Genomic DNA, 57,671 nt, shown 5'->3' on the forward strand with positions numbered 1-57,671 from the left:
CGTCGTCGCGTTATTTTAGCGCAGGCACTTATTTCTAATCCAGATGTCTTGCTACTCGACGAACCGACTAACCATTTGGATGTGCCGACAATCGAATGGATGGAGCAGCAGCTTCAACAATTTCGTGGTTTGATTTTGTTTATTACCCATGATCGTCGCTTCCTAGAAAAATTAGCCAATCGTATTATTGAGCTAGACCGCGGCAATCTTATTTCCTTTAGCGGTAACATCACCGCGTTCTTAGCTTTTAAAGAAAAAATGTTGGAAGAAGAAGAGCGTGCAAACGCCTTGTTTGATAAACGTCTTGCTGAAGAAGAGGTTTGGATTCGTCAGGGCATTAAAGCACGTCGTACCCGTAACGAAGGTCGAGTTCGTGCCTTGAAGGCACTTCGTGAAGAGCGCTCTGAACGTATTAATCGCCAAGGCAATGCAAAAATGGCGATTGAAACGAAAGAGAAGTCTGGCAAGTTGGTGGCGGAGTTTACGCAAGTTGGCCACTCTTTCGAAGACAAAGTCATTTTGCAGCCGATGGATTTTATTGTGAATCGCGGTGACCGTATTGGTTTGATTGGCCCCAATGGTTGCGGTAAAAGTACGTTTTTAAAGATTCTTTTGGGTAATCTGGAGCCACAGACAGGTACTGTTCGCCAGGGCACCAAACTTAACGTGGCGTATTTCGACCAGTTGCGTGAGCAACTTGACCCTGAAAAAACCGTCGCAGAGAACGTTGGTGAAGGCAAAGACGTTATCGAAATCAACGGTCAGAACAAACATGTGATTGGCTACCTTGGCGATTTTCTTTTCCCGCCAGAACGTGCACGAACACCAATCAAAGCGTTATCAGGTGGTGAGCGTAACCGAGTGTTGCTAGCGAAGCTATTCACCAAACCTGCTAACTTGCTCATTATGGATGAGCCGACCAACGACTTGGATGTAGAGACGCTGGAGTTATTAGAAGAACTTTTAATGAATTACGATGGCACTTTGTTATTGGTAAGTCACGACCGTTCTTTCCTAGACAACGTGGTCACCAGCGTTATTGCTTTTGAAGGCGAAGGCCGAGTAAAAGAATATGTTGGTGGCTATCAAGATTGGATTCGCCAAGGTGGTAAGTTCCCAACTGAATCCACTTCACAAACGGATGATGTGCCATCTAAAAAGGAAAAAGCTAAGGTAGAAGCAAGTAATGCTGAACAGGCCAATCAGAAAACGCCTGAACCAGCCAAGCCTAAAGCGAAGCTTAGCTACAAAATTCAGCGTGAATTTGATGAGATGCCTGCCACCATTGCTAAGTTAGAAGAAGAAATTGCCGCTTTGCATGTCACCACAAGTTCACCGGAGTTCTATACCGGAGATGCAGAGAATGTTCAAAAAACCTTAGCGAAGTTAGCGCATAAAGAAGAAGAGCTTGAAACAACCATGGAGCGTTGGTTAGAGCTTGAAGAAATGCAAAACGGATAAATTATGACGAATAAAATTAAACCAATTTCATTTGTACCGCGCTTTTTTGGCGCTTTTGGTCAGTTTATAAAATACATGGCGAGCGGCGATTATGCCGCTCGTTGTCAGGCGATAAGTGAAGGTAAGCAATTTGCCTTTGAAGTTGAGCCGACAGTCATTACTAAAGAAGTCGAAGTGATTCGTGAGGTTGAAGTCGCGGCTCCTATTTTGGATACGGTAAATGCAGACGGTGCCCATCAGTTATTACAACTGTTACAACAAGAAGCGCGTTTTATCGATTTTATCCAAGAAAGCATTGATGATTATAGCGATGCTGATGTTGGTGCTGCTTCACGTCAAATTCATGCAGGCTGTTCGAAAGTATTGAAACAACACTTTACCATTGATGCGGTCTCTACATCTGTTGTCAACACTGCGGTAGAGAACAGCCGTGTTGAAGTGCCGTCTGGATATGATGCCAAGCAGATTAAGCTTGAAGGTAAAGTCGAAGGGGATGGCCCTTATGCTGGAACGCTGATTCACCCAGGTTGGAAAGTCACTGAAACACGCTTACCAAAAGTGACGAATACAGAAAGTCTAACCATTCTAGCGCCAGCCGAAGTCGAGGTATAATTCAGTGAGTCAATATTTCATTGGTATCGACTTGGGTACCACGCATTCTGCTGTCTATTATTCTCCATCGACACAAACATCAACAGAAGCTGAACAAGTAGGGCGTATTCAACAATTAGCCATTCCGCAGTTTATTGCAGCAGGCCAAGTTGATGCTCGTCCTTTATTGCCTTCCTTTGTGTACTTTCCTCATCAAAGTGAGTTTTTGGAAAGCGATTTGCAGCTGCCTTGGGGTAAGGCTGCTTCTATTGTGGGCCAGCTGGCGCGAGAACTTGGTGCTAAATCTTCTGGTCGATTGGTGCAAAGTGCTAAGAGCTGGCTGTGCCATTCGAGAGTTAGTGCAGACGAAGCGGTTTTACCTGTCGATGCGCTAGAAGAAGTGCAAAAAGTGTCTCCAGCACAGGTCACAGAAACCCTTTTAGCGCATTTGGTTAGCGCATGGGGAAATCAATTTCCTGATGCTCCTATTACTGAGCAAACCGTTGTCATTACGGTTCCAGCGTCCTTTGACCCTGCCGCTCGTGCCATTACTGAGCAAGCAGCGGAAAAAGTTGGCTTACGTGCTCGTTTGATCGAAGAGCCATTAGCCGCGTTTTACGCTTGGTTAAGTGATCAACAAAATTGGACTGATAACCTAGAAGTTAACGAGCATATTTTGGTTGTTGATGTTGGTGGTGGCACGACGGATTTGTCTTTGATCCAATCAGTCGAGCAAGAAGGCGCTTTAAGTTTAGAGCGGGTGGCTGTTGGTCGTCATATTTTGCTTGGTGGCGACAATATGGACCTCACGTTAACTTACCATCTGGCGGCTCAGCTCGCGCAAAATGGCACCCATCTTGAGGCTTGGCAAATTAGCGGTCTAACACAGGCGTGTCGAGAGGCCAAAGAACGCTTGTTAACCAATGCAGACTTAGAAGAAGTCAGCGTCGTGGTGCCTAGTCGTGGCCGTAGTTTATTCAATAACAGCATTAAAGCGACCTTGACGCGAAATGATGTTCAACAGCTATTAATTGATGGTTTTTTTCCGCAAGTGCAGCTGGGTGAACAAGCTCAAAAAGCAGCGCGCAGTGGTTTCAGTGCGATTAATTTGGATTACGAGGGTGACCCTGCGATCACTCGCCATATCAGTGAGTTTTTGTCTCAGCATGATGTGAAACCAAGTAAGGTTTTGCTAAACGGCGGTGTATTCAATGCCAGTTTGATTCGCAATACTTTAGAAACACGTTTGGCTTCAATGCTGTCTGAATCATCCGGTGGCAGTGAGTTAACCATGCTGACACCTTCACATTTGGATCATGCGGTTGCCAAAGGCGCAACGTATTATGCTCAAGTGCAAGCAGAAGGTGGTGTAAAAGTAAAAAGTGGTTTAGCGGCCAATTATTACATTGGTGTTGCAAGTCCAATGCCTGCTATTCCTGGAATGGCACCACCTGTCGATGCGATCTGCGTGGCACCATTTGGTCTGGAGGAAGGTTCAGATGAGCAAATGCTGCCGAATGAATTTTCGCTTGTTGTTGGCGAAAGTGTGACATTTCGTTTTTTCCAGTCAAAAACGAGTGAAGTGGATTCGGTTGGTAAAGTCATTGCGTCGTTTTCAATTGCACAGCTAAATGAACTAAACCCTTTATCGGTTCGCTTAGATGCAGGTCATTATCAAGCTGGTGACATGGTTCGTGTGTATTTGACGGCCCGTGTAACTGAATTGGGGCAATTGCTGCTACAAGCCCATGACACCCAATCAGACCTGAGTTGGACTATTGAGTTTCAAGTTAGGGAGTCTTAAAAGATGGCGAAAGCGGCTTTTCCTGCTACTTATCGAGTCGGTATTGATTTAGGGACAACCAATTGTGTTGTCTCTTACACGCCGATTAATAGCGATGTTTCTGTCTGTGCAGAAAGCGAACCCGAACTCTTGTCGATTCCTCAAGTGATGGCGGATGGTTCTGTACAAGAGTTCGTATATTTGCCAAGTGCTATTTATGTCTTAGCGTCTGATGAAGTGGGTAAAATCGATCCTGTTTTGCCTTGGCGTCATTGTGATAAAGAGCGAGTTGTTGGTGTTGGAGCTTTGGCTCTTGGCCAGCGACGAGCAGGGCAATTGATACAAAGTGCGAAAAGCTGGCTTAGCCATCGTCAGGTTGATAGGCGATCAGCCATTTTGCCTTGGGCAAGTGAGTTCTCGAAAAAGCTCAGTCCATTAGATGCGAGTAGAATACTCTTGTCGCACATTAAGCAAAGCTGGGATTACCGCTTTGCTGATGCACCATTAGAATATCAATCCATTGCCTTGACCTTACCTGCTTCCTTTGATGAAGAAGCGAGAGCTTTAACGTTGGAAGCAGCCAAGCTAGCAGGTTTAAAGGATTTGTACCTTCTTGAAGAGCCACAAGCGGCTTGCTATCACTATATAAGCGATGATGAAAAACTCGCGGCCATAGCAGATAAGAAAATGCTTTTAGTGGTGGATATTGGCGGGGGTACCAGCGATTTTAGTTTGGTTGCAATTAAGCCTGTGTCGTCAAAGGGGAAGAATGTTTCTCTTAAGCGTATTGCGGTAGGCGAGCATTTATTACTTGGTGGCGATAACCTTGATCAAGCCTTGGCATTTCAGCTAGACCCCAAACAGATTTCAGCATTGTCTGCCTCGCGCTTAGCCGCGTTGGTTCAGCAAACTCGTCAGGCTAAAGAAACGCTATTAGGTGAAAATGCACCAGAGTCATTAACCATTACCGTACTGGGCGGCGGCAGTCGTCTAATTGGTGGTTCGCAAAAGTTTGATGTTTTCAGAAATACCTTGTTAGAGCAAATAACCAGTGGTTTTTTTCCTTTAGTGGATGCGGCTGACAAGGTGCAAAAAAGCGATTACGCCATGCATACCTTGGGTTTGCCCTATGAATCGGACCCTGCTTTCACTCGTCATTTAGCGGCATTTTTGCAACAGCATAGGTCGGCCATTGAAGCTGCGACAGGTTCGGGTATGCCTGATGCGGTGTTGTTTAATGGTGGTTTATTTAATAGCCCAGTATTAAAAGCACGTTTGTTAGAGCAACTTAACGATTGGCGTGCTGAGCCTATCCTTGCTTGCGCAGCGGATGAACCTAACGATGCTGTTGCCAAAGGCGCAGTGAAGTATTTAACTGCTTTGGCGGGAGAAAGTGCACGCATTGAAAGTGGTGTGGCACACAGTTTGTATTTGCAAGTAGGAGATGATCAATTTGTTGGTATCTTGCCGAAAGGTACCTTAAAAGGCGATGCCATCGTTTTAGAGCAAGAGTTTTTTGTCACCTTGGGGCAGCAAGTTCAGTTTCCTTTATATCGCTCTGATGACCATATTGATTGTGCGGTTGGTACAGTGCGTAACCAAGAGGGCTTACATTATATTTCTACCTTGATGACCGAGCTGGACGGCTCTATCGACTCTGAAGAAGTGCCTGTAAAGCTGTCGGTACAAATGACCGAAGTGGGTGTCTTACAAGTTGAGCTAAAAGCTAACAATAAACAAGACCAATGGCGTTTGGATTTTTCAACACATGCCAGTTCTTCTCAAGAGTCTGCACAAGCAGATGAAAGCGGTTTGCTTCATGCCAATATGGGGCAAGCAGAAGAGCACTTGGCTAAATGCTTTTCTAGTGTAGGACAAAAACAACATCCTGATCTGGTGAAATCACTTAAGCAGGATTTGGATCAGTTGCTTGGCAATCGAGATGTCTGGAATCTTGCAACGTCTCGACGTTTGGTTGATAAGCTTTTAAGTTTGAAGTCAGGTCGAACCAAAAGTGCTCAACATGAGCGACAATGGTTACAGCTCATGGGGTATTGTTTGCGTCCAGGCTTTGGTGCCACCGATGATTTAGCTCGTGTTCAGCAAGTGGTGAACATTACTAAAGCGGGGGCTCAGTATGATACTGCGCCAGTTTGGGGGCAATATTGGACCTTATATCGCCGTATTGCTGGTGGTTTATCCGTTGAGCAGCAAACGCATTTGTTTAAGCAGTTTAGCCAATATTATTCACCATCAGGGCAGCGATCTCGTGACAAAATGAAGGCGCTGACCACTAAGTCGAGTGATGATCTGATTCGTCTAGTTGGCGCGCTAGAACGCCTGTCGAATGAAGACAAAACCGTAACCATAGATTGGCTGCTAAAGCGTTTGCAAAAGACCTCGGAGCCAGACACCGCTTGGTGGACGATAGGACGCATAGCCTCACGTCATCTTTTATCTGGCAAGCAAGAGGAGAGAATTGCAGAAGAAACACTTTTTCCGATTTTAGAAACTGTCCTCAAGGAAGATTGGAAGAAGCGTAAGCAAGCTGGATTGGCTGCGGTGTTAATGAGCCAGGTGAGCGTTGGGGAATCTGATAAGCTGAGCGCGTTTCGAAAGAAAGTCGCGAATAAACTCAAAAAAGACAAATGCCCCGCTCAATGGTTGGAGCGTTTAGAAAGTCAAATCGAGATTAACAGCGACGAATTGAATGCCTTGGTCGGTGAGAGCTTGCCAATTGGTTTACGCCTATAACGTGCCAATTTTTCGACTTTGTCACCAAAGTGTTTAAAGACTATTCGTATTTCTTTTTCGCTTTGGTGACTTTCTCTAGGTACATTTTGGATTCTGATCTAGGGTGGTCGTACCTAAGCTTCTTATAGACGTTACTAGTGGATGTTTGATTAATTTTGTTCATCGCTCTCGTTCGGTCATTAGGATCAAAGGTTTTTAACACATTGCCTGTGCCACCATTATAGGCCGATATCATAGAGTATTCTTGACTGATCTTGTTGCTGACTTTAACAAGATAGCGCGTTTGCAAAATATGTAGGTAAGCGCTGCCAATATCAATGTTGTTTTCTGGTACAAACAACACCTCTTTAGTCGGCTCCCCTGATTTTTTCTTCACTAAGTTATAAACATCTCGTCCAGCTGTCGCCGGAACAACTTGCATCAAACCGTAGGCGTTCGCTGGGCTAACTGCATAGGGGTTAAACGAGCTTTCCGTTTCTATGATTCCGTAGATAAGCGCCGGAGATAGGTTGTAGCGTTTCGCAGCAGCGATGACATATTGGCTGTATTTTTCTTGTCTTAGGTGCTCATGTTGTGGGGCGAGATTGAACTCTACTGCATAAACGGATTTGCCATTTGAGCTGGATCGTTTCAATTGTTTAGACACTAAATAATCGGCATAGCGTTCTGCTCGCCAGCGATATTGAACAACCTTGCCATCGTGATCTATGACCTGAGGGTACAAGAAGGGGACGCCTTCCGTATCCGGTGCATCGCTCGAAAAAATATCCGTTTTAGACGGGTCAGAGGTGGTGAGTAACGTGGTTGATACCGCTTGCTTTAGGGTTTCAAGCGGTCGATCCGTGGTTAATGTTTCGACCCGAACTGTGCCTTTTTCAAAATCGACGATTGTTCTCGCTTGATAATCATTGGTGTATTTTACGTACTTTTTCTTTTCGGGTAACTCGCTATTATCCTTGCCCCATCGCTTATTCACTTTCTGATCAAGTTCGGCGTATAAGGCTCTTATTGCTTCAATATCAGCCCGAATAACTTTGCTAGTGGCTTTTACCTGCTTGGCAATGGCTTTTACATCTTTTATGTCGTCTGCCTCTTTAATTTGATTGGAAAGTGTATTAACAGAATCCACAGAATTGAAGGACAGTGACATAGATTCACAGCCATTTAATGTTAATAATAAAGGGCCAATCAATACAAAGCGGGACTGGCGGACGATACTCTTTAGCATTAAATGGCCTCTCATGGTGTACGTTTTTTATTTCAATGAATGTGCTTTACGCGCTTGATGAAGTTTCTTATAACTTTCAATTAAGCGCAAATGTGGTTCAATGCCTTCAAGTTGCATGCTGGTTTTGGTTAAACCGTAAAAGCGCACATCGCCTTTAACGGAGCCAATAACGTTATCGATGACTTCTTTACCAAACATTCGGCTGAAGCTATGAACAAAATGATCCAGTTCTAATTCATCGTCTAGAGTGACTTCTAGTACACAATTCATGGCTTGATAAAATAAGCCTCGCTCCGCTGTGTTGTCGTTGAATTGTAAAAATTCACCCACCAGTTCTAGTGCGTCTTCATGGGCACCAAGAGCCAAGTAAATTAGAATCTTAAGCTCCATAATGGTTAACTGTCCCCAGACGGTATTTTCATCAAATACAATGCCAATCAAGGTTGGGATGTCGGTATAGTTATCTAGTTGACTTTCTTCTAGACGATTAACTAAGTCTTCTAATTGATCATCACTTAAGGCATGTAGGTTTAGAATATCTTCACGATAATCCAGCGCTTTGTTGGTATTATCCCAAACTAAGTCTTCTACTGGATAGACTTCGGAATAATCTGGAACCAAAATACGACAAGCGGCAGCGCCTAAGTCTGTTAACTCGGCTACATACACTTCTTTATCTAGGTCCTCTAAGATACCAAATAACGCATTAGCTTCTTCTTCGCTGGTCCCAGAAAAGTCCCATTCGACAAAATCATAGTCAGCTTGGTCACTGAAGAAGCGCCAAGAAATAACGCCTGTTGAGTCAATAAAGTGTTCAACGAAGTTTTCTGGTTCTGTAACGGCCATACTGTTAAAGGTAGGCTTTGGTACATCGTTTAAGCCTTCGAAACTACGTCCTTGCATTAACTCAGTTAAACTACGTTCTAAAGCAACTTCGAAACTTGGGTGAGCACCAAAAGAAGCAAACACACCGCCAGTTCTTGGGTTCATTAATGTAACGTTCATGACTGGGAACTGGCCACCAAGCGACGCGTCTTTCACTAGGATTGGAAAGCCTTGTTCTTCTAGCCCTTTGATGCCAGCAAGGATGCTTGGGTATTGTTCCAACACTGCCATTGGTACATCCGGCAAGACAATCTCGTCTTCGATAATCTGGCGTTTTACCGCACGCTCGATGATTTCAGATAAGCATTGTACTTGCGCTTCTTGTTGGTTATTACCCGCGCTCATGCCGTTGCTTAAGAATAAGTTTTCGATGAGGTTTGATGGGAAATAAACCGTTTCCCCATCGGATTTGCGTGTGTAAGGAATGGTGCAAATACCACGGGCTTTATTGCCTGAGTTTGTATCGATCAAGTGTGAGCCGCGCAGCTCATCGTCTGGATTGTAAATCTCCAAGCAGTAATCATCTAAGATGCCTTCCGGTAAGGAATCGTCTTCTGTTAATGCAAACCATTTTTCATTCGGGTAATGAACAAAATCACTGTTAGCGATTTCGGTACCAAAAAACTGATCATTATAGAAAAAGTTGTTGTTTAAACGTTCGATGAATTCCCCAAGAGCAGAACACAGAGCGCTTTCTTTAGAGGCGCCTTTGCCGTTGGTAAAGCACATTGGAGAGGCTGCATCACGAATGTGCAACGACCAAACGTTTGGCACTATGTTACGCCAAGATGATATTTCAATTTTCATCCCAAGATCGGCTAACATAGCCGTCATGTTACTGATGGTTTCTTCCAGTGGTAAGTCTTTCCCAGGAATGAAAGTGTTGGATGAGCCGTCTGGTTGGCCCATTAACATAGCATTGGCGTCAGCGTCTAAGTTTTCAACGGTCTCAATTTTGAATTCAGGACCAGTTTGTACGACTTTTTTTACTGTGCAGCGATCAATAGAGCGCAAAATGCCTTGGCGGTCTTTATCTGAAATATCGTCAGGCAGCTCGACATGAATTTGAAAAATCTGATTATAACGGTCTTCTGGGTCGACGATATTATTCTGAGACAAGCGAATATTGTCTGTCGAGATATCGCGAGACTTACAATATACCTTGACGAAATAGGCGGCACATAACGCAGAGGAAGCTAGGAAATAATCAAATGGACTGGGTGCTGAGCCATCGCCTTTGTAGCGTATTGGCTGATCTGCAGTGACGGTAAAATCATCAAACTTGGCTTCTAGTCTGAGATTGTCGAGAAAATTAACTTTGATTTCCATTGAAACGTATTTCCACTAAATAGGGCGTATGTGCAGGACAGTTATCGAGCTAAGAGGTCGATAAAAAATGATAGAGAGATTATCTTCGATAAGAGGGGGGTGAGTAAAATCAAATTGGCCATTTTAAAACAAATTGCCTTCTTTTCAGTTTTAGTTTGCCCAATTGCATTATAAAACTTCATAAGAAGGCTTTATTTTGTACTTTGCGATTAGCTTTTCAGGCGTCTGATGTTGATTAGAATAGGGCTTCCTGTCATAGGGTCGGGCATAAGGTCGCAATCAACACCGTAGAGTTCACGTACCAGCTCTTTGGTCATAATGTCTTTTGGACTCCCTTGCGTCAATATTTCACCTTCTTTCATGGCGATGATATGGTCTGAATATCGACACGCACTTGGTAAATCATGAACAACCATCGCTAATGTTTTACCTTGCCGAGATAGATTTCGTATCAGCTCGAAAACTTCGATCTGGTGGCCAAGATCAAGTGCAGATGTTGGTTCATCTAACAGTAATAAAGGCGTTTCTTGTGCAATGGACATAGCTATCCAAGCGCGCTGACGTTGACCACCTGACAAGGTGTCCAGTAGACGGTCTTTTAAACCCTCAAGATCTGCAGCCTGCAAAGCATATTTTATGGCTTCTTGGTCATCCATTGCCCATTGTCTTAATAAGCTTTGGTGTGGATGACGGCCAAATCGTATGAGTTCTTCTATGGTGATGCCATCAGGTGCCAAAGTGTCTTGTGGTAATAGGGCAAGACGACGAGCCACTTCCTTAGATGGCAATGAGTGGATATCTTTACCATCTAACATTACAACGCCTGAACTGGGCGTATGAACACGAGATAGTCCGTTCAATAAAGTGGATTTTCCACAGCCATTTGGCCCGACAATCGCCGTTACTTGGCCTTCTGGTAAGGTAACGTTTAATTGATCGATAATGCTTATTTTGCCATGTTTTAGACTTAGTTTATCTGCGCTAAGGCTGGCGCTAAAAGTGTTGGGCTTTTGTTTAAAAGCAGTAGCTGTCATAACGAACTCCTTGAAGAGCGTCTAACGAGTATCCAAATTAAATAAGGTCCACCTATCACAGCAGTCACAATGCCTACTGGTAATTCGATAGGAGATAAAACAGTTCGCCCAAATAGATCGGAGAGCATCATAACCAGTGCACCAGTGAGCGCGGAACTAATAAGAGGAATACCTCGATAGCGAGAAAGAACACGGGCAATTTCAGGTCCAACCAACGCAACTAAACCAACCGGCCCAGCGACAGCGACAGCCAGTCCAGTTAAGGTAATACACAGAATTAGCGCGAGTATTCTGATGTGTTTTATATTGGCACCAAGCCCAGTAATAACCTGATCTGAAAAAGGTAATAGAGCAAATTGTCTTGAAAACAAAAGACAGCCAATGACACAAATGGCAATGCCAATACTCAACGTATTGACCATGAAAGGATCGCGAGCACTGAGACTTCCGACCGTCCATGGATACGCGCTATTGGCAACATCAATACTGACTTGGCTTAATAAGAGCTGAGTTACTGCGCCAGCTATAGCGCCAATCCCAATGCCTGCAACAATGAAGCGATAGCCACGAGTGCCACTTCCACCAGCCAAGCCAAATGCCAATGCTGTTGCGGTTGCTGCGCCTGCTAGGGCCATAAAGGAAGGGGCCAAGGATACACTCATGCCAACAATGGAGGAGACCGCAAAGGCCATAGCTGCATTGTCGATACCAATGATACCTGGTGTTGCCAAACGATTTCGAGCCATTGTTTGCATCAAACAACCCGCCAAACTGAAGGCTGCACCGGTATAAATAGCGGCCAATAATCGTGGTAAGCGTAAATCTTTGACAACAAATTGATTCATGGTATCACCCTGTCCTAAGAGGACATCAACGACTTCTTTTGGCGAAATAGCCATAGTGCCGCTGCCAAGAGTAATGATGCTGGCAAAAAATAAGACAAGCAAAAGCCAAGTGTTGCGAACAATCGCTTCTTTCTCTATTAGGATTTGCGCATGTTGGCCAATAGAAACGAGTCTATAGCCATTTGGACTTGTGTTGCTGGTCGGAGTATCTGGCATGGAAAGGCTTTGGTTAATCATAATGTGGGCAGCCTACGTGATCGGACAATCAATAAAAGCACAGGGGCACCGACGATGGCGGTGAGCACGCCCAGAGGCATTTCTGTAGGTTGTGCGACAAGTCGCGAAATAATGTCAGCACTTATCACAATAATTGGCCCAAGAGGTAAGCATAGCCATAATGTTCTACGAATATCAGGGCCAACTAAGGCTCTGGCAGCAAAAGGAACCACTAAGCCGATAAAGGCTACGGGACCGGCTATTGCCGTGGCACCGCCTACGAGCAAGGCTACCGCGATAATGATAATGCCGCGAATTCGTCTTGGCTTGTGTCCAAGACCAATAGCGACACGCTCACCTAAAGCTAACGAAGCCAGCGGCTTTGCCGTGTATAGAACGCAAGCAGCGGCAACTAACATGGAAGGCAAAACGGACATTAGCGTGTGGGTGTCACGACCAGCAACACTTCCAGTGACCCAAAAGCGAATTTCGTCTGCCGCTCTTTGATCGAATAAGAGAATAAGTGACGTCATGGCTAATAGCAGACTAGATAACGCAGCACCAGCAAGTACAAGGCGAATAGGGTCGTTGTGTTGACCTTGCATACGCGCCGCACCAAGCACACAGATACAGCCAATTAAGGCTCCTAACTGCGCGATGCCAACCGTTAACGTTGCTGTACTGGCTCCCATGACAAGTGCCATGGCGACGGCAAATGAACTGCCTGCACTGACACCAAGCAAGCCTGGCTCGGCTAAAGGATTACGAGCCACGGCTTGCATTAACGCGCCAGCAATACCTAGCGTTAAACCAACAAATAATCCAATTAATGTTCTTGTTGAGCGCAGATGGAAAACCGTAAATTCGTCGTCTGGAGAACCGTTACCAAATAAGGTTTGAAGGGAAGCCTGAGGGGTTAACCCTCCAGCACCAAATAATAAGCTCAGCAAGCAGCAAAGTGCCAACACAAAAAGTGCTGACACTAAGACGGCAAACAATGGTCGCTGAGCTGGAGACTTAAGAAACCAACTTTGCATCGAGTTTAATTCATCTTTTTATCAATAACAGTTTCAATGGTGTCTAAAATTGCATGCGCTGCCAATGGTCCCGCCGCACTTGTCCAAAGCTGTCCGTTAACAGTCATAACGTGGTTTTCTTTAACAACATTTAGGCGAGAAAACGAAGGCGAGGTTTTAGCGGCTTCGAGTGCGGCATTGCCTTCATTGTTCAGTGTTGCCAAGAACAACCAGTCATTGTCCACTTTAGATAAATTTTCTAAGCTAAGAGGGCTACTGTGTGGACGTCCTTCTTTGACGACACCTGCATCGTTAATCTCAAAACCAACGGAAGCTAGGATGTCAGGTGCAAAAATCTGTGAAGACATGACGACAGGTCCTTGAGGCATCCAGCGAGCAAGTGTTGCTGAACGCTCATTTTGAGGTAATTTAGTTGTAATCTTGTTTTTAAGCGCACTTGCACGTTTCTCTATATCAGCAAGAATGACATCCATTTCGTCAGTCTTGTTCAATGCATCAGCATAAACGTGGGCTATCGTTTCCCATGAACCTGTAACTATTCCTGGGGATTTTGGCACGACAGTTGGTGCGATTTTCGAAAGAATATTGTATTGATCTTGGGACAAAGTCGCTGATGCTAGAATCAAGTCTGGTCGCTGAGCAACGATGGCTTCTAAGTTGTTTTGTCTCGAAGTGCCCACGATGCTGATATTGCCGACACGATCTTGAATGTACTCTGCGACGGAATCACCACCCCGTGTAGCAACCGCCGCCAAAGGTTTAAATCCCAAAGCAATCGCGCTATCTAAGGCATCTTCGGATAAAGTAACCACACGTTTTACCTCGTCATTAACCTTAACATTACCGTATTTCGTGCTAACAGTATGTTCCGCTGCGAATGTAGTAAAAGAAGCGGCTAAACCAGCACACAGTAATATTTTCTTAAACGAAGGGCGATTAAACGTCATAACATACATTCCTTAAAAATGAATATTTTCAATAAGCAGTACGCTTCAGTGCGAGCTGGAGTATTGAGGGTATAAAGAAACCAAATCAAGTTTAGTAATGATAACGCTTCTTATTACTGTGTTTAACTGTTTAATCTAATGAAAGCACTGCAAAAAATGCAACGTAGCGTTTTACAATTCGAGTATTTCTCAGGCGGGGCGTATTCGTAGAATAAGAACCAAGATGAATTTATGAAATAGTGTCGTTTAGCTATTGGTCTGAAATGAAAAAAAGCGCTCTTTTACTGAGCGCTTAAAAACACTATTTGTATGCTCTAATAAATATTAGATTCAGCTGTTACGTTTGTTGCTTCTGTATGATAGCAACAATCCAGAAGCATTCTGGTGTAAGGTTCTGATGCATTATGATTAGCAAGATCGTCAGAGGATATGGTTTCTACAATGCGGCCACTTTGCATAACGGCAACACGATCACAGAGATAAGACACGACACCCAAATCATGAGTAACCATAAGATACGTTAGACCTTCTTTTTCCTTTAAGTCTTTTAATAAATTTAAGATTTCAGCTTGCACTGAAACGTCCAGCGCTGAAGTAGGTTCATCCAATAAAAGGATCTTTGGTTCAAGTATCAAGGCTCTAGCGATAGCTACGCGTTGACGTTGCCCCCCAGATAATTGATGTGGCGACCGATAGCGGAAGCTATTATCCAAGCCTACCTTTTTCAGTATGGTGGTAATCCGTTCGTCTCTGTTGTCCATTTTATGAATTTTCAAAGGTTCCGCTAACGCGGTCTCAATACTGTGTCTTGGGTGCAATGATCCGTATGGATCCTGAAAAACCATTTGCATATCGATGCAGCGTTTTTTGTCGAGCTTATGTTGCAATTGCTCGCCATTCACAGACAGCTGACCTGACCAGTGATGGTATTGTCCTGCAAGGCAGCGTAAGACAGTTGTTTTTCCTGAGCCAGATTCACCTACTAGACCAAAGGATTCTCCTGCCTGAATCTGAAGACAAACGTCGTGTAAAACTTTGCTTTCATTAACACCACTACCAAAAGATAAGTTGAGTTTTTCAATGTCGATTATATTCATAAAGCTCCCCCTTAATTGAATAACCAGCTTGGATCCCTTTGCAGGGTTGGAAGGCGGTTTCGAATATCGCCTATTCTAGGCGGTGCTTTGAGTAAGCCTTGTGTGTATGGGTGTTGCGCATTTTCAAGTTCACTGGCCTTAATAGATTCCACAACTCGGCCTGCGTACATAACCAGTACGCGGTCACAGTAATTACGTACCAGATCTAGGTCATGACTAATAAAGATAAGCCCAATATTGCGTTCGCTGATCAACTCATCAAGTAAGTTAAGTACTTGGCGCTGAACGGATACATCAAGTGCAGAGGTGGGTTCATCCGCAATGATTATTTCTGGCTCAGGAATTAACATCATTGCAATCATAACCCTTTGACCCATTCCGCCTGATACTTCATGAGGGTAAAGAGAGTAGACTCGCTCTGGGTCACGAATTTGTACTTTTTCAAGCATAGTTATGGCTTTTTCTTTGGCGATTTTTTTGCTTACTTTGTAATGAGCAAGGTAAGCTTCCGCAATTTGATCGCCAACTTTCATGACAGGATTCAGTGAGTATTTTGGATCTTGCATTATCATCGATATTCTGCGGCCGCGAATATTCTGCATGGTTTTATCGTTTGCCTGTAACAAATCGATATCACCAAATTGCAATTTTTCGGCTTTCACTGTGGCATTTTTAGGGTGAAGTTTTAATAAACTTCGGCCCACCGTCGATTTACCTGATCCAGACTCTCCAACGATCGCTAGCTTCTCTTGCCCTAGAGTAAATGAGACATCACGTACCGCATTTACTTGGCTCCCTTCATGAGAAAAGCTAATTTGGAGATTTTTAACTTCTAATTTTGTATCTTCCATAAAAATCACACCTTTAGTTTCTAGGGTCGAGTAGGTCACGTAAACCATCGCCAAGTAAATTGAATGCCAGACTGACGAGCATAATTGCAGCGCCTGGAGCGGCAACGAGCCACCAATTTTCTAACATATAGCTACGGCCTGTAGATATCATCGCCCCCCATTCAGGCAAAGGAGCCTGAGCACCAAGTCCTAAGAAGCCTAAACCTGCTGCGGTCAAAATAATTCCAGCCATATTCATTGTTAGACGAACGATGACGGAAGATAGGCACATTGGAACAATATGGCGAAAAATGATTCGTGTAGCAGAGGCACCTTGTAATTGAACCGCAACAATATAATCCGCTTTACGCAATTGAAGGGTTTCTGCTCTTGCCAAGCGTGCTATAGGCGGCCAAGTTGTTAGAGCAATAGCAATAACAGCATGTTCAAGGCCAGGCCCTAAAGCAGCAACAAAGGCTAAGGCTAGGACAAGCCCAGGGAATGAAATGAAAATATCCGTGATTCGCATGAAAACGGTATCGATGATGCCACCGAAATAACCTGAAATGGTGCCTATTGCTAAACCTATTGGTCCAACAATTATGGTAACTAATGCAATGATATACAGGGTTATACGAGAACCATAGACAAGACGACTAAAGATGTCTCTTCCAAATTCATCGGTACCGAACCAATGCTCAGCGCTAGGTGCCTGTAAGCTATTGCTGAGCTGCTGAGCAAGCGGATTATGAGTTGCAATCCAAGGTGCGAATACCGCTATTACAAGTAGCAATATCACGACAACAAGACCCGCAGCGGTCAAAGGATTACGTATGATTCGTTTACAGCCATGACCTACCGTTTTTAATAACATCATTAGGTTGGCATTAGTTGATTTTGAGATTGAAGACGACTTCATTGTTGAATTTGTAATCATTTTCGTGTCCTCGGATCAAATACTCGATAAAGCAAATCTGTCAGTAAATTCAGTGATATAAAAATTAGACCAATGAGTAAAATTGATGCGACCACGGCATTCATATCACCGAGCAAAAGGCTACTAGTAAGGTATTGTCCAAAACCTGGCCAAGCAAAAACCGTTTCAATTAAAACGGCACCTTCTAATAACGAGCCGTAGGAGAGGGTAATAATAGTGAGCAATTGCACAAGAATATTGCGAAACGCGTGACGCCAGATAACCACACGTTTAGGCAAACCTTTAACTTGGGCAGTCAAAATATATTCTTGTGAAAGCTGCTCTAACATGAAACTGCGTGTCATACGGGTAATGAATGAAACAGCGTTCAATCCCAGTATAAAGGCAGGCAAAATGATGTGCTTAATCGCACTTTGAAATACATCCCAGTCTCTTGCCAGAGCAGAATCTATCAATAACATCCCAGTAACTGGGTCGACAAAGCCATCGTAGGCTAAATCTACGCGCCCAGATCCACCAACGACATTAAGCCAAGCATAGAAGATAATTAGACCTATCATCCCTACCCAAAATACGGGTGTTGAATAACCAAAGAGGCTGATAACTCGGATAATATGGTCAACAGCGCGACCTTTGTTAACGGCAGCGTACACACCTAATGGAATGCCGATAACAATACCAAAGATAATCGCGACAGTGGCGAGCTCCAGTGTTGCAGGAAAAACACGTGCAATATCTTCTATTACTGGACGACCTGTTAGTAGGGCGTTACCAAAGTCTCCATGAGCAATGTCATTTAAATAATATAAATACTGAGTGTAGAGGGGCTTATCTAACCCCATTTCTTTGTAAACTTGTTCATACGTTGAATTATCAGCATCTGGCCCTACGACAGAAAGAACAGGGTCGATGGGCATTACTCGACCGATAAAAAACGTCAATGCAAGCAAACCTAATAGCGTAATGGCGACGGAGCTAAGTCCACCAAAGAAATGCTTAAAACGCTTATTTGATAACTGGAAAGTAAGCAAAGTAAATCTCCAAAATAATGGTGAGAAAGCCACTATTTACAAAGTAACTAGTGGCTAGTGCTGGACAGAGTAGGCCAGCACTTTCGTTGTAAAAGAATTCTCTTAACGCTCTTTAGTAACTTCTCGTAACCGAGTCGTTGCCGCCTGGTGGCCTTCGTAGTGTTTCACATCGGTTCTAAGCAGAACGGTGTCTAACATTTGTGAAACGGGGAAGATGGCTCCAATTTGAGTTTCATAAATATTTTGAACATCTTGATACATTTCAATTTGCTTTTGTGCGTCTTTCTCTAGCAGCGCGTTTTCAATAATGGTGTTTATTTCTGGGCTATAAAATCCAGTACGCCAGCCTTGAAAATTAGTCAGTTTGGCTTCATCGCTGTTATCAGGGTTGTAAACTAATGAGCGCAAGCTTGAGTGAGGATGTGGTTCAATACCGCCACCGCCTCGGCCAACCAACATCTCGAATTTACGTTCGCGCATTGCGCCATAGACCTGATTGCCTGTACCTGTGATGATTTCTGCATCAATACCTGCTTGAGCAAGAGTAGATTGCAAGCTTGTAGCGATATTGATAAATGGAAGTTGAGACAACACTCTAATGCTGGTTTTGAACCCGTCTGGATAGCCTGCTTCTGCTAGAAGCGTTTTGGCTTTTTGGACATTTAATGCATAACCAGGTTCAGGGAGAGTTGCATCTAATCCTAGTTTGAGCGGGCGTTGGTGCAAAACACCATAATTCGGCATGATTGAATCGTTTATTCCTTTGTAATCGATCAAATAGCGCACTGCCTCGCGCACTTTTTTGTTCGAAAACTTATCGTCTTTCATGCTTACTGCGACATAGTAAAGTGTGCCACGGATCGTCGCTTCTGAACGGATATTGTCGTCTTTTTTTAAGGCTTCGATGTCAGGAACCGACATTCCCATGGCGATATCAATATCGCCACGTTCCAGCATTAAGCGCAATGATTGAGACTCTGTCATATGGCGCATTACAATACGCTTCATCTCGGAAGGCTCGCGCCAATAATCATCGAATCTGGTCATTAGAACACGGTCTTTTGCTCGCCAATCTCTCAATTGAAAAGGGCCTGAACCAGCAACATTTGTGGTTAGCCACGCGTGGCCTAAATCGCCATCTTTTTCATGTTTTAAGACCTCTTTACTATCAACAATAAAAGCACTTGGAGAGCTACCGAGTGTATAAAGTACTAAGTTAGGGTCTGTTTTTTCTGGCAAGCTAATTTCAACTGTATAGTCGTCTTTTGCTTGAATAAATTGTTCGACATTATCAGCAGTGAAGCCGTATGTTTTCCATGTTGAAGCTAGGGCTAGGTTAAGCTTCAAAACACGTTGTAACGACCAAGCGACGTCATGTGCTGTCAGTTTGTTTCCGGAGTGGAAAATAACATCATCTCGTAATTCAAATGTTATGCGGTTACCGTCCTCGCTAATAGACCAGCTTTTCGCGACAGCTGGTGATATTTTAGACGGTTCTTTTGGTGCTAATTCAATCAGCATGTCGTATAGATTAGAGTTTACGCTAACGACATCTAAGCCACTGGCTGAAGCGGGATCGAGGGATAACAGGTTATCCATACTCATACCGATAACCAATTGATTTTCAGGTGTTATAGCATTAGCACTGGGTACGATAGTGCTACTAATAGCGATTGAAAGTGCGCAATATTTAAGCAGATTTGAAACGTTCATTCTTTTGCTTCCTCTTTATTTTTGTATTGGATAAGCAGTGCCGCTGATCATAATGTCAGCGACGTTTCGGTTTTTTATCTGATTTAATTAGTAGGTTTCCACTATGTTGTTGGCGATGTACTCGAAGTTTATGTCTTCCCCTAAACCTGGTTTTTGAGGTAAGTGGACATAGCCGTCCTCATCCATAGGATCTACGATGCTATTAAGGTAGGCAGGTATATCATCGTATTCTAGAAATGGGTGAAGTAATCCGCGTTCGTACCAAGAGCAATTTTTTATTGCTCCTACTACCGCAAGGTTTGCAGCGCCATTCCCGTGGATTTCACAGTTCATTCCGAAAGAATCGGCAAGGTGAGAAACCTTCATGCAAGGTCCAATACCACCAACACCTGCAACGCCAGCACGTAAAATGTCGCAGGCTTCATTCTTAACCCAACTCGCACGGCTAAAATGTTTGCCTGATAATGATTCTGGGCCTAATACAGGGATGTCTAAGTTTTTTGTTAGCCATGCATAAGACTCCGTAGATTCTTCAGGCATTGGCTCTTCGATCCATTCAAAATTCAGTCGTTCTAGCTCTTTGCCAATTTTGTATGTATCTGTGCGGCTGTACCAATGGTAGCCGTCTAACATTAAGGCGATATCTGGACCAACAGCTTCGCGCACAGCGGCACAGGCACGAATGTCCATTTTTGGGCTAGGAGCAAAGGAAACAGGAGGCATCCAAGTGTGAAGTTTGATGGCTTTATAGCCTCGTTTTACGAGTTTTTCTGCAAAGTTGGCATAGTCTTCAGGAGTTGCTAAACCACCTTTAAGTTCGTCGCCGCACATTGTGCTGCCATAAGCTAAGACTTTATCTCGGTAACCACCAAGAAGTTGATAAACAGGAGTATTAAATTTTCGACCGATAAGATCCCACAAAGCTTGTTCCACTAAAGCAAGAGCTCGATCTGTTAGTTGTCCTGCACTGCCACGCTGCCAATGAGCAAGTTCTTGCCATAGACGTTCTCTGTGCATTACGTTTTGCCCGATCAGTACCTTGCGAGCAAAAGCATCTAGGATGTGTTTGCGAATAACTTCTGGAGGGCCAAAAGAATATCCTTCGTCTCCGGATTCTGTTGTGATTCGCAACATGGCCATTTGGGTTTGCTTTTCATCTCCCGGATGAGCGTGGCCTGCGGTATCTACAGATCGGCGACTGAGAAATGTGAAAACGTCCACTGTAATGGATTTAATGATCATAAATTAAGTATCCTGTTTAGTATTTTTTATCTTTAAGAAACTTTTTATATGCAAGAAGCTAAACAAAATTGATGAAATGATGTGATTTTAAAATCAAAACGGCATTTCATTTATCTTCTTTGTTAAGTTGTATGATGTATAACTAATGTAGTCAAGTGCTGTATAGAAAAAGTTTATTCGGCGTGTTTTTGCTATCGATATAATGTCTTAAAAAACAGTGTGTTAAGAAGTATTCCTATGAATAAGAATTTTTAATAGTCTGTTGGGAAGGAACCCTTTTTCTCTATTATTTGCTTAAAAGTAAGGGCTAAAAAGATTGTCTTGAAGTGACGTCAGTAGAGTAGGTGTACAACTTATTACGTTGAACGTCACAGGAAGGGGTTGAGAAAATGAGTAAGTAGATGGCTAATCGAAGGAAAAGCCAAAGATACTAATCTCTGTCTTGTAGGTCGTTTCCTTTGCAGAGGATTGAAGCGCTTCTATTAAGTCCAAATAGGTCTTCATTTTGTGGGCTTGTAGGTTCTTTTCACTGGGAATAGAGGTGGTGAACTTGGTCGCTCTGAGCATAGCTTTCACGCCGCTAGTTTTGGCAAATTCCCCTTTTTTCATGAGAATAATCTCTTCTCCCATGTGCCAGAATATATCTAAATCTTTTATTTGCATTGGGCTGATAGGCGGTACTAAAGGCACAATGTCATCTTCCGTGACAACTCTCGTTAAAGGTAGGTTGCCAAACTTGTCCGCACCAGTGACATTGGTGACTTTAGGCTGGCCAAAGGTGATGATCTGCTCTATTGGGTAACCATCGTTTTGTAGATACATGCTAAGGATCACGGCAATCGCTCCTCCCAGGCTGTGGCCTGTGAGTTCGATAGATTGATCTTTAGCGAGGAAAGGTTTGATGTCTTGGTAAATGGCTTTTGCTCCAGAAGCAAAGCCTTGATGTAGCTTTATATCAAGTACTGTGTCTGGGTGCAGTTGTAAATTTAAATCCAACATGGCGTTTTCTAGATTTGCCGTTCCTCGAATGGCAATGGTTTGAATATTATTGGCGCGACTTAAAAAATAACTCACTTGAGATGAGGGAATGACGGATTGATGAATTAAGGTTTGGCCTTGTTCTTTAAGTCGTTGCTCTAGTGTGCTTGGTTCTAGGTAAGTGTCATCTGACAGTCTTGCTTGACCTTCAATTGCAGTGAAATCTGGTGCGGCAATGGCCAGTTGAAAAGGTATAACCAGTAAAAGAGACAATAATAAGATCTTGTTTTTTAGCATGCGGGATAGGAGCAATAAAGTAGTAAAGAGGAGCAGAGTACTAAAAAAAACCATCGCGTAATATAAATTTAAGATGAGAAGTGGCAGAGAGGGTGAATTTTCATGTTTCTTAGCGATTAGGAAAACGGTCTTTACTGTTAAGCCAATTCGAAGGTTGCGAAGGTTGTAAAACCCCCTGATTATACAGGGGGCTTTGGGAGGGGGCTTTAACGTTTGATTTTAAAGCGTTGAGTTAACGCATTTAGCTCGAGGCTTAACGCTTTTAAGTTGCTAACCGCCATTGCCGATTCAGCAGCGCCTTCCGTGGTTTGATCCGCTAACTGGCGAACATTTTCAACACTGCTGCTTATTTCGTTAGAAACGTGAGACTGCTGTTCTGCTGCTGTCGCAATTTGTTGAGTCATATCTTGCACATGGCCCATTTCCATATTGATGCTTGCAAAGAGTGCAACAACTTCTTTCGCTTGCTCAGCGTTATTAATAGATAAATCGCGGCTGGTTTGAATTTTATCTAGGGACTCTTGCGCACCGCTTTGTAGTAAGTGAATTAAGTCTTCAATTTCTTTTGCTGAGTCTTGAGTTCGACTTGCTAAACCACGAACCTCATCTGCCACTACGGCAAATCCGCGACCCGCTTCACCAGCTCGAGCCGCCTCAATCGCAGCATTAAGCGCTAATAGGTTTGTCTGTTCAGCCACAGCCTTAATCACTTCTAGTACGTTTCCGACATTATCAGAGCGTTCTTTTAGTGTTTCCATGGTTTGGCTGGTATTGTTAAGCTCGATGGCTAGATTGCTGATCTGAGTTGCTGTCTGATTAACCATAGCACTACCTTGATCGACGATTTTGTCAGTGGCCGTCGTGGCAGAGGCTGCTGTTTCAGCATTGCGAGCGACTTCTGCAACGGTTGCAGACATTTCATTTATGGCTGTCGCGACTTGGTCTGTTTCATCTCGCTGAGACTGCATTCTACTTTGGCTGTTCTTGGTAATGACTTCCAGTTGCTCGCTTGTCGAGCTTAGGTTAAGTACACCGCTAACAACTTCTGAGATCAATTTGTTTAATGTCAGGCTCATCTTGCCGATGTCGTTGTAGAGTTTACCAAGTTCATCGCGACGTTCAGTGGAGTAACTTTGAGTCAAGTTACCGGCAGAAATGGACTCTAACGCCAAAGTAACATCATTCATTGGTGTGACTATCATGCGGCGGATAAACCACGCGAAGAATAATCCCATGAAGATAGCTGCGATGGTAACCCATATGAGTAACATGCGAACTTTAGCGCCATCTTCAGCACTTTTGACTTGTTGCAGCGCTTTTAAATCTTCAAGCTTATCAGTAATAGTTGTTGCCAATTCTGCAAGTTTTTGAGTTCCGTTATCCAATTTCAGCGTCAGAGGAGGGTTTAGAGCGAGTAATCCTTGGTAGGTTTTAAACAGCTCATTGATTTTCTGCTGAATAGCTTGCGACTGCCCTGTGAGTTGCAGTTTCTCCATTTCGGATGCAATTTTTGGGATACGAACATTGATTATGTTCAGTGGAATGGGGTTTCCTTTAGCGACACTCGTTGTGATGATTAACATAGTGTCAGAGAGTTCCCTTGACATGCGTAAAGTAGTTGTTACGGCATTTATATCACTGGAACCGCTAAGGCTATCGATTAGCTGGTCTGCTTGGGTATTGATTTCGTTACGAATACCGGCTGCTTTTTTGCCAGTATTCCCCCAGTCTTGGCGGAATGTGTGAACTTCTTCAAATGCGAGTATATATTTATCTAAGGCACTGGAAGCCTCTTTTACGATGGCTAAGCTTGTTTCACCAGTGTAAATATTGAAAGAGTCTTTAAACTGTTTCGATAAGTCTGTCTCAATATTGATGACGCCATGGTAAGCATCTTCGCTACCGTTACTAAGATATAATTTACGCTGTTCTCTAAGATCTAGAACAATGCTATTAAGCTGGTTGGACAATTGAACCTTATGGGCTCGTTCTAGCAGCATATCAACACCTAAAAAGCCAGCAATCGCGACGATAAGTGTTAACAATAAAACTAGGCCAAAACCACATACAAGTTTTAGCCCGATAGAGAGATTTTCGAAGGGGTTTTTCATGAGATTTCCTGTAAGGACTTTAGGGAGATAATTTGGTGGCAAATGGTAATTTTTTTGACGGACTTTTGCGATGAGATTTCTTAATAAAAAGTTACAAAAGTACGTTGTTTTACATTCTTTTTTTATGTTTTGGGAGTAATCAGGGGGAAATCGATTTAACCTGCCATGGTTTGAATAACCTGTTAAGAGTTTCTTAAGCTTTATAGAGCGGTTTTCTAATATAAAGATAGGCGATAAACAAGGTGGTTTTTGATGCCGTCATTTTAGCATTGCTTATAAGCGCTCTCAGGTATCACCAAGATTAGTAATACGGTAAAATCCCCACCCTAATTTTCCAGTAACACTAACCGAGAATCTAATGAGCACTGAGTTTTCCATTCTATCTGCAACTTTACTGTTTTTGTTTGTTATCGACCCGTTCGGTAATATTCCTATTTTGTTGTCAGTGATGAAGGGGGTTCCCCAGAAGCGCCAATATCAAATCGTGTTGCGCGATGGCTTAATCGGTTTGATTATTTTGGTGAGTTTTTTGTTTTTTGGGGCTGAGTTTTTGGCGCTGTTGCATTTGGAAACGGAGTCTATTTCAATCGCTGGTGGCGTGGTCTTATTTGTGATTGCTTTGAAGATGATATTTCCTTCTGCTTATGCGAAAGACACGGGGCCTGTGATGGAGCCCTTCATTGTCCCGATTTCTATTCCTATGCTAGCGGGACCCTCTACGTTAGCGACCTTGTTGGTGATGGTGAAAAGCTACCCAAATGATCAGCAAGACTTACTTATTTCTGTTGGTGCAGCTTGGGCAATTTCTGTGGTTATTTTGGCACTGGCGCCTTTGCTGAACAGAATCTTAAGAGAGAAAGGCTTGGCTGCGTTAGAACGACTGATGGGGATGTTGCTATTGATGATGTCTGTACAAATGCTGGTAAACGGTGTGCGCAGTCTATTCACTCACACACTTGCTGCCCTTTAAGATATTTAGCCACCCACTTCAATGATAAGCTGGGTGGCTAAATTTTGTTACTTCATACTATTTGTTAAGACTTAGTCTTCTATCACTGGAATGTCACTTGGGTCGATAAGCCCGTGTTCTACTGCAATTTGTAGCAGCTGAATGACGAGTTCATCTGGTGGCAGCAAGTGCAAAGGTGTTGTTTGACCTTGCTCTTTCACGGCATCGTCTAGATTTACATCCCGTTCTTCAAACCATGAGTGAATACTTTGTACTTCAAAGCTTGGCTCTAATCCTTTTATATCGTAAGTAGTCTCGACCAATAGGTTAAGCGATTCAGGTTCAAGTGCGTAAATGACATCGGTATCAAATTCATTGATCCATTCCGCTAGAATGTCGCTGGCTTCGTAGCCGAATTCGTAGAGCTGTTGTTCATCAAGGTCGAGTGCGTTAGGCTCGATACGGTGGTTTTCTAGCCACTCGTCGTCGGGTATTACCAATACTTCTTTTACTTGTGCTTCATGAGTAGACCAGGTGAAAAGTAATGGAAAAGCTGGCTCGTCGGAAGAGTTGGCGACAGCCGTCATGAATATAGGTAAACTTGCCATAATTTAGAACCAATGTTTGATTGTTAAGGAAGAATAAATGACCAGCCGAATCAAGATCAGTAGTGCGTTTGATGGCGGTAACATCTCCGTTATTAATGCTTCGGAGCCGGACAATATTAGAGTAAAGATCCCTAATGATACAAACTCTAAATTTTTGCAGTGGTTTTATTTTCGTTTACAAGGCGGCATGGGTGAACAATGTGTCATTCAATTTGAGAACGCTAGCGATGCTGCTTACCCAGATGGTTGGGTCGATTATCAAGCGGTAGCCTCTTACGATAGAGAGTATTGGTTCCGTGTTCCAACAGAATACGTAGACGGCAAATTGGTAATTACGCATCAACCCGAGCAAGACAGTGTGTATTACGCGTATTTTGCGCCATACAGCTATGAGCGTCATTTAGATATGATCGCTTGGGCAGCAAGTAATGAAGATTGCATTACCGATCATTTGGGTGAAACGGCAGAAGGTCGTGACATCACTTTGTTAGAAATCAGCAAAACCCAAGGTTTAGCCAAAAATATCTGGATTATTGCGCGTCAGCATCCAGGTGAAACCATGGCTGAATGGTTTGTCGAAGGTTTGCTGGAGCGTTTGTTTGATGAGTCTCATCCGGTTGCACGTGCTTTGTTGAAGCATTGTCGATTTTATGTCGTTCCGAATATGAATCCAGATGGCGCTGTGCACGGTAATTTGCGAGTGAATTCTAAAGGCGTGAATTTGAACCGCGAATGGAAAAATCCAACGGCAGAATTCAGCCCAGAAGTGTTGGCAGTACAAAAGAAAATGGCTGAAACAGGCGTTGATATGTTCTTAGACATTCATGGTGATGAAGCTCTGCCTGTGAACTTCGTTGATGGATGCCAAGGTGTTCCATCCTTTGATGCTCGTATGGAAGCCATGGAGACCTTGTTCAAAAATATCTTCACTGCTGTTAGTCCGGATTTTCAGACTGAGATTGGTTATACCCCAGATCAATTTGGTGAAGCGAATTTGACGGTGGCAACAAAATGGGTAGGGGAAACCTATAAATGTTTGTCTTTTACCTTAGAAATGCCATTTAAAGACAATCAAAATTTGCCTGACGATATAGTTGGCTGGTCACCTGAGCGCGCTAAGATTTTGGGTGCGGATGTCTTGTATCCTATTTATCAAGTGATCATGAGTTCTCATATGAAAGCCGACGACTAAGAGTCGTTGGCATTTCGAGATTTTTGACCGCTTTGTTGATGAAATGATGATTTATTATCTAGCGAATATTGGCAAACTGGATTAGGATCTTGCTTTCAAAATTGCAATGAATTTAATACCCATTTTTATTTTTATAGAACGTAATTTTAGGACGAAGAAAAATGCCTAAGGCAAGTGAGATCAAAAAAAATGTTGCCATTAGTTATGACAACAAAACATACATTGTAAGGGATATTGAACGCTCTGTACCTCAGGGGCGTGCTGGCGGCAGTCTTTACCGCATGCGCATGTACGATGTTGTAACGGGGCGTAAACTGGATGAAACATTCAAAGACTCCGATATGATCGATCTGGCCGATCTTGTTCGTCGTCAATCGATGTTTTCATACTCTGATGGCGACGAATATGTTTTCATGGACAACGAAGACTACACGCCATACAGCTTGAATAAGAGTGCAATTGAAGAAGAAATTCTGTTTGTTAATGAAGACACTGTTGGTATTCAAGTTGTTTTGGTTAACGATGCACCTGTTGCTATCGAGTTACCTACGAATGTTGAGTTAGAGGTTGTTGAAACGGATCCTTCTATCAAAGGCGCTTCTGCAACGTCACGTAACAAGCCAGCTAAATTGTCGACTGGTGCGGTTATTCAAGTGCCAGAACATATTTCTACTGGTGACCGTATTAAAGTTAACGTTGAAGAGCGTAAGTTTGCCGGTCGCGCTGAAAAGTAAGACTTTCAGTTCTTGTGAAAGAATATAAAAAAATGCAGCCAATTGGCTGCATTTTTTGTTTTAGCGAATCTTGATTAAAAAGCCGTATGCTTATTCTTTGTTAGTAGAATCCTTTAATGCGTCTTTGGCTTTTTTCTCTGGGTGGTTGTTGGCTTCGGTTAAACCTGCTTCACGTTGTACGGCGGCCAGTACACCTCGTAAAATCCCCAATTCTTGTTTCTCAGGGCGAGAGCGATTGAAGAATCTATGCAGCTTGTCTAAAACCTTACCCGGATGGTTACGAATGATGAAGTTGATGCCATAAAGGGTCTCTTCTAAATGATCATAGAACAAATCCATGTCTTTTTTGTGCGGGTATTCAGGCGTTTCTTTTTTGTAGTTCTCTTTGTTTTGGTTTGCCATCCAAATTTCATAAGCCACTATTTGTACAGCCTGTGAAATGTTCAATACAGGGTATTCATCATTCGCATCGATATAAACTTGGCGGTGACATTGGGCGATTTCATCGTTTAGCAAGCCCGTTGTTTCACGACCAAATACGATAGCAACATTGTGATTAACCGCTTCAGGAATAACGCTTTCAGCACATTCACGCGCATTCATGATAGGAAGTTGGAAGGTGCGATGACGAGCACTGGTCCCGATGACAAGGCTACAGTCAGCAATGGCTTCTTCTAGCGTGTCAACGATAGTGGCGTTTTCTAATAGGTCAACAGCGCCAGCAGCTCGACTGGTGGCTTCTTCCGATGGGTAGTCATTTGGATCAACCAGATAAAGATTGGTTAAGCCCATGTTCTTCATGGCTCGGGCAATCGCACCGACGTTGCCAGGATGGAAGGTGTTGATTAGTACAATTCGGATGTTACTTAGCATGGGTCGTGAAGTACTCAGGGTTATTTGTCAGTTAGGATAGTTATGGCTTTAGTGTGAGCGATTGCTCTGTGCTAGCAAAATCGACATTTTCTAAGATGACTTTGCTTGTGTCATTAAATATGAATTGATTACAGGCGTGATGATACAGTGAACCGGTCTCTAACACCAATCGGTAGTTGCCTCTTGGGATGTAATTTGCGGCATAAGCTTGTTTTCCATACAAGTAGATGGAAAAGGGCGCTTGCCCATCGTATGACTCAAAAGTCAGTATGCTGTGCTCTGGCAATTGGTTAAGAATACGCAGTCGGCTGCTGCCTTCTGCTTTACCAATTAACTCACCGTGTTGCGGGGCAATCCCAGGCTGGCCGATGCAGCCTGTTTGCATAGCGTGTTGCACATTGCCATAACCAATATTTTTGGTTTGAACCCAGCCATTGACACCTTGAAAGCGTACAGTCAACCAATCACCTTGGAGTTTTATTCCTAGCAAGTCTGCATTGGTTGGTATGGTTTTTAGGATGGCACTGGATGTATCTGGTTCGGCATAAAGCGTTGTATTGGTAAGTGTATAGCCAGGCCCAACGCGGAATTGAGGATACAGGCCGCTTACATAGGTTGCTGTTTGCGGTGATGGTGTTGCTTTTTCCTTGGAAGATTGCCAATAGAGCGTGGCATATATTCCGGCGGCGAAACAAGCGATATAAGTTGCAGCTCGAAAGGCCGCTTTTGCAGCATCTAATCGAATAGGTCGGCTGACAGGTGTGCTTTGTTGAGTGCTCCCACTTTGATAATCGTCGTCATCGTCTACAAAAGATTGGTAAGGCGGTATGTCTGACTTTTCATCATTTGGGCTATCTGTGTAGCTGTAGCCTTGTGAGGTGAAATTTTTAGAGGCTTTGAACGCCTCTTCATAGAGCGCCTTAACGCGTTTTTCTTTGAGCGTGTTTCGCGCGGCTTTAATCGCTTCATTACGGGTTTTCTCGTGATGAGCATTGTTACGCTTCATTTCTTCGTAAGCACGCTGTCGCTCTTTGATGAAGGCTTCTTGTTCTTTGTCTGTCGCTTTCGAAAAATTGGAATAACGGTTTTTTGCGCCAGAGCTGTAGGTATTTTCGCTTGTAAAGCTAAAGGGCTTCCAGTCATTGACTAAGGCGCCTTGGCGAATAGCGCTGATGACATTCTCATAGGACGTTTGAAGCCTTATAAATAACTCTGTGGTGTCTGTATCTGGATTTTTATCGGGATGATAACGCCTTGCTAAACGTCTAAATGCGGCTTTTGCCTCCTGCTCACTGGCACTGGCGGGGATGTCCAGTAATTGATAGTCGTCTTTTAGGCTCATGGGATTTTGGTTACTTACCGTTTTATATCTAGGAAAGAATAAGTGTATGACGCATTATGCACGATTTACAGGCTCTGACAAAGGCAGATCTTTTTCCGCTAACAAGGCAAGGTACTCAACTGGCGTCATAGGGCGGTACAAGTGGTAACCTTGTCCAATTTGGCAGCGCCATTGTCGCAATAGTTGCAATATGCCTTCGGATTCAATCCCTTCCGCTACGCTTGTTATGTCAAGCGCTTTGCTCAGGTCGATCATGTTACGGCATAAAATTTGACTTTGCGGATCATTCAATAAGTTCATCACGAAAAATTGATCTATTTTTAATTCGTCTGTTTCTAGAGCGACTATATTTTGCATTGAACTATAGCCTACACCAAAGTCATCGATGGCAATTTTAAAGCCAGCATTATGGAGTTGTTTAACATTGTTATGAACAATTGTGTTGTTATCAAACACACTGGTTTCTGTGATTTCTATGGTAAATTTTTGTGCTTCTAGTTGATGCTTTGTCACACTCGTTACCATTCGACGAGCAAAACCTTCTTGCAATAGATCAAGCGCTGAGATGTTAATAGATAAATATTGATTAGCCACTGCTTGTGGATTTGCAGAAGCCCAAGAAAAGACCTTTTCAATCAGCATGTCTGTGAGCTTGTAAATTAAACCTGTCTGCTCGGCTAGGGGGATAAATTCACTAGGGGAAACTTGACCTAGGTATTGGTTGTGCCAGCGAATCAATACTTCACCGCCAACAAGGCTCTGGTTTGTTAAATTGACCTGTGGTTGGATGTCGAAATACAACTTTTCATGCTCAATGTCGTTCGTGAGTAAGGTAATGAGGTTGAGCTGATGGGCATGATTATTTTTTACATTGTCTGTAAAGGCGGCCCAATTCCCCGATGAGTATGTGACAGACTGACTTGCTGTAAGGGCATTTTTATAGAGCGTATTCAGATCATGACCTTGTGAAGGGTAAAGAGCCGTACCAATTTTATATTGGGGTCTAAAGTGTATTCTATCTAGCTGTGTGGGGTTATCTAAGACCCGTTGTAAATCGCGAATGAGCTCTTTTAAATAGGTAGGCTCGGTGCTGATTACTACTAGGTGGGTTGCAGTAAGTCGAATAAGCTTTTTGGTACTCTTGTTTGGAAGAGGAAACGACATTAGACCTGTAAATTTTATTAACTGGTGATGAATATTGCTGATTGCTTCACCAATGACAGAGTCGGCTTTCACAGGGCCTAAAGCTTGGCTTAATGTTTGATGATTACTCATATCAATCATAATAAGGGCAAGCTCATGAGCGTCCTTGTCAGACTCTTTTAATAACTTGGGTAACTGATCGAAATAGTAGGCTCGGTTTGGTAAACCTGTTGTTATATCTGTGATGGCATGCAGTAATCGATTTTGCTCAATGTGTTTTGCCTTATCGGCAAACGCAAATGAAAACCCCAGTAACTGTAATATGCATGCGATGGGGAGGATTGATTCAGTAATGAGATTGATAGGTAGAATTTTCCAGAAAATCAACGTATTTAAGATGCTGCCAGCGATCAGAAAGAGCCAAGAAAATAAATAAAATCGTACAGCTGTAAAGCCTTTTAGATAGGCTTTGATTCCCCAATATAAGCATATAATTAACATAAACAATTCTAGCCCAGCAAAGAACAAGGCTGAGGATTTGACTGAGATGAATTGTGTTGCAACCAAAAAGGTAATGAATAAGACATCACCGTATTGTCTTATCAGTGACTTTCGTGAAGGAATTTGCACTTCTTGAAGGAATTTGCACTTCTTGAAGGAATTGCACGGTAAATCGGAAAAGTATCCAAGCACCAATGCCAAAAACGACGAATAAGTTATTGATTAGCCATTGGCTAATCGTTTCCGAAAATATCCACCGATTAAAGCCCGTAATTATCGATAACGCGAGGAATATGACGACATTCAGCCCAAGATAGTAGATAAATCCTGGTTGCCTTAGTAAGACAAACACAAAGACATTGTGCGCCAGTAAAATCCCCAAGCTGCTAATAATAAAAGTCCAAAATAACAATTTTTGTTCTTTTTTCTGTGCGGCTTTTTCACTATCAAACAGTTTGAAAGGAGTTAGTAGGGGGCTGTTGCCCTGCTTTCTAACCAATAAGGTGGTTACTTCATCAGGTGAAAGAGTAACGGGTATCCAAATTCCATCGTATTTTTGTTGATCATCTTGCCAGTTATCCAGCGCGCCTCTTTTCCAATGCTGCTTAAGGGTGTCGCCATGGAAAAGGAAAAAATCTAGGTGTTCAATAACGTAGTAATTCAAGTTAAGGTAAAACGAAGGCTGCGAGCTTGGAGCGTCGCCTATTGGAAAAGACAACTTATGCCAATAAGCTTGGTTTGAAAAATGTTGCGACGGCTCGTAGTGGCTGGTTTCAAATTCGGTTGAAAACAATGCCTCTTGTGCTGAGAGTGGATATGTTTCTTTTAACGTCGGGAGGGTTTTATCAATCCTGATCTCTTCATTCGAAATAGCTGTCAGAGGTGCGCATAAGAGCGTCGTTAGTAGGACAGATAATAAAATTCGCCTAGATACCATTCCGTTCGATCCTATTTTACTAAAACGACGACGTTATTAATTCATTATATAGGCCTTTTTATGATGGCTTTGCTGCATCTTTTCTTGCAATCGTAAGGGCTTTCTTAAAATATAGGCGACATTTCAAATTTATGTACACTGTTTAGGATTTTTATGAGCGATAAACTTACCCATTTGGATCATCAAGGCCATGCCCACATGGTGGATGTCTCAGATAAGGAAATTACTAAGCGTACAGCGACGGCTCAGGCTATTTTGCTTATGCAGCCTAGTACCTTGATTAAGGTTATTGAAGGGGGGCTGCCAAAAGGAGATGTACTGGCAACGGCTCGTATTGCTGGCATTCAGGCCGCTAAGAAGACCTCTGACCTGATACCGTTATGTCATCCGTTGATGTTAACCAAGGTAACAGTGGACATAAATGTTGCGAGTGACTGTGAGTTAGAAGTGTTGTGCACTTGTTCACTGTCCGGCAAAACTGGCGTGGAAATGGAAGCATTGACCGGCGCCAGTGTCGCTGCATTGACGCTTTATGATATGTGCAAAGCCGTTGATAAAGGTATCGTAATTCAGAACGTGTCTTTGCTAGAAAAGAAAGGCGGAAAAAGCGGTAATTGGAGTAAAGCTAATGTCTAAGGTAAGAGTGGTTTTTTTTGCCTCGTTAAGGGAAAGAATTGGTCATAGTGAGTATATGACTGAGTTAGACGCCCCTTTAAGTATTGCTGAGCTCAAGCAACAATTAGCATCTGAATTAGATAAAGGTCAGGCATTACTTGAAAAAGGCATTCAAGCTTCAATTGACTTCGAATTCGCAAGAGATGCGGATCTTGTACTCAAGGACGTAAATGAAGTGGCTTTTTTTCCACCCGTTACTGGAGGTTAAATGATTCTGGTACAAGAAAACGATTTTGATGTTGATGCTTTATACAAAAGCCTATTAAAAGCCAATAAAACGGGTGCTGTTGCCATGTTTGTTGGCCTAGTTCGTCAGTTTGCTGATGACCCAGAAGAAGATTCAAGCTTTGAGCTGGAGCATTATCCTGGCATGACCGAGCATAACTTGCAGGCAATTGTCAATGAAGCGTATTCTCGATGGCCTCTTTTGGACGTTTGTGTAGTGCATCGTGTTGGTCGTTTAAAAGTGGATGATCAAATTGTTTTTGTTGGCGTGAGTGCATCACATCGAGCTGAAGCGTTTCAGGCATGTGACTTTATTATGGACTATTTAAAAAGCAGAGCCGCTTTTTGGAAAAAAGAGTCTAAAGGCAATGAAAGTCATTGGGTAGAGGCCAATATTAAGGATGAGAAAAGCTTGGAGCGTTGGTCAAAATAGTTTGTGTTAAACAGAAAAGACGAACAAGGCCCCTCTAAGAGGCCGTGTTCGCCTTTTTGGGCTCTAGTCTTTAATGTGGTCGCAATGCTTTTTTACGGCCACTAGCATGGCGCTCTCGATATTCTGTATCAATGTATTTATCGGTTGTTGCCATACTCGCGTGACCGGCGTCTTCTCTAACGTGTTCCTTTGGTCGTGTTTTTACATCTTCAGAGATTCCCGTATGGCGTAACCAGTGAACGGTTGCAACTCGAAGGTCATCAGCATCAGCTCTCATTCCATCCTCGCACATTCTTTCGTAGGCTTTATCAAAGCAGGACTGCACGATATTACGCACTTGTCTAGAGCTGGTCATGGCACCTTGACCACGGTTTTTAGGAATCAATGGTGTGTTTTCTGCAATGGTTGGTAGCAAGGGTAAATCTCGGAATTGTCGGTAACGTATTAATGCCTTCAACATCTCATCCGAGACGGCTACCAGTCGTTCCTTGTTTCCCTTAGACAATACTTTAAACCACCAATGCCCATCAGAGTCTTTAATGAAATCTCCCATCACGGGCGCTGATCTTTCATCCGCAACCAGTTCGGAAATTCGCAAATACATACCAAGTAAGGCATTCATAATAAATAGGGTGCGTTCGTGCTGAGCAGGGTCTTCCTCTGCGAGCATTTCAGCAGTTTCAATCACGTAATCCCATTGCAGATTTGAAATTCTTCGTACTTGTTTACGAGTGACTTCTTTTTTGACGAATTTACTTTTTTGGCGAATCAGCGCAACAGGGTTTTGTTGGGCGGCGTCTTCTTGCATTAAAAAACCATAATAAGACGACAGGATAGAGAAGGTCGCACGAATGGCCGCTTGCGAAAGTGAGTGCTGCTTGGTTTGAGGTGATTCACCGTTTTTAAAATCCAATTTACTTACATGAGCCACAAAGGGACGCCAATCGTTGTTAGGTACCCTTGCGCCCATGTGTAGTTTAAAGCGTGCCACATTCTTGGTACCAATCCAGCTTTCCGGTGGGCTAATACAAAAATGGATAAACTCTTCAATCTGATCGCGTCTTAACTCGATAGAAGGACATTTGGCTATGTTCCATGACCAAAGCAGTAGGCGTTCGACTTCTCTGCGGTAGGAGTTAAAGGTTGCCTTAGAACCGTTATAGCTATAAATAAAGCACAAAGCGAGTTGTAGGTCTCGACGATATTCCGGCTCAGTAAGATGAGGGGTATTTTTTGATAAGTCGGCCGCAATACTTTCAAACTGAGTAAAGGGGTTCGGCAAATGTTCCAAATTATCAATTAAAGCAAGAGGTATCATAATCGTTCACATCTAAATATTAGTCTTAGGTTAACAAAAAATTCGATATATCCCTACTAATTTGTGTTGCAGATAAGGCGTGCACATCACATTGGTTGTAATATTTGTCTATTTTCTCCTTATTTGGTGTTTTTTTAATCATATTTATCTGTTTTATACAGATTTGATGTGATTTTTAACGAATCTTGCGTGTATTGAGTCGTATTTGGAACAAAGGTGGAAGAGATCGGCTACCCCTTTTTAATTTCCATGAAAGGACTATTATAAATTTATCGAAACGCAAAACGATTTAAATCTTAAATATAAAACTTACTCTCAAAAGGAGATTAATATGAAAACATTTACTAAAACATCTTTGGCACTATTAACTGCAGCGGTAATGACAACATCTGCATTTGCTAATGATACTGTTGAAGAGCGCCTACAAAGTGCTAAAGGTAGTGTAGAAGCATTGGGTACTACATTAGAAAATATGGGCGCTGATGTGGATACTAGCGTTGATTTAAGCGGTGCATATACGTTTAGCCAAAAAGCCGCTGTTTATAACGCTAAACATGCTGAGCTTCAAGAGCAGTTTAATAACCTTAACGCTCAGTAATAGTTCACACTAATACTATCTTAACGAATATCTATTTTAAGGAGTTAGCTATGAATAATGTAAATCGTGCAATACTCGCTCTCGTGACAACTTCTGCTTTGGCGACATCTGCTTTTGCAGCAACTGAGTCGTCTTACGAACGTCTTCAAAGTGCAAGAGGTAGCGTAGAAGCTCTTTCTGTCACCCTTGAAAACATGGGGGCTGACGTTGATTCAAGTGTGAACCTAAATGGTGCTTACACAAACGAGCAGAAAACTTCAGCTTACCAAGCTAAACACGCAGAGCTTCAAGCTCAGTTTAATGAGTTACACGCACAATCTGCAGAATAATGTATCGTTATTTATAAAAAAGCCAAACATTAGTTTGGCTTTTTTTATGCTTATAATTAATCAAAGTTATCATCTATTAAATCTTCTTGTTTTTCTGCCTCAATAACTCTTTCAAATAATGCCTCTGTTTTTAAAATGGTATTTTTCTCATTTTCAGAAGCGTCATTTTTAGCTCTCTTAATCAAGAAAAGTGCCGCTTTTTCTTTTCCTTGGCTGAAATCTAAAAGGGCTTTGTAATGCAGTGCCATTGTAAGATTATTTACGGACTGATAGTACTGAATATTGGCGCGCCACATTAGTCTTTTTTCATAAAGATAATTTGAATCAATAGTGTTAGGTTTAGTCTGCGTTAGTTGTGAGTTAAGCATTGAAAATAATATGTCATTTGGCGCTAACGCTAGTCTATCTTGTATGATTTCGAGTCCTTTTTCTTTTTGCTTTGCCTGTGTGTGGCTCAGTGCTTTAAGATAATCTGAAAAGCCATTTGAATTTTCTATCTTATTTAAAAATACAAGAGCACGCTCGGGTGACTGTATCAAGTAGGAGAATAATGCTTTCGCAAAATTTTGGGCGTCAGCATATTGGATGTTTTGATCGAGATAGGTATAAGGGTTGTCTTCGATGCCTGCTCTGTAGGCGAGTAGGCTGGCGCGAAAGTATTCGAATTCACCGTTTGTTTTTTGACTTAGAATGGTTTTCTTTGTGTCGGTGTTAAACGAATCGGACAGTCGTGTGTTTGGTGATGGATGTGTGGAGAGAAATTCTAGTTTTGGGCGACCTAGTGCTTTCTTAAAGAATGCTTGGAATAACTTAGACATACCATCAGGAGCCAATCCAGCATTATTTAAATATTCCTGCCCGCGTCGATCGGCTTCTTGTTCTTGGTTACGGCTGTAAGTTAAAGTATTTTCTGCTTGGTTCGCTATTCCACCAAGCCAAAGCGCTGTCGTCGCATCAGAGCCTGCTCCAGCTAGCGCTGCAGCAAGCCCAGCTCCTAACATAGCTAATGTTTTTTGCAGCTCTTGCCCTGAGTTTCTTTGTTGTCGTTCATAATGTCTTAGCTCTAAATGAGCGACTTCATGGGCAAGAAGCCCAAGCAGCATGTCTTCGCTAGTGATCATCTCCATAATATCTGAATAGATAAAAAGGTGGTTGCCAGGGATAACAAAAGCGTTGCTTTGTGAGCTATTTAATAGCGTCATTTCAACTGTAGTGTTGTATAAATTCGTCTGTGGAAGTATGCGTGAAAGTGTGTCTTTCAGGTAGTTGTAGGCCGGTGGGAAATCGATAAGTGCGCGGCTACCATTAAGCTTCCTAAACCAAAATTGCCCCAAAATATACGAGGGGTTAGATAAGGATCTTTCGTCTTTGTTCGCTTCCAAGTCAGGGATGCTTGCTTGGCTCACGCAAGATAAAGTGCTTGTAAAAACAATGGCTAAGATAGCAAAGCTTGTTGTAACGTTTGGAAATAGTCTCATAATACGGCTAATGCATTTATTGGAAAATTATAAAATGACAGTCAATCTAGAGAATCAGTATGACGTAATCTTGGATGCAAGAGAAGATCGTTGTCCCATGCCTCTACTCAAAGCCAAAATGGCGTTAAGTAAAATGGCCAAAGGTGAGTGTCTTTGTGTGAAAACATGCGACGCTGGATCTTTGAAAGATATTCCTCAGTACGTAGCTCTGGTTGGTTTTTCTTTACTGTCAACTTCAGAAGACAGTAATGTATATACCTTTGTGATTCAAAAAAGTTAAAACGGATCTGATATGTTTAAAATTGTAGACACGCTCATTAAGCGATATTTCTCAAATGAAGAAGTTGTGGTCTTTCTGCTTTTATTAATTTCTGCAGTATGTGTGTTGGCATTTTGGGGCGGAATTTTTGCTCCTATTTTAATTGCGATTGTGTTGGCGTTCTTGCTACAAGGCGTTGTTGAACGATTACAGCGGATAGGCCTTGGTCATACGCCTTCAGTCTTCATTGTCTTTTTTACCTTTTTAACCTCATGCAGTGTGTTTATCGGCGTGATGGTGCCGATCGTTTGGCGTCAGGCTGTGCGATTGGTTCAGGATGCGCCAAGAATGTTCACGGTTATTCGTAATGAGGTGCAGCAATTTGCGGAAGGGCACAGCGAGTTAGTAAGTCAATCAGCGATAGATGAGATAACGAACTCCTTGGCCAATGAGTCCGCAAGCCTTGGTCAGTGGCTTGTTTCCTTCTCTATTTCAAGTATTCCTTCGATGTTTGCTGTGGTGATCTATGTCGTTTTAGTGCCTTTAGTGATGTTTTTTCTGCTAAAGGACCAAGAGCGAATTTCTAATTATTTAACATCTTGGTTACCGAAAGAAAGAAGAATGATGCGCAACATCGCTCACGAGATGAATGACCAAATAGCCAATTACATACGTGGTAAATTCATCGAAATGGTTGTCGTTGGCGTTATTTCTTACTTAGTATTTTTGTTCTTCGGATTGAAATATGCGGAGCTACTTGCCTTGCTGGTTGGTCTATCTGTTTTAATTCCTTATATTGGTGCGGCGGCTGTGACGATTCCTGTGGTCCTCGTGGCGTTTTATCAGTACGGAACACAGAGTGAGTTCATTTATGTGGTGGTTGCTTACCTAATTGTTCAGGCATTAGATGGAAACGTACTTGTTCCCTTGCTTTTTTCAGAGGCGGTGAACTTACATCCATTGGCTATTATTGTTGCTGTATTGTTTTTCGGTGGCATTTGGGGGTTTTGGGGCATATTTTTTGCGATCCCCTTGGCAACATTAGTGAAAGCAATTATTAACGCTTGGCCAAATCAAGAGCAGCTTTCTTCTTAACCGCCTTTAATGATGGTTTAAAATCCCGCTCTATTTAGTTAGTAGCGGGATTTTTTTACCCAAGGTTCTATGTTCAAGAAGCGAAGTTAATCGAGAATAGAGGCCAGTAAAATACTAAATGGAGGAAGTATGATTGTACCGCCATCTACGTACCCACTTTGTATGGCCTCTGGTAAAGTGATCGGCGATAAAGTGAATTCAACCGGTAAAATGATATCTTGTTCTGCGGTATTGATGGCCACATAGATGCATTTCCCTTTATAACGGCGGACGAAGGTGAGGGTGGTTTCATCGTTGTATAAAAACTCGATATCGCCATAGCGCAGCTCTGGATGGCTTCGTCTAATGTGCAGAAAATCACGATAAGCGTGCAATACAGAGTGGCGATTACCTTCTTGTTCACTTACCGCCATAGAGCGTTGGGAATCTGCAATAGGCAACCAAGGTTGAGCTGACTGAGTGAAACCTCCTAATGCTTCATTTTTCCATGGAATCGGTGTTCTGCAGCCATCTCGTCCTTTAAATTCAGGCCAAAAAGCGATACCAAACGGATCGACCAATTGATCAAATGTGAGTTCCGCTTCCGGCAATCCAAGTTCTTCACCTTGATATAAACAAACACTACCGCGTAAGGTTAATAGCATCGCCATGTATATTTTGCCTTTGGCTACCATGTCGTGGTTTTTTCCCCATCGACTTACCACACGCTCTACGTCGTGATTGCCAATTGACCAGCATGGCCATCCATCACCTAATCCTGCTTCTATCGTTTCCATGGTATTACGAATGTGCGTCATTGAGGAATCATGGGTCAGTAAGTCGAATGAATAGCACATGTGCAGTTTATCTTTGCCTTGCGTGTACGCAGCCATGGTTTCTAAGGCAAAATCACAGCCGACTTCACCTACTGTGGTGGTATTTGGGTATTGATCGAGCAAATGGCGTAAACGTTTTAAAAAAGCGATATTTTCAGGTCTTGATTTATCATATATATGTAGCTGGTACGCATATGGGTTGTCGAGTCGGACACCGATACTGCCTTCAATGACCTCTTCTTTAGGCGGGTTATTTCTAAACTCTAAATCATGGTAATAATAGTTAGCCGTATCTAGACGGAAGCCATCAACACCTCGTTTAAGCCAAAACTCAACGGTATCAAGTAAAGTATCGACGACCACGGGGTTATGGAAATTCAGGTCTGGTTGGCTGTCTAGGAAGTTGTGTAGGTAATACTGCCTACGACGGCTGTCCCAATGCCAGGCAGGGCCACCAAAAACAGACAACCAATTATTAGGAACTGTGCCATCAGGCTTAGCGTCAGCCCAAACATACCAGTCGGCTTTGTCATTGTTGCGACTGTTTCTTGATTCAACAAACCACGGGTGTTGATCTGAACTGTGGTTTAGCACTTGATCGATCATAACTTTAATGCCGTGATGATGTGCGGAGGCAACCAACTCATCAAAATCAGCCAAATCACCAAAAATAGGATCTATCCCGCAGTAATCCGATACATCGTAGCCAAAGTCTTTCATGGGAGAGGTGAAAAAAGGAGACAACCAAATAGCATCGACGCCAAGAGAGGCGATATAACTCATCTTCGCTGTTACACCGGGAAGATCGCCTATACCGTCGTTATTTGAGTCAAAGAAACTGCGGGGATAAACCTGATAAATTACTGCGCCACGCCACCACTCTTGATCGTTCATCATAATTCTTCTCTCTAAAATAGGGATGATTGGGTCTAAGCGTTAACAGAATTTATTAGATTTATAGAGGATTAGTTCCATTCTCTGTCGTGCTTTTTTTCTATAATTCCAGCATACTCAAACATTATTAGTTATGCATAATATTTTATTGTCTTGATTGATAATTATCTTATTTGCACCCCATGGAGACATGATGTTTTCTGAAAAATCACGCCCTATAGCTTGGCCTTTATTCTTTTTTTACTTTTTCTTCTGTGCGGTTGTCGGTGTCATGATGCCCTATATTTCGATGTACTATAAATCGATAGGTTTAAGCGCATCTGAAATCGGACGTTTGATGTCTACTTTTACCTTGTCCGGTATTTTAGTGCCGCATTTCTGGGGATGGCTAACTGCCAAAGTTGGTTTACCAAAACGCACGCTGCAATTAGGGATTTTAGGCTGCTTCATTGCAGTGCTTCCGTTTAATTGGAGCGATCAGTTTGAAACCTTATGGCTTCTTACTTGTACGATGGCGCTGTTTTATTCTGCTCTTATACCAATGACCGATTCGTTAACGGTGAGAAGTATTCGCCACCTTGACGTGCCTTACACGCGATTAAGGGCGGGTGGTTCGATCGGTTATGTTTTTGCAGTCACCAGTGCAGGGTTTTTAATTGGCAAGTTTGGCACTGCGGTTGTTATTCCTACCATGTGTGTCTTTATGGGGCTTGCTGTCGTCACTTCTTTCTTTTTGAAAGAGCAGGCTTATGAAGTTAATCAACAAAAGGCGACTACGTCTTTTTTCTCACTGCTTAAACATCCAGAGTCGTTGCTGTTTTTTGGTCTGGCCTTTTTAGCCTTTATGTCTCACGCGCCTTTTAATGTCTTTTTTGCTGTGCACTTATCCAATTTTGGCTATAGCGGTGAGCACATTGGATTGCTGATGGCGTTGGGTGTGGTCATTGAGATTTTCTTGTTTTTATTTTTTGGCAATACCATTAAACGATTTGATGTGGTCCATGTGATTATACTGTGTTTTGTGTGCGGTATTGTTCGCTGGGTGTTAATTGGCTGGTTTGCTTCTGTAGTATGGGTCGTTATTTTTACCCAGCTGCTGCATTGTGTAACCTTTGCTTTATTTCACATGGTTTCTATTGAGCAAATACGCCGCCTTTTTCCTGAGCGCTTTGCTGGCCAAGGCCAAGCAATGTACAGCGCATTTGCTATTGGCTTAGGCGGTGGACTTGGAATGGTTATCACAGGTTATCTTTGGGAATGGTTAGGCGGTGCCTGGGTTTTCACCTTGGCCGCATGTGTAAGTGCTTTGGCACTGACCATTCTTGTTATCAGTCAGCGTCGTTAAAGGAATTACAAACTGGAGCTGTCGCTTTTTAGCAATTCTATAAAAGCGATGGCTGCGCGGCTTAATGTACGTTGTTTGTGATGAATAACACCAAGCATTCTTTCGACGTTGAGGTCTGGTAAATTCAAAACAACGAGCCTGTCATCAACTAATGTTGACGGAAGTAGAGACCACCCCCAACCAATATTAACCAGCATTGCTAAGGTTTCTAGATTATTAGTATTCATTCTTACTTGCGGCTTTAACCCTTGTTTACCAAACGCTTGCTCGGCAATTTGTCGTGTGAAGGTGTTTTTATTAGGTAATACGCAAGCATGTTGCGCCAAATCCATTAAACTGACATGGCGATAAAGTGCGAGAGGGTGGTCTTTACTGACCACACAAGTCAGCGGATCTGACCAGATTGGCAAAGATTCAATAAGAGGGTTTTCTTTATTCGATAAGGTGATAATCCCTAATTCAGCTCGGCCTTTCAAAACATCTTGGTAGGCTTCTTCAGATTGCACAAATTCAATTTCCAACTGCGCGCTAGGGTAATCTTGTTGAAATCGTTTGAGAGATTTAGGTAAACGGTGCAAACCAATATGATGACCTGTAGAAATACGCAATTCACCACTTACGTCTTGCATCTGTAATGTCATGCTGCGCTTGATGTCTTGCAAGTCTTCAGCCATTTTTCTCGCTTTGGGCAACAGGCGAATACCTGCTTCAGTTAATTGTACTTGCCGGCCAATGCGATCAAAAAGTTTTACCCCAAGGCTGTTTTCAAGCGAGGCAACTCGTTTACTAACAGCAGGTTGGGTGACGAAAAGTTGATCTCCAGCTTCTGAAAAAGAGCTGGTTTCGGCGACTTTTATGAAAGTCAGCAGTTCGGCAATGTCAATCATTCCAAAAAATTATCCAAAACATGAAAAATATGAATTTGAGTAATTTAAGCCAAAGTTTTAGGATAGCGCAATAGATTTCTGAGGAGAGAACTTATGTCAGCGAAAACCCTTTATGACAAGTTGTGGGATAGCCACCTTGTTCAGCAACGAGATGACGGTAGTGCATTGATTTATATCGATTTGCAGCTACTTCATGAAGTGACATCACCACAAGCATTTGAAGGGCTTCGATTGGCTGGGCGTAAGCCTTGGCGCGTGTCTTCAAGTTTAGCAACGCCAGACCATAACGTGCCTACGACCAAAAAAGAGCGTATTTCTGGTGTCGATGGTATTGAAGACCCTGTTTCTAAGATCCAAGTAACGACTTTGGATGATAACTGTAACGAATTCGGCATCACTGAATTCAACATGAAAGATATTCGCCAAGGAATCGTACACGTTGTTGGGCCAGAACAAGGTGCGACGCTTCCTGGTATGACAGTGGTATGTGGTGATTCTCATACTTCTACCCATGGTGCTTTTGGTGCTTTGGCGCATGGTATTGGTACGTCAGAGGTTGAGCACGTATTGGCAACTCAATGTCTAGTGCAGAAGAAAAGCCGTAACATGCTTGTTCGTGTTGATGGTGAATTGTCACCATGGGTATCTGCTAAAGACGTCGTTTTGGCCATTATCGGTGCGATCGGCACTGCAGGTGGTACGGGTTATGCCATCGAGTTTGGTGGCACAGGTATTCAATCTTTGTCTATGGAAGGTCGTATGACGGTCTGTAACATGGCCATTGAAGCGGGCGCTCGCGTTGGTTTGATCGCAGTGGATGAGACGACAATTGAATACGTTAAAGATCGCCCTTATGCGCCAAAAGGCGAGCACTGGGATATGGCGGTAGAAGCATGGAAAGATCTTGTTTCAGATAAAGATGCGCAATTTGATGAAGTGGTAGTGATTAAAGCCGAAGACATCAAGCCGCAGGTTACCTGGGGAACATCACCTGAAATGGTGATCGCGATTGATGAACCTATTCCACGTGCAGAGGACCAAAAAGACCCTGTGAAAAAAGAGGGCTATGCTCGTGCTTGGAAGTACATGGGTCTTGAAGGCAAAACCATGTTGTCGGATGTTGTTCTAGACCGCGTTTTCATCGGTTCTTGTACAAACTCACGCATTGAAGATCTGCGTATTGCCGCTCAAGTGGTTAAAGGCCGTAAAGTGGCACCGACTCTAAAACAAGCGATTGTTGTTCCGGGTTCAGGCTTAGTAAAAGCGCAAGCGGAAAAAGAGGGTTTGCACGAGATTTTCGAAGCGGCTGGATTAGAATGGCGTGAGCCTGGTTGCTCTATGTGTTTGGCAATGAACGCTGACAAACTAGGGGCTGGTGAGCATTGTGCGTCTACTTCGAACCGTAACTTTGAAGGTCGTCAAGGTTTTGGTGGTCGTACGCATTTGGTTAGCCCAGCAATGGCCGCGGCAGCAGCGATTGCAGGTCACTTTGTTGATGTTAATGAGTTTGTTAAACACTAGGAGAACAGTATGCGTCCTTTTACTAAACATACAGGTCTAGCCGCTCCTTTGGATTTGGCGAACGTTGATACTGATATGATCATTCCAAAGCAGTTCTTGAAATCCATCAAGCGAACTGGCTTTGGTAAAAATTTATTTGATGAGCTTCGTTATGAAGACGAAGGTCAGCCAGATCAAGATTGCTCTGGACGTCCTTTACGTAAGGATTTTGTGTTGAACCAAGATCGCTACCAAGGTGCGAGTGTACTATTGGCTCGTCAGAACTTTGGTTGTGGCTCTAGCCGTGAACACGCCCCTTGGGCGTTAGATGATTACGGATTTCGCGCAATTATTGCTCCAAGTTTTGCTGACATCTTTTATAACAACTGTTTCAAAAATGGTTTATTGCCTATTGTCTTGCAGGCCGAAGAAGTGGATCAATTGTTCGCTGAAGTTGCATTACGCGAAGGTGCTGAAGTGATTGTCGATCTTGACAACCAAACAGTTACGTCACCTTCCGGTGCGACATTTGAGTTTAACGTCGATAATTTCCGTAAGCATTGTTTATTGAATGGTTTGGATGATATCGGCTTGACGCTACAGCAAGATGCAGCGATTCGTCGCTATGAAGAAAAACGCATGAATGAGGCGCCGTGGCTGTTCTTGTCACGTGGTCAGTAAACTCAAGATATAGGTTTTAAGGATTTAACATGACTAAGAATGTATTGGTATTACCGGGTGACGGTATTGGTCCAGAAATCGTAGCGCAAGCGGTTCGTGTATTGGATGCGGTGAATGAACAGTTTTCATTGAATATTAAGCATGAAAGCGCGTTGGTTGGAGGGTCAGCTTATGACGAAACGGGCTCTCCATTACCAGAAGAAACATTAGCGAAGGCAAAAGCGGCAGACGCGATTTTACTTGGTGCAGTTGGTGGACCTAAGTGGGACAAATTAGACATGTATGTTCGCCCTGAAAAAGGCTTGCTTGGTTTACGCTCTAATCTTGAATTGTTTTCAAATCTGCGTCCTGCAATCTTGTATCCGCAGTTGGCTGAAGCCTCTAGTTTGAAGCCGGAAATTGTTGCCGGTTTGGATATTCTGATTGTTCGTGAACTAACAGGTGGCATTTATTTTGGCCAACCTCGTGGTATTCGTACGCTAGAGAATGGTGAGCGAGAAGGCTTTAACACCTATGTTTACAACGAATCTGAGATTCGTCGTATCGGTCGTTCTGCTTTTGAGGCGGCTCGTCAACGTGGTAAACGTGTATGCTCAATTGATAAATCCAACGTTCTTGAAGTAACGGTTCTTTGGAAAGAGATCATGGAAGAAGTAGCAAAAGAGTATCCAGACGTCGAATTGACTCATATGCTAGTAGATAATGCTGCTATGCAGCTTGTTCGGGCACCAAAACAGTTTGATGTAATGGTTACTGGCAATATGTTTGGTGATATCCTTTCTGATGCCGCTGCGATGTTGACAGGCTCAATTGGTATGCTACCTTCTGCTTCTCTGAATGCTGAAGGTCGTGGTATGTATGAACCATGTCACGGTTCTGCGCCAGATATCGCGGGCCAAGGAATTGCGAATCCTCTAGCGACCATTTTGTCTGTTGCTATGATGTTGCGATACTCTTTGGATGCAAAAGACGCGGCTGATGCGATTGAAGCAGCGGTAAGTAAGGTTCTAGATTTGGGTCTAAGAACGTCAGATATAGCATCAAAAGGGTGCGAAACTGTTAGTACGCAAGCCATGGGTGATGCCGTGCTAGCAGCATTAAAAGCCTAATATCATAACGATATTGGGCATTCATTAGGGATACTGCTCTTGGTATGAGTGGCCCCACAAAAAAAGGTAACGTTAACCATGTCAAAACAAACTGTAGGTTTAGTCGGATGGCGCGGAATGGTCGGTTCCGTGTTGATGCAACGCATGATGGAAGAAAAAGACTTTGATCATATTGATCCAGTGTTTTTCACTACATCTCAAACGGGGCAGAAAGGTCCAGAAATTGGTAAAGATATTCCATTACTTCAAGATGCGAGCGATATTGAAGCATTGAAGAAGATGGATGTAATTATTACCTGCCAAGGTGGGGATTATACCAAGGCTATTTACCCTCAGTTGCGTAATGCTGGTTGGACGGGTTACTGGATCGATGCGGCATCTTCTTTGCGTATGGAGAAAGATGCCATCATTGTACTTGATCCTGTTAACTTGGATGTTATCAAAAAAGGTTTAACGACTGGCGTTAAAACCTTTGTTGGTGGTAACTGTACTGTAAGCTTGATGTTATTAGCGCTAGGTGGGTTGTTTGAAAAAGGTCATATCGAATGGATGACCTCTATGACTTACCAAGCCGCTTCTGGTGGCGGTGCTCGTCACATGCGTGAGTTAATCAATCAAATGGGTATGTTGCAAGATTCTGTTGCAAGTGAACTTGCCGATCCAGCGAGTGCTATTCTAGAGATCGATCGTAAAGTCGCTGAAACAATGCGTTCTGGAAATCTGCCAACAGATCAGTTTGGTGTACCTCTAGCAGGCTCTTTGATTCCTTACATTGATAGTCAGCTGGATAACGGTCAAAGCCGTGAAGAGTGGAAAGCGCAAGCGGAAGCAAACAAAATCCTTGGCATTGATGGAAAGCCTATCCCTGTTGATGGTCTGTGTGTGCGTATCGGTGCAATGCGTTGCCATAGCCAGGCGTACACGATTAAACTTAACAAGGACATTCCTGTTGCGGATATTGAAGGTCTGCTTGCTGAGCACAATCAGTGGGTTGATGTTGTACCAAACGATAAAGAAGCAACAATGCAGCGTCTAACGCCAACGGTCGCTACTGGCACGCTTGGTATTCCTGTAGGCCGTATTCGTAAGCTGAACATGGGGCCTGAATACATCAGTGCTTTCTCAGTAGGGGATCAATTGCTATGGGGTGCTGCTGAGCCACTACGTCGTATGCTACGCATCCTAATCGAAGACTAATAACTGTTTTCAAATAACGCCTAAAAACCCGCTGTAAGCGGGTTTTTTTATGGCATAACGAAACAGGGGAGGCAATAAGTTAGCTGATGTCTATGTCTAAGCTGAGTATCACGAGTATGCCTATCAGAGTTGTTATAACAACGGACACTAACGATCCAATTAGCATGTATTCAGCCATGCTTCGATCGTTTGATTTATTGAGTTCGCCAAATCTGAAGATTGATTTGGCCGCTAATACAAAGCCTATAGCGGCGTAGCTGCCTACTAGCGTGAAAGTTAATATCAATATTCGTTCTAGATACCCGATTAATTCACCGCCAGCAACCAAGCCGTTAACATTTTCTTCTTCGCTCCCTGAAATTGGATACTTGCTTAAAATGCAGCCGATTGTGACTGAGGTTGGCTTGAGTATTAGCAAGTAAGCAAAAGTTATCAGGATGATTTCTGGCATCTGATCATGCTGTAGTAGTTCAGTAATGTTGATGCTGTCAGTGACGTAAAAAACCGTAGAGATCAACACCAGTACATGCAATATTTGATCAATGGCAAAGCGTGAAAAGGCGTCGCCTTTGGTTGTACTGACTTTCCATAGATCGATGATGAAATGAGTAATGGTAACGATCGTGATGATACTGGCGATGTTAATCCACTCGATCTTTAGGATTAACGAAGGAATGAGTAAGGCCACGCCATGTAAAATCGAATGCAAATAGAGCCTTGGTGATTTGATTTTTTTCTCTTTTTTTTCCTCTATCCAATGCTTTGGTTGAAGGTAAAAGTCACAAAGAATATGGATCAGTAAAAATGATACGAGTAGGCTGGTAAAATCAGTCATCTTTAAGCCCTGTTACTTGGTTTATAAATAGACTATTTAGCTCACTTATCAGTGGCCAGCCTGATGCTTTCAGTGATTTGCTGGCTGTCGCTGTTGCAATGTCGAGTTTATCTGCAAGCTCGCTCACAGACAAACCTTCTTGATTTCGTAGCATGGGAACTAATACTGCACATTGTCGCGAGGTTAACTCGGTGATCTGTCTATCCAAGTATTTGAAGAGTAGATCAAAGCGTTCTGTGAGTTCGGCATGTTCCGATTGGAAAGTGAAGCGGTCGCTTTTCAGGGCTTTTAATCCCCGGCCAGATAAAACAAAAGCTTCTCCCATTGACTCCGATACTGAGCTGCGTAAGTCCGCGTTAGAGGCAATAGCAAAGCTAATGCGACTGTCAAAGGCTTTGCCAAGGGATTTAATGCCGATCCGATAAAGAATCGCATATCTGAGTGCATTTTGAATGTCATGCACGACCGTCTGAAATTCATCTCCGCGCTCAATGCTGTGGAGGTTAGAGGTGTTCCCTTCAGTGATCCACGTTTGAATTTCTTTAACTCGTTGTAGTAATTGTTCGAATTCATCGGAAGTGAGTTTGGTCGAGTTAATGGCATCACCGCTTATCACGGCAATGGGTTTGATTGTCTGCTTCATGCGCTGTTCCCTCTAGTTCGTCAGAGTAATTTAGCCGTTTATGACTAAAAACACAAATTTAGCCTAAAATGGCTAATTAATGCTTTTTAGCTATTTATGGCTAATAAAAAAGTACGCTTCTCGATTTCGTGGTGGTGATTAGTATTTTTTATACGCTTATGTGTAGAAGTATAGAAATTCGTCTCTCAATTGTTTCTGGGACTGCTACACTGATTTAATGAGGCAAGTGGCTTGCGTCAATAGCGGCGCTTTTCATGATGAAACTAAAGCTTGCTATAGGGAACAAAACTAATTACTTTATCAATATCGCATCGAAATAAATTTTCTGTAGAAGATTTATGGTATTGATATATAAAGTATTTAAGGGTGTTGAGTCGGTTTTTTTGATTGCTGTGTTTTGTTCATGATCTTGAGCAAGTATTTACACTCTAGGCATTGAAATAAAACGATATCACCCATAGATTATAAGTAAGAGCAGCAGAGGAGAAAGAAGACTTAAGTTAATAAAAAAACTGACTAAAATAGAAGGATAATTCTCTATGTATACATTGAATATTAGCGGTCACCACGTCCAATCTGGTGAAGAAGTTCAAGAAGTAGTAAAAGAAAAAATGGATCACTTGGCACGTATCAATAATCAGATTACGACCATTAAAGTGATACTAAACACAGAGAAGCATGAGATTCATGAATTAATAGTGGAAGCCAGTGTTCATATTCCTGGTCATGATCTTTTTGCAACGGTTAAAACCGATAAACAACTTAAGCCGGCACTTGACCTTCTGGTCGGTAAGCTAGAGAAGCAACTAATTAAGCACAAAGCGAAGCATGCAGGACGACAACATCATATCAATGCCAAAGATGTAGAAAGTCCTGTAGAGCAACAGTTACAAGCAGAGTTTGATGAACTGGTAGAACGAGAAGTTATTTAGTAAATCAACCTTTCTAGGATAAGCCTCGCATAGCGGGGCTTTTTTGTTTTTGTCGAATTCTGTTATGAGTTTTATCTATCAGGCTGACATAAAAATGCCGCTGCTACTTTATAAGTTTGGCCCTTGGGCTCTTATAGAATAGGCAGCGGCATTGAATCATATTAACAATATGATCTTATGGCAGAGCTTAAACGTTATTTACTGGAATAAACTCTACTGGAGCCATTGTCATTGCATCAAGCGGCGGCGCGAAGTCCGTTAGTTTGATGCCTGCAACAGAAGCTTTGTATTCTTCCAATGTTGGGAAACGTCCCAAAATAGCAGAAAGTACAACGATTGGCGTAGAGCCAAGCAAAGATTCGCCTTTCTTCTCTTTTGAATCGGCAACCACACGGCCTTGGAACAAACGAGTAGAGGTCGCAATAACTGTATCGCCTGGCTCAGCTTTTTCTTGGTTACCCATACACAAGTTACATCCAGGGCGCTCCAAATACATAATGTTTTCGTATTTAGTACGAGCTTCGCCTTTAGGTTTAGCATCATCAAATTCGAATCCAGCGTATTTCTGCAGGATATCCCAGTCACCTTCAGCTTTTAACTCATCAACAATATTGTATGTTGGTGGAGCAACAACTAGAGGCGCTTTAAAGGACACACTGCCGTTTTGTTTTTCAAGGTTACGCAACATCTGAGCGATGATTTGCATGTCGCCTTTATGAACCATACAAGATCCAACAAACGCTAAATCAACAGGCTTATCTTTGTAGTAAGAAACTTGGCGAATCACGTCATGAGTGTAACGCTTAGAAGCATCATCGTTGTTTACGTCTGGATCGGCAATCATTGGTTCAACGATTTCATCAAGATCGACGACAACTTCTGCATAGTAGTGAGCGTTGTTATCAGGTACTAGGGCAGGTTGCTCGCCAGAAGTAATACCAGCAATACGCTTGTCAGCAAGTTCAATTAAGCCATGTAGTGTTTTGGCTTCATTTTCCATGCCTTTATCAATCATGATCTGAATGCGTTTTTTCGCAAGTTCAAGAGATTGAATTAGCGTCTCATCTTGAGAAATACAGATGGAAGCTTTCGCTTTCATCTCAGCAGTCCAGTCAGTAAAGGTGAACGCTTGGTCTGCCATCAGTGTACCGATGTGCACTTCGATGACACGGCCTTGGAATACGTTTTCGCCGCCAAACTGTTTAAGCATCTGAGCTTGAGTAGCGTGTACCACATCACGGAAGTCCATGTGGTTTTTCATTTCGCCTTTGAAGGTTACTTTGACTGATTCAGGAATCGGCATAGTTGCTTCACCTGTTGCCAAGGCAAGAGCAACGGTTCCAGAGTCTGCACCAAAAGCCACACCTTTAGACATACGAGTATGCGAGTCACCACCGATAATGATGGCTGTGTCATCAACTGTAATGTCATTCAATACTTTGTGGATAACGTCTGTCATTGGAGGATAGACGCCTTTTGGATCACGAGCAGTAATCAAACCAAACTTATTCATGAAAGACATCAATTTTGGAATGTTAGCTTGTGCTTTAGAGTCCCAAACAGACGCTGTGTGACAGCCTGATTGGTAAGCGCCATCAACACTTGGAGAAATAACAGTCGCAGCCATAGACTCTAGCTCTTGAGCTGTCATTAAGCCTGTCGTGTCTTGTGAGCCAACGATGTTTACTTTAACGCGAACATCGGAGCCTGCATGCAGTGCTTTCTTAGATTTCACACCGACAGCGTTTTTGTTGAAAATCTTCTCAACAGCCGTTAGACCTTGGTCATCGTTAGAGATTTCTTGCGCTGGAGCGTAGACAGTAGGAGTTGGAATGCCTAGAGTTTCTGCAGCAAACGTTTGTAGTTTCTTACCAAAAACAACAGCGTAAGAGCTACCCGCTTTCATGAACTCAACTTGCTGTGGAGTGAATGCAGAAGAAACATCTACTAGCGCTTTGTCGCCATTGTAAAGTTTTTTCTCTTTGGTATTAATTGTTAAAACTGTACCTGTTTCAACAGAGTAAGCTTGCTCAAGAACAGTATCGCCGTTTTCATCAAGAACCGGCTTGCCATTTTCGTCTACTTTCTTAACCCAGTTTTTCAAGTCAAGACCAATACCGCCAGTAACACCTACCGTTGTCATGAAGATTGGTGAGATACCGTTTGTACCAGCAACAACTGGAGCGTAGTTTACGAATGGAATGTATGGGCTTGCTTGTTGGCCTGCCCATAGCGCCACGTTGTTCACACCAGACATACGAGAAGAACCAACACCCATTGTGCCTTTTTCAGCAATAAGCATCACTTTTGCGCTTGGGTGCTTAATTTGAAGTTCTTTAATTTCTTGCTGCGCTTCAGGTGAAATCATGCACTTACCGTGAAGTTCACGATCAGAGCGGGAGTGTGCTTGGTTACCAGGAGACAGTAAATCTGTAGAGATATCGCCTTCGGCTGCAATGTAAGTTACAACTTCGATCTCTTCACTGATGTCAGGCAGTTTGGTGAAAAATTCTGCTTTAGCGTAGCTTTCAAGCGTGTCTTTAGCTAGTACGTTTCCAGCCTTATAAGCGGATTCAAGGCGTTCCATATCTGCTTCGTATAGGAATACTTGAGTTTTTAGTACCTCAGCAGCAGGAGCGGCAACCGCCATATCGTCAGACAAAGTAAGGTCGATCAAGACTTTAACAGAAGGACCGCCTTTCATGTGGGATAAAAGCTCTAGAGCAAACTCAGGTGTGATTTCTTTCACACTGGATTCACCTAGGATAATTTCTTTAAGGAATTCTGCTTTAACAGCCGCTGCGCTGGTTGTACCAGGCAAGGTGTTGTAGATGAAGTAGGATAGGGAGTCTTCGCGATGTTCATGCCCAGTATCTTTGATTTGAGCAATAATTTCAGTTAATAGATTGCCATCGTCGATAGGTTTAGGGTGCAACCCTTGGCTTTTACGATTCTCTATCTCTTTTAAGTACTCTAAATATAAGCTCATTTGCACCTCTGAATAATAATTTTCGATAAGTTCTGTGCCAATAATTGAGATCAGGTGAGCGGTATTTGCTCTAGAGAAAATAGTACGTTCAACCTCATTATCTCTCCCTAATTAGCGGTTTTATACAGATCGTTTACAGTAATGAAACAGAAAGACTGCCCGTATTCCTATTTCATTTTTATTACGTTATCTGGCATTACGCTTTAAACGGTGACTTGGCTGAATTAATTCAACCAAGTCGGGAACTTCTAAGACCATTTTTTTGATGTGCTTATTTTATAGAAAAAAAGCACCAAAGAGTTACTGTGGACCATAACAATTTCGAATAGGTGACATTTAGCGGAATTATTCTGATTTAGATAAATCATTTGATTGCTGAATAATCCTAACCACTCTGAATCCCCAATTGCTGGCTTTTAACTCGGGTTCTGCTCGATATCGAGTGGAACTACGACCAACTCTTGGAATATCAAACCATGATCCGCCCCTTAGAACGCGGCTATCACATTGGTTTGCTAGCCAAACTTGGTTTTGGGTTGGGGCGCCTTCATAAGTATCGTGATAGCAGTCTTCAACCCATTCAGCGACGTTTCCGTGCATGTCGAAAAGGCCTAGCGGGTTACTTGCTTGGCTACCAACAGGGGCGGTAGAAACACCATCCCACTGGCTTCCGCAGCTGTCACAAACGCTGTAACCAGCTTTTACTGTATCGCCATACCAGAATGCGGTATTAGAATCGGCTCTGGCTGAGTATTCCCATTCAATTTCAGTGGGTAGGCGGTATTCGGCATTTGTTTCACTGGAAATCCATGCAGTATAAGCTTTGGCATCGTACCAGCTAACGTTGATTACTGGCCTTTGTCCACGTCCCCAGCCATTATCTGGGGGGAGTGCCCGACCAGTCGCTTTGGCAAATTTGTCGTATTGATTAAAAGTCACTTCATGTTTGCTGATATAAAAGCCACGCGGAATATCCACTTCATGGGCAGGTTTTTCATTGTCATCGCCAATCCGACTTTGATCTCCCATAATAAAGGTGGCCGGAGGAATTTTTTCGACCTTTGGGGCTGTTCCGCCAGATATAAGCGGCTCTTCTAGTACTTGAGGTAATGCCTCAAAAGGGGTTTTTGCCGGCTCTTTTGGTGGTTGAGGTTTGGTAACCGCAATGGTCTCTTCCTCTGGTGGCGTGTTGGTCCAAAAAGCAAATGCAGCAATGATGCTTAACGTTAATATTGATCCTATTGTTAATTTTATGGGCGATAGTGTGCGGATATAGCGTTTAACGGCGCGTTTTGTAGGAGAGCTATCACTGACTTCTTGCTTGTAAAGGTTGGCGCGAATAATGCGAATCACTTCAGCTAAGGATTTAGGACGATGGCGTTCACTGTCTCTACACCATTTTAATAAGCGTCCCCAAGTCGCATCGCTAAGGTTTGGATGCGTATCTGGAAGCCCTGTGCTGAAATCTTTATCAAGAATAGATTCCCCTAACAAGGTTGCCATTAACAGTCGCATAAAGGCGTATTTATCAGCCGCTTCAGTTCGTTGCTGATCTTTTTTTAGGTACTCTGGAGGGAAAAGGCGGATATCCATTTCACTCTCTTCAATACGCTTCATCCAATTATGAGCGCCAAACCCAGTCATTATGCCTAGGCCATTAACAACATGGATGGAACTTAAGTCAAGATGACCATGGAACAAGCCGTTTCTATGTACTTGATCCAATGCTTTAGCAATATTGTCAAATAAGCTAATCACCACATTGAGTGGTGCACCATCTGGATATTTGCCTAAAAAACTGTATAAGTTTTCACCGCCGCACACAGCAGACGTTGAGAATACCCACAAGTTAGAATAAAAGGGTGGGTAATTTGGAGTGATGGCAGGATGCTTTACGCTAGCGTATTTACGGGCATTTTGTAAAAAATCTTCTACCTTGCCTTTGCCAGATTGATAAAATCGTAGCACAAAAGGGCGCCCACCCTGATCTGCAACCCATGTCGTTTTGCGACTGTCCACTGGGTAGTTTAAGACGTACGGATCTAGCTCTACGCCAACATGTTGGCCAATTTTTAGTTTCTGAGGGTCATAAAAATCATTCATTACGAATTTGATATCCAAATCAAGACGTTGCTGCCTAAGTACTTAATACAAGGTATAATCACGTTTTTTAACATAAAAAGGTAGAGTAATGTTATCTGCGTACCCAGAGCTTGTTGAATTTCTTCCATGTGAGTCGCCTAAGGCATGGGTAAATTGGGCACTTGAGAATCAAACTCTATTGCTTAATGATCACGCTCATTGTGAAAAGAAAGCCGCTTCAACGGCTATGAGTTTAATGTATCGTTACGTTGATCGCGACAACCTACTGCATAAAATGTCTCGTTTGGCTCGAGAAGAGTTATTGCACTTTGAACAAGTACATAAAATTATGCGAAAACGCGATGTCGCATATGATCATTTGACGGCCTCACGCTATGCTGAAGGCTTACGTAAGCATATCAGAACTCATGAGCCTGCGCGTTTGGTTGATACCATGATTATAGGCGCTTTTGTTGAAGCGCGTTCCTGCGAGCGCTTTGCCGCACTCGCTCCCCATTTAGACGAAGAGCTGTCGAAGTTTTATATTTCTTTGCTTAAATCTGAAGCGAGACACTTTCAAGATTATCTTGAACTTGCAAAAGAATATTCTAATGAGCCAATTGATGATCGTGTGGCTTTTTTCCGTGACTTAGAAGAAAAGTTAATTACTGAGCCTGATGAAGAGTTCCGTATGCACAGTGGCCCACCAAGTTTGATGTAAATTACAAAATGCCACAATCTTTAAAGACTTCTTCTGGTGACTTTTGAGTAGGGTGCTACACTCATAGAAAGGTCCATGTTTGATCCTTGAATCTGCAAGGGCCTCAGAATATTACTCTTGAGATTCTGGAGGATATAATGAGCATACATAAGAGTGAAACTCTACCAGATGTGACACATTGGCTTGCATTAGAGATTGCGAAAGTTGATCCTGTTGTCGACTTGGATGCTATGTATAAAGGGTCTTTAGAGTTGGATTTTTTATACCAGCTACTTACGTGTAAGGCTCAGCAGCATTGGTGGCAAGAACATGGCATTCAATTGAGCCCTGTGATCGTGAATAATGCATTTTTCCGCGCAGTGGCAATGCTTCATAACCGTAGCATTGAATTTAATCGTTCGCGTAATAGAGAAGAAACAGTTTGGGTTCGTGAGCTCTTGAAGCGCTAGGTATTTATAGAATATGCAAAAAAAGCCAGCTTATGCTGGCTTTCGTTATAATGGCTAAAAGCCTATGAACCTACACGCTATGGTCACCACTTAATAAAGTGATTCTCTGTGTACTTCCTTTAGGCTAACTAATCCTTTTTGCTCAAAGTCTTCCACGCTTGCGTTCGATTGAGTGTATGTTTTACCTTCAATACTTGCCAGCCAAATACACTTATCCCAGTCACCTAGCACACAACGCAAATGTTGATCATCTTTATGAATATCTGGACGATGTGTGTGTCCATGTATCAGGCTTTTACAATGATGTTGATTTAAAGATTCAGCAACCGCTGATGGTGTGACATCCATGATTTCCAGAGATTTTTCGGTCGCCATAGACTTGCTGTCATTGCGAAGCTGAGCCGCCAACGCGATACGCTGTTCAATTGGCATCGCTAATATGTGTTGTTGCCATTGGCTAGAGCGCACGGTTTTTCTAAACGCTTGATATTCTGTGTCATCCAAGCAATATTCATCGCCATGTGTTAGCAGCACAACACGATCTTCAAGAGCCAGTTTGGTCTGTTCATGAATAAGCGTCGCGCCAACACGATCTATCCAAGCTTGACCAATTAAGAAATCTCGGTTGCCGTGTAAGAAATACAGAGAGGTCCCTGACTTCGATACTCTTGCTAAGGCGTTTTCTATCTGAGTATTCCAGTCTGCCTGAAAATCGTCCCCGATCCATGCTTCGTAGAAGTCTCCCAGTATATATAGCTCTGCCTTTTCATTGCGTGCGATAAGCTCTTCGGTCATTTGTACAAACGCCCGGATAAGATCCGGGCGTTTGTGGCTCAGGTGTAAATCTGAAATAAAATAACGAATCATTATTTTACTAGTTCAGCACTTTCAATGATCACATCTTCAACAGGAACATCTTGGTGTCCTGATTTCATTGTTGTTTTCACTTCTTTGATCTTATTAACGATATCCATACCCGCAGTCACTTTACCAAATACCGCGTAGCCCCAACCATCTGGTGTTTTACTACGGTGATTTAGGAAGCTGTTATCTGCTACGTTGATGAAAAACTGCGCTGATGCAGAGTGTGGGTCCATTGTACGAGCCATCGCCAATGTGCCTACTTCATTTTTAAGGCCGTTGTCAGCTTCGTTTTCGATTGCTGTGCGAGTTTCTTTTTGAGTCATTCCTGGCTCAAAACCACCGCCTTGAACCATGAAACCATTAATGACACGGTGAAAGATTACGCCATCGTAAAAACCTGAAGTCACATAGTCTTCAAAGTTTTTCGCTGTTTTAGGTGCTTTTTCGTAATCTAGCTCAACGTGAATGTCACCGTGGTTTGTATGTAAAATGATCATTTAAGTTTCCTTATAAAGTTAACGCGGTAATGTAAAAATGAGATCATGCTTAATCAATGTTGAGCATTTTATGTGTTTGTAAGCTAAGACGCCACCGTGGATGTGATAAACAATAGTGCAAAGTGGCTTGTTGAGTATCAATCAGTGGAATTTGATCCGCGGTTAAATGGCTTTGATCCATAGGTTGTAGGTAGAA

General features: G+C 42.8%; 52 protein-coding genes (2 of these 52 cut by a window edge). 22 read left to right on the plus strand and 30 right to left on the minus strand.

Translation table 11 applies throughout. From position 1 onward, the window contains the following. The 4 genes in view from DFP75_RS03540 to DFP75_RS03555 are tightly spaced (at most 4 nt apart) and all read left to right on the plus strand, a layout consistent with a single transcriptional unit that may run on beyond the window. Positions 1-1,461, plus strand: the 3' portion of a protein-coding gene (locus tag DFP75_RS03540; RefSeq protein WP_110572275.1) for an ATP-binding cassette domain-containing protein. Its footprint begins 471 nt before the window's first position; 1,461 of the gene's 1,932 nt are visible here — the last part of the coding sequence; the start codon falls outside the window, past its left edge; its stop codon occupies positions 1,459-1,461. Between the two features lie 3 nt (positions 1,462-1,464). Next, the gene (locus DFP75_RS03545; protein WP_110572276.1) at positions 1,465-2,073 is read left to right on the plus strand and encodes a DUF2760 domain-containing protein; all 609 of its coding nucleotides are present in this window, start codon (positions 1,465-1,467) and stop codon (positions 2,071-2,073) included. A gap of 4 nt (positions 2,074-2,077) precedes the next feature. After that, positions 2,078-3,856: an Hsp70 family protein gene (locus tag DFP75_RS03550; protein WP_110572278.1), complete on the plus strand. Its 1,779-nt coding sequence runs from the start codon at positions 2,078-2,080 to the stop codon at positions 3,854-3,856. 3 nt (positions 3,857-3,859) lie between these two features. Further along, on the plus strand, positions 3,860-6,589 hold the full coding sequence (locus tag DFP75_RS03555; RefSeq protein WP_110572280.1) for a hsp70 family protein: 2,730 nt from the start codon (positions 3,860-3,862) through the stop codon (positions 6,587-6,589). A 40-nt stretch (positions 6,590-6,629) separates the two neighbouring features. Here DFP75_RS03555 and DFP75_RS03560 read toward each other — a convergent pair whose 3' ends face one another. From DFP75_RS03560 to DFP75_RS18365, 14 genes are all read right to left on the minus strand, one after another. Then, on the minus strand, positions 6,630-7,817 hold the full coding sequence (locus DFP75_RS03560; RefSeq protein WP_110572282.1) for a murein transglycosylase domain-containing protein: 1,188 nt from the start codon (positions 7,815-7,817) through the stop codon (positions 6,630-6,632). Between the two features lie 27 nt (positions 7,818-7,844). Further along, positions 7,845-10,031, minus strand: coding sequence for an OsmC domain/YcaO domain-containing protein (locus DFP75_RS03565; RefSeq protein ID WP_110572283.1), 2,187 nt, complete (start codon positions 10,029-10,031; stop codon positions 7,845-7,847). A 209-nt stretch (positions 10,032-10,240) separates the two neighbouring features. After that, positions 10,241-11,065, minus strand: coding sequence for an ABC transporter ATP-binding protein (locus DFP75_RS03570; RefSeq protein WP_110572285.1), 825 nt, complete (start codon positions 11,063-11,065; stop codon positions 10,241-10,243). Continuing rightward, positions 11,062-12,147, minus strand: a complete 1,086-nt coding sequence (locus DFP75_RS03575) for a FecCD family ABC transporter permease (protein ID WP_110572287.1) — start codon at positions 12,145-12,147, stop codon at positions 11,062-11,064. Before DFP75_RS03575 ends, DFP75_RS03570 begins: the two co-directional genes overlap by 4 nt. Then, complete coding sequence (locus DFP75_RS03580) at positions 12,144-13,163, minus strand: FecCD family ABC transporter permease (protein ID WP_110572288.1); 1,020 nt, start codon at positions 13,161-13,163, stop codon at positions 12,144-12,146. The genes DFP75_RS03575 and DFP75_RS03580 overlap by 4 nt, the downstream gene beginning before the upstream one ends. Positions 13,164-13,168: 5 nt before the next feature. Continuing rightward, the gene (locus DFP75_RS03585; protein ID WP_110572290.1) at positions 13,169-14,110 is read right to left on the minus strand and encodes an ABC transporter substrate-binding protein; all 942 of its coding nucleotides are present in this window, start codon (positions 14,108-14,110) and stop codon (positions 13,169-13,171) included. 314 nt (positions 14,111-14,424) lie between these two features. Further along, positions 14,425-15,207: an ABC transporter ATP-binding protein gene (locus tag DFP75_RS03590; protein WP_110572292.1), complete on the minus strand. Its 783-nt coding sequence runs from the start codon at positions 15,205-15,207 to the stop codon at positions 14,425-14,427. An 11-nt stretch (positions 15,208-15,218) separates the two neighbouring features. Beyond that, positions 15,219-16,058 carry an ABC transporter ATP-binding protein gene (locus DFP75_RS03595; RefSeq protein ID WP_110572294.1) on the minus strand — a complete coding sequence of 280 codons (840 nt, stop codon included), beginning with the start codon at positions 16,056-16,058 and terminating at the stop codon, positions 15,219-15,221. 13 nt (positions 16,059-16,071) lie between these two features. Beyond that, the gene (gene nikC, locus DFP75_RS03600) at positions 16,072-16,974 is read right to left on the minus strand and encodes a nickel transporter permease (protein ID WP_110572296.1); all 903 of its coding nucleotides are present in this window, start codon (positions 16,972-16,974) and stop codon (positions 16,072-16,074) included. After that, positions 16,971-18,005 carry an ABC transporter permease gene (locus tag DFP75_RS03605; protein ID WP_217495009.1) on the minus strand — a complete coding sequence of 345 codons (1,035 nt, stop codon included), beginning with the start codon at positions 18,003-18,005 and terminating at the stop codon, positions 16,971-16,973. Before DFP75_RS03605 ends, nikC begins: the two co-directional genes overlap by 4 nt. 102 nt (positions 18,006-18,107) lie before the next feature. Then, positions 18,108-19,718, minus strand: a complete 1,611-nt coding sequence (locus DFP75_RS03610) for an ABC transporter substrate-binding protein (RefSeq protein WP_110572298.1) — start codon at positions 19,716-19,718, stop codon at positions 18,108-18,110. Positions 19,719-19,805: 87 nt separating this feature from the next. Then, a complete protein-coding gene (locus tag DFP75_RS03615) occupies positions 19,806-20,960 on the minus strand; it encodes a mandelate racemase family protein (RefSeq protein WP_110572300.1) in 1,155 nt (384 codons plus the stop codon). A gap of 405 nt (positions 20,961-21,365) precedes the next feature. Beyond that, entirely contained in the window at positions 21,366-22,211 is an 846-nt protein-coding gene (locus DFP75_RS03620) for a lipase family protein (protein WP_245926953.1), read from the minus strand. 230 nt (positions 22,212-22,441) lie between these two features. Further along, positions 22,442-24,346 (minus strand): methyl-accepting chemotaxis protein, encoded by a 1,905-nt coding sequence (locus tag DFP75_RS18365; RefSeq protein WP_110572304.1) that lies wholly within the window; start codon positions 24,344-24,346, stop codon positions 22,442-22,444. Positions 24,347-24,704: 358 nt separating this feature from the next. On the opposite strand from DFP75_RS18365, the gene DFP75_RS03630 reads away from it, so the two are divergent. Continuing rightward, positions 24,705-25,316 (plus strand): MarC family protein, encoded by a 612-nt coding sequence (locus DFP75_RS03630; RefSeq protein ID WP_110572306.1) that lies wholly within the window; start codon positions 24,705-24,707, stop codon positions 25,314-25,316. A 71-nt stretch (positions 25,317-25,387) separates the two neighbouring features. Here DFP75_RS03630 and DFP75_RS03635 read toward each other — a convergent pair whose 3' ends face one another. Continuing rightward, positions 25,388-25,903 (minus strand): hypothetical protein, encoded by a 516-nt coding sequence (locus DFP75_RS03635; protein WP_110572308.1) that lies wholly within the window; start codon positions 25,901-25,903, stop codon positions 25,388-25,390. Between the two features lie 37 nt (positions 25,904-25,940). On the opposite strand from DFP75_RS03635, the gene DFP75_RS03640 reads away from it, so the two are divergent. Together DFP75_RS03640 and efpL are read left to right on the plus strand one after the other, a co-directional pair. Continuing rightward, positions 25,941-27,095, plus strand: coding sequence for a M14 family metallopeptidase (locus tag DFP75_RS03640; protein WP_110572310.1), 1,155 nt, complete (start codon positions 25,941-25,943; stop codon positions 27,093-27,095). A 161-nt stretch (positions 27,096-27,256) separates the two neighbouring features. After that, positions 27,257-27,829: an elongation factor P-like protein EfpL gene (efpL, locus tag DFP75_RS03645; protein ID WP_110572312.1), complete on the plus strand. Its 573-nt coding sequence runs from the start codon at positions 27,257-27,259 to the stop codon at positions 27,827-27,829. A 90-nt stretch (positions 27,830-27,919) separates the two neighbouring features. Here efpL and trmJ read toward each other — a convergent pair whose 3' ends face one another. From trmJ to DFP75_RS18660, 4 genes are read right to left on the minus strand one after another with little or no spacing between them, the layout of a single operon-like run. Beyond that, a complete protein-coding gene (trmJ, locus tag DFP75_RS03650; protein WP_110572314.1) occupies positions 27,920-28,702 on the minus strand; it encodes a tRNA (cytosine(32)/uridine(32)-2'-O)-methyltransferase TrmJ in 783 nt (260 codons plus the stop codon). A 40-nt stretch (positions 28,703-28,742) separates the two neighbouring features. Further along, entirely contained in the window at positions 28,743-30,044 is a 1,302-nt protein-coding gene (locus DFP75_RS03655) for a J domain-containing protein (protein WP_110572316.1), read from the minus strand. A 54-nt stretch (positions 30,045-30,098) separates the two neighbouring features. Continuing rightward, positions 30,099-31,880, minus strand: coding sequence for an EAL domain-containing protein (locus DFP75_RS18655; protein ID WP_342767489.1), 1,782 nt, complete (start codon positions 31,878-31,880; stop codon positions 30,099-30,101). After that, positions 31,774-32,481: a 7TM-DISM domain-containing protein gene (locus DFP75_RS18660; protein ID WP_281270044.1), complete on the minus strand. Its 708-nt coding sequence runs from the start codon at positions 32,479-32,481 to the stop codon at positions 31,774-31,776. Before DFP75_RS18660 ends, DFP75_RS18655 begins: the two co-directional genes overlap by 107 nt. A gap of 297 nt (positions 32,482-32,778) precedes the next feature. Between DFP75_RS18660 and moaC the strand changes: the two genes are divergently transcribed. The 3 genes from moaC to DFP75_RS03675 are packed head-to-tail and all read left to right on the plus strand — an operon-like array spanning position 32,779 to position 33,958. Next, entirely contained in the window at positions 32,779-33,261 is a 483-nt protein-coding gene (moaC, locus tag DFP75_RS03665) for a cyclic pyranopterin monophosphate synthase MoaC (protein ID WP_110572318.1), read from the plus strand. Further along, the gene (locus tag DFP75_RS03670) at positions 33,254-33,508 is read left to right on the plus strand and encodes a MoaD/ThiS family protein (RefSeq protein ID WP_110572320.1); all 255 of its coding nucleotides are present in this window, start codon (positions 33,254-33,256) and stop codon (positions 33,506-33,508) included. The genes moaC and DFP75_RS03670 overlap by 8 nt, the downstream gene beginning before the upstream one ends. After that, positions 33,509-33,958, plus strand: coding sequence for a molybdenum cofactor biosynthesis protein MoaE (locus tag DFP75_RS03675; protein WP_110572322.1), 450 nt, complete (start codon positions 33,509-33,511; stop codon positions 33,956-33,958). A gap of 70 nt (positions 33,959-34,028) precedes the next feature. Here DFP75_RS03675 and DFP75_RS03680 read toward each other — a convergent pair whose 3' ends face one another. Beyond that, positions 34,029-35,276 carry a tyrosine-type recombinase/integrase gene (locus DFP75_RS03680; RefSeq protein WP_110572324.1) on the minus strand — a complete coding sequence of 416 codons (1,248 nt, stop codon included), beginning with the start codon at positions 35,274-35,276 and terminating at the stop codon, positions 34,029-34,031. Positions 35,277-35,607: 331 nt separating this feature from the next. Here DFP75_RS03680 and DFP75_RS03685 point away from each other — a divergent pair, with 331 nt between their 5' ends. Then, positions 35,608-35,874: a hypothetical protein gene (locus DFP75_RS03685; RefSeq protein ID WP_110572326.1), complete on the plus strand. Its 267-nt coding sequence runs from the start codon at positions 35,608-35,610 to the stop codon at positions 35,872-35,874. A gap of 50 nt (positions 35,875-35,924) precedes the next feature. Next, positions 35,925-36,203 carry a hypothetical protein gene (locus DFP75_RS03690; RefSeq protein ID WP_110572328.1) on the plus strand — a complete coding sequence of 93 codons (279 nt, stop codon included), beginning with the start codon at positions 35,925-35,927 and terminating at the stop codon, positions 36,201-36,203. Positions 36,204-36,259: 56 nt separating this feature from the next. Here DFP75_RS03690 and DFP75_RS03695 read toward each other — a convergent pair whose 3' ends face one another. Then, complete coding sequence (locus DFP75_RS03695; RefSeq protein ID WP_110572330.1) at positions 36,260-37,681, minus strand: M48 family metallopeptidase; 1,422 nt, start codon at positions 37,679-37,681, stop codon at positions 36,260-36,262. Positions 37,682-37,715: 34 nt separating this feature from the next. Here DFP75_RS03695 and DFP75_RS03700 point away from each other — a divergent pair, with 34 nt between their 5' ends. Next, positions 37,716-37,961 (plus strand): sulfurtransferase TusA family protein, encoded by a 246-nt coding sequence (locus DFP75_RS03700; RefSeq protein WP_110572333.1) that lies wholly within the window; start codon positions 37,716-37,718, stop codon positions 37,959-37,961. A 12-nt stretch (positions 37,962-37,973) separates the two neighbouring features. Next, complete coding sequence (locus DFP75_RS03705) at positions 37,974-39,035, plus strand: AI-2E family transporter (RefSeq protein ID WP_110572335.1); 1,062 nt, start codon at positions 37,974-37,976, stop codon at positions 39,033-39,035. Between the two features lie 86 nt (positions 39,036-39,121). Here DFP75_RS03705 and DFP75_RS03710 read toward each other — a convergent pair whose 3' ends face one another. After that, positions 39,122-40,747 (minus strand): alpha-amylase family glycosyl hydrolase, encoded by a 1,626-nt coding sequence (locus tag DFP75_RS03710; RefSeq protein ID WP_220032612.1) that lies wholly within the window; start codon positions 40,745-40,747, stop codon positions 39,122-39,124. A gap of 190 nt (positions 40,748-40,937) precedes the next feature. On the opposite strand from DFP75_RS03710, the gene DFP75_RS03715 reads away from it, so the two are divergent. After that, a complete protein-coding gene (locus DFP75_RS03715) occupies positions 40,938-42,089 on the plus strand; it encodes an MFS transporter (protein ID WP_110572337.1) in 1,152 nt (383 codons plus the stop codon). Between the two features lie 5 nt (positions 42,090-42,094). Here the strand turns inward: DFP75_RS03715 and DFP75_RS03720 are convergent, their stop codons facing one another. After that, complete coding sequence (locus tag DFP75_RS03720; protein WP_110572339.1) at positions 42,095-42,976, minus strand: LysR family transcriptional regulator; 882 nt, start codon at positions 42,974-42,976, stop codon at positions 42,095-42,097. A gap of 93 nt (positions 42,977-43,069) precedes the next feature. Here DFP75_RS03720 and leuC point away from each other — a divergent pair, with 93 nt between their 5' ends. The 4 genes from leuC to asd all read left to right on the plus strand — a co-directional run bounded on the left by leuC (position 43,070) and on the right by asd (position 47,463). Further along, a complete protein-coding gene (leuC, locus tag DFP75_RS03725; protein ID WP_110572341.1) occupies positions 43,070-44,497 on the plus strand; it encodes a 3-isopropylmalate dehydratase large subunit in 1,428 nt (475 codons plus the stop codon). Between the two features lie 9 nt (positions 44,498-44,506). Next, positions 44,507-45,157 carry a 3-isopropylmalate dehydratase small subunit gene (leuD, locus tag DFP75_RS03730; RefSeq protein ID WP_110572343.1) on the plus strand — a complete coding sequence of 217 codons (651 nt, stop codon included), beginning with the start codon at positions 44,507-44,509 and terminating at the stop codon, positions 45,155-45,157. A 29-nt stretch (positions 45,158-45,186) separates the two neighbouring features. Further along, the gene (gene leuB / locus DFP75_RS03735) at positions 45,187-46,266 is read left to right on the plus strand and encodes a 3-isopropylmalate dehydrogenase (RefSeq protein WP_110572345.1); all 1,080 of its coding nucleotides are present in this window, start codon (positions 45,187-45,189) and stop codon (positions 46,264-46,266) included. A gap of 78 nt (positions 46,267-46,344) precedes the next feature. Beyond that, positions 46,345-47,463, plus strand: a complete 1,119-nt coding sequence (gene asd, locus DFP75_RS03740; RefSeq protein ID WP_110572347.1) for an aspartate-semialdehyde dehydrogenase — start codon at positions 46,345-46,347, stop codon at positions 47,461-47,463. A 79-nt stretch (positions 47,464-47,542) separates the two neighbouring features. Here asd and DFP75_RS03745 read toward each other — a convergent pair whose 3' ends face one another. Both DFP75_RS03745 and DFP75_RS03750 read right to left on the minus strand, forming a co-directional pair. Next, the gene (locus tag DFP75_RS03745) at positions 47,543-48,298 is read right to left on the minus strand and encodes a DUF3307 domain-containing protein (protein ID WP_110572349.1); all 756 of its coding nucleotides are present in this window, start codon (positions 48,296-48,298) and stop codon (positions 47,543-47,545) included. Then, positions 48,291-48,941 carry a sigma-70 family RNA polymerase sigma factor gene (locus tag DFP75_RS03750; protein WP_110572351.1) on the minus strand — a complete coding sequence of 217 codons (651 nt, stop codon included), beginning with the start codon at positions 48,939-48,941 and terminating at the stop codon, positions 48,291-48,293. The genes DFP75_RS03745 and DFP75_RS03750 overlap by 8 nt, the downstream gene beginning before the upstream one ends. 539 nt (positions 48,942-49,480) lie before the next feature. Here DFP75_RS03750 and hpf point away from each other — a divergent pair. Beyond that, positions 49,481-49,873 (plus strand): ribosome hibernation-promoting factor, HPF/YfiA family, encoded by a 393-nt coding sequence (gene hpf, locus DFP75_RS03755; protein ID WP_110572353.1) that lies wholly within the window; start codon positions 49,481-49,483, stop codon positions 49,871-49,873. A 187-nt stretch (positions 49,874-50,060) separates the two neighbouring features. On the opposite strand, the gene DFP75_RS03760 is transcribed toward hpf, so the two are convergent. Beyond that, on the minus strand, positions 50,061-52,862 hold the full coding sequence (locus DFP75_RS03760) for a bifunctional aconitate hydratase 2/2-methylisocitrate dehydratase (RefSeq protein ID WP_110572355.1): 2,802 nt from the start codon (positions 52,860-52,862) through the stop codon (positions 50,061-50,063). Between the two features lie 345 nt (positions 52,863-53,207). Beyond that, complete coding sequence (locus DFP75_RS03765) at positions 53,208-54,965, minus strand: formylglycine-generating enzyme family protein (protein ID WP_110572356.1); 1,758 nt, start codon at positions 54,963-54,965, stop codon at positions 53,208-53,210. Positions 54,966-55,053: 88 nt separating this feature from the next. Between DFP75_RS03765 and DFP75_RS03770 the strand changes: the two genes are divergently transcribed. Continuing rightward, positions 55,054-55,665, plus strand: a complete 612-nt coding sequence (locus DFP75_RS03770; protein ID WP_110572358.1) for a MiaE family protein — start codon at positions 55,054-55,056, stop codon at positions 55,663-55,665. A gap of 137 nt (positions 55,666-55,802) precedes the next feature. Continuing rightward, a complete protein-coding gene (locus tag DFP75_RS03775; RefSeq protein ID WP_110572360.1) occupies positions 55,803-56,114 on the plus strand; it encodes a hypothetical protein in 312 nt (103 codons plus the stop codon). A gap of 90 nt (positions 56,115-56,204) precedes the next feature. Here the strand turns inward: DFP75_RS03775 and DFP75_RS03780 are convergent, their stop codons facing one another. The 3 genes in view from DFP75_RS03780 to queE are tightly spaced (at most 49 nt apart) and all read right to left on the minus strand, a layout consistent with a single transcriptional unit that may run on beyond the window. Continuing rightward, the gene (locus DFP75_RS03780; protein ID WP_110572362.1) at positions 56,205-56,981 is read right to left on the minus strand and encodes a UDP-2,3-diacylglucosamine diphosphatase; all 777 of its coding nucleotides are present in this window, start codon (positions 56,979-56,981) and stop codon (positions 56,205-56,207) included. Further along, a complete protein-coding gene (locus DFP75_RS03785; protein WP_110572364.1) occupies positions 56,981-57,475 on the minus strand; it encodes a peptidylprolyl isomerase in 495 nt (164 codons plus the stop codon). The genes DFP75_RS03780 and DFP75_RS03785 overlap by 1 nt, the downstream gene beginning before the upstream one ends. A 49-nt stretch (positions 57,476-57,524) precedes the next feature. Beyond that, positions 57,525-57,671 carry the end of a 7-carboxy-7-deazaguanine synthase gene (queE, locus tag DFP75_RS03790; protein WP_110572366.1) on the minus strand. 504 nt of this gene lie beyond the right edge of the window, so the window shows 147 of its 651 coding nt (coding positions 505-651); its start codon lies beyond the right edge, outside the window; the stop codon is at positions 57,525-57,527.

Source organism: Marinomonas alcarazii, from assembly GCF_003208215.1.
Lineage (GTDB): Bacteria > Pseudomonadota > Gammaproteobacteria > Pseudomonadales > Marinomonadaceae > Marinomonas > Marinomonas alcarazii.

What these genes read in the sequence shown, in the direction of transcription:
- DFP75_RS03545 (WP_110572276.1), top strand. Translation starts at nt 1,465, where the DNA reads ATGACGAATAAAATTAAACCAATTTCATTTGTACCGCGCTTTTTTGGC.
- DFP75_RS03555 (WP_110572280.1), top strand. Translation starts at nt 3,860, where the DNA reads ATGGCGAAAGCGGCTTTTCCTGCTACTTATCGAGTCGGTATTGATTTA.
- DFP75_RS03560 (WP_110572282.1), bottom strand. Translation starts at nt 7,817, where the DNA reads ATGCTAAAGAGTATCGTCCGCCAGTCCCGCTTTGTATTGATTGGCCCT.
- DFP75_RS03565 (WP_110572283.1), bottom strand. Translation starts at nt 10,031, where the DNA reads ATGGAAATCAAAGTTAATTTTCTCGACAATCTCAGACTAGAAGCCAAG.
- DFP75_RS03570 (WP_110572285.1), bottom strand. Translation starts at nt 11,065, where the DNA reads ATGACAGCTACTGCTTTTAAACAAAAGCCCAACACTTTTAGCGCCAGC.
- DFP75_RS03575 (WP_110572287.1), bottom strand. Translation starts at nt 12,147, where the DNA reads ATGATTAACCAAAGCCTTTCCATGCCAGATACTCCGACCAGCAACACA.
- DFP75_RS03580 (WP_110572288.1), bottom strand. Translation starts at nt 13,163, where the DNA reads ATGCAAAGTTGGTTTCTTAAGTCTCCAGCTCAGCGACCATTGTTTGCC.
- DFP75_RS03585 (WP_110572290.1), bottom strand. Translation starts at nt 14,110, where the DNA reads ATGACGTTTAATCGCCCTTCGTTTAAGAAAATATTACTGTGTGCTGGT.
- DFP75_RS03590 (WP_110572292.1), bottom strand. Translation starts at nt 15,207, where the DNA reads ATGAATATAATCGACATTGAAAAACTCAACTTATCTTTTGGTAGTGGT.
- DFP75_RS03595 (WP_110572294.1), bottom strand. Translation starts at nt 16,058, where the DNA reads ATGGAAGATACAAAATTAGAAGTTAAAAATCTCCAAATTAGCTTTTCT.
- nikC (WP_110572296.1), bottom strand. Translation starts at nt 16,974, where the DNA reads ATGATTACAAATTCAACAATGAAGTCGTCTTCAATCTCAAAATCAACT.
- DFP75_RS03610 (WP_110572298.1), bottom strand. Translation starts at nt 19,718, where the DNA reads ATGAACGTTTCAAATCTGCTTAAATATTGCGCACTTTCAATCGCTATT.
- DFP75_RS03615 (WP_110572300.1), bottom strand. Translation starts at nt 20,960, where the DNA reads ATGATCATTAAATCCATTACAGTGGACGTTTTCACATTTCTCAGTCGC.
- DFP75_RS18365 (WP_110572304.1), bottom strand. Translation starts at nt 24,346, where the DNA reads ATGAAAAACCCCTTCGAAAATCTCTCTATCGGGCTAAAACTTGTATGT.
- DFP75_RS03630 (WP_110572306.1), top strand. Translation starts at nt 24,705, where the DNA reads ATGAGCACTGAGTTTTCCATTCTATCTGCAACTTTACTGTTTTTGTTT.
- DFP75_RS03635 (WP_110572308.1), bottom strand. Translation starts at nt 25,903, where the DNA reads ATGGCAAGTTTACCTATATTCATGACGGCTGTCGCCAACTCTTCCGAC.
- DFP75_RS03640 (WP_110572310.1), top strand. Translation starts at nt 25,941, where the DNA reads ATGACCAGCCGAATCAAGATCAGTAGTGCGTTTGATGGCGGTAACATC.
- efpL (WP_110572312.1), top strand. Translation starts at nt 27,257, where the DNA reads ATGCCTAAGGCAAGTGAGATCAAAAAAAATGTTGCCATTAGTTATGAC.
- trmJ (WP_110572314.1), bottom strand. Translation starts at nt 28,702, where the DNA reads ATGCTAAGTAACATCCGAATTGTACTAATCAACACCTTCCATCCTGGC.
- DFP75_RS03655 (WP_110572316.1), bottom strand. Translation starts at nt 30,044, where the DNA reads ATGAGCCTAAAAGACGACTATCAATTACTGGACATCCCCGCCAGTGCC.
- moaC (WP_110572318.1), top strand. Translation starts at nt 32,779, where the DNA reads ATGAGCGATAAACTTACCCATTTGGATCATCAAGGCCATGCCCACATG.
- DFP75_RS03670 (WP_110572320.1), top strand. Translation starts at nt 33,254, where the DNA reads ATGTCTAAGGTAAGAGTGGTTTTTTTTGCCTCGTTAAGGGAAAGAATT.
- DFP75_RS03675 (WP_110572322.1), top strand. Translation starts at nt 33,509, where the DNA reads ATGATTCTGGTACAAGAAAACGATTTTGATGTTGATGCTTTATACAAA.
- DFP75_RS03680 (WP_110572324.1), bottom strand. Translation starts at nt 35,276, where the DNA reads ATGATACCTCTTGCTTTAATTGATAATTTGGAACATTTGCCGAACCCC.
- DFP75_RS03685 (WP_110572326.1), top strand. Translation starts at nt 35,608, where the DNA reads ATGAAAACATTTACTAAAACATCTTTGGCACTATTAACTGCAGCGGTA.
- DFP75_RS03690 (WP_110572328.1), top strand. Translation starts at nt 35,925, where the DNA reads ATGAATAATGTAAATCGTGCAATACTCGCTCTCGTGACAACTTCTGCT.
- DFP75_RS03695 (WP_110572330.1), bottom strand. Translation starts at nt 37,681, where the DNA reads ATGAGACTATTTCCAAACGTTACAACAAGCTTTGCTATCTTAGCCATT.
- DFP75_RS03700 (WP_110572333.1), top strand. Translation starts at nt 37,716, where the DNA reads ATGACAGTCAATCTAGAGAATCAGTATGACGTAATCTTGGATGCAAGA.
- DFP75_RS03705 (WP_110572335.1), top strand. Translation starts at nt 37,974, where the DNA reads ATGTTTAAAATTGTAGACACGCTCATTAAGCGATATTTCTCAAATGAA.
- DFP75_RS03710 (WP_220032612.1), bottom strand. Translation starts at nt 40,747, where the DNA reads ATGATGAACGATCAAGAGTGGTGGCGTGGCGCAGTAATTTATCAGGTT.
- DFP75_RS03715 (WP_110572337.1), top strand. Translation starts at nt 40,938, where the DNA reads ATGTTTTCTGAAAAATCACGCCCTATAGCTTGGCCTTTATTCTTTTTT.
- DFP75_RS03720 (WP_110572339.1), bottom strand. Translation starts at nt 42,976, where the DNA reads ATGATTGACATTGCCGAACTGCTGACTTTCATAAAAGTCGCCGAAACC.
- leuC (WP_110572341.1), top strand. Translation starts at nt 43,070, where the DNA reads ATGTCAGCGAAAACCCTTTATGACAAGTTGTGGGATAGCCACCTTGTT.
- leuD (WP_110572343.1), top strand. Translation starts at nt 44,507, where the DNA reads ATGCGTCCTTTTACTAAACATACAGGTCTAGCCGCTCCTTTGGATTTG.
- leuB (WP_110572345.1), top strand. Translation starts at nt 45,187, where the DNA reads ATGACTAAGAATGTATTGGTATTACCGGGTGACGGTATTGGTCCAGAA.
- asd (WP_110572347.1), top strand. Translation starts at nt 46,345, where the DNA reads ATGTCAAAACAAACTGTAGGTTTAGTCGGATGGCGCGGAATGGTCGGT.
- DFP75_RS03745 (WP_110572349.1), bottom strand. Translation starts at nt 48,298, where the DNA reads ATGACTGATTTTACCAGCCTACTCGTATCATTTTTACTGATCCATATT.
- DFP75_RS03750 (WP_110572351.1), bottom strand. Translation starts at nt 48,941, where the DNA reads ATGAAGCAGACAATCAAACCCATTGCCGTGATAAGCGGTGATGCCATT.
- hpf (WP_110572353.1), top strand. Translation starts at nt 49,481, where the DNA reads ATGTATACATTGAATATTAGCGGTCACCACGTCCAATCTGGTGAAGAA.
- DFP75_RS03760 (WP_110572355.1), bottom strand. Translation starts at nt 52,862, where the DNA reads ATGAGCTTATATTTAGAGTACTTAAAAGAGATAGAGAATCGTAAAAGC.
- DFP75_RS03765 (WP_110572356.1), bottom strand. Translation starts at nt 54,965, where the DNA reads ATGAATGATTTTTATGACCCTCAGAAACTAAAAATTGGCCAACATGTT.
- DFP75_RS03770 (WP_110572358.1), top strand. Translation starts at nt 55,054, where the DNA reads ATGTTATCTGCGTACCCAGAGCTTGTTGAATTTCTTCCATGTGAGTCG.
- DFP75_RS03775 (WP_110572360.1), top strand. Translation starts at nt 55,803, where the DNA reads ATGAGCATACATAAGAGTGAAACTCTACCAGATGTGACACATTGGCTT.
- DFP75_RS03780 (WP_110572362.1), bottom strand. Translation starts at nt 56,981, where the DNA reads ATGATTCGTTATTTTATTTCAGATTTACACCTGAGCCACAAACGCCCG.
- DFP75_RS03785 (WP_110572364.1), bottom strand. Translation starts at nt 57,475, where the DNA reads ATGATCATTTTACATACAAACCACGGTGACATTCACGTTGAGCTAGAT.